The organism is Pseudomonas sp. C2.3V (assembly GCF_058536325.1).
On record NZ_JBZUBN010000001.1, the window covers coordinates 113776 to 169998 of the forward strand.

A 56223-nucleotide genomic window follows, 5' to 3' on the forward strand; every position below is an offset into this window, starting at 1 on the left:
TGCGCCTCGCTCGGTTTGCTCGAACTCGTCCACCAGTTTGAAATGCGCCTGAACGACCGGTACCAGCATGAGCTGGGCGATGCGTTCACCCACAGTAATGGTGAAAGTGGTTTGACCACGGTTCCAGCATGAGACCATCAGTTCGCCCTGATAGTCCGAGTCGATCAGACCAACCAGATTGCCCAGCACGATGCCGTGCTTATGGCCTAGGCCCGAGCGCGGCAGAACAAGCGCCGCCAGGCCCGGATCGGCAATGTAGATGGACAGGCCGGTTGGAATCAGAACCGTCTGGCCCGGCTCCAGGGTTATGTCGTCCTTGAGCATGGCACGTAAGTCGAGCCCGGCAGAGCCGGACGTTGCGTAGGCTGGCAACGGAAAATCAGTACCGAGGCGGGGATCGAGAATCTTGGCTTGAAGGCTATGCATGAGTCTGTGTTTGTCTGAGTCGGTTGGCGATAAAGTCGATCAGCTGGCGGGCGATCTTGCCCTTGCTGGTCTGGGCGAAGCGGGTTTCGTGCAGGTCGCGGTCAATGACGCTGACGGCATTGTCTTCGCTGTTGAAGCCAATGGCCGGGTTGGCTACGTCGTTGGCGACGATGAGGTCGAGATTCTTGTCCACCAGCTTGCGCGAGGCGTAGTCGAGCAGGTGCTCCGTCTCGGCGGCAAAACCTACGCTGAACGGCCGATCCGGGCGGCGCGCCAGGGTGGCCAGGATATCTGGGTTGCGCACCATCTGAAGCAGCATGCCCTCGCCGCTGGCGGGATCTTTCTTGAGCTTGTGTGGCGCGACGACTTCTGGGCGAAAGTCAGCCACGGCGGCTGCGGCGATCAACACATCACATGGCATGGCCGCCTCACAGGCGGCCAGCATGTCGCGGGCACTGACGACATCCACACGGCTGACGCGATCAGGCGTCGGCAGGTGGACGGGGCCCGTCACCAGGGTGACGCGAGCCCCTGCTTCCACGGCCGCCTCGGCCAGGGCAAAGCCCATTTTCCCAGAGCTGTGATTGGTGATGTAGCGCACCGGGTCGATGTTTTCCTGCGTGGGGCCTGCAGTGATCAGCATGTGCTGACCCGTCAGGCTCTGCCGGGCGAAACAGTCAGCGGCAAGTTGCGCCAGATCATCCGGTTCGAGCATGCGACCCATGCCCACATCTCCGCAGGCCTGGCTGCCCGAGGCGGGGCCGAAGAGCTTGAAGCCACGGCTTTTCAGCAGTTCGGTGTTGGCCAGGGTCGCCGGGTCACGCCACATGGCCTGGTTCATGGCCGGGGCCAGCGCCACAGGCGCATCGGTTGCCAGCACGACTGTGGTCAACAGGTCATTGGCGATGCCCTGGCTCAGGCGGGCCATCAGATCGGCTGTAGCCGGCGCGATCAGGACGAGGTCCGCCCAGCGGGCCAGCTCGATATGCCCCATCGCCGCTTCGGCTGCCGGATCGAGCAGATCAAGATGCACCGGGTGGCCCGATAGGGCCTGAAGGGTCAGGGGAGTGATGAATTCACGGCCGCCCTGAGTCATGACGACCCGGACTTCCGCGCCACAGGTGCGCAAGCGACGCACCAGCTCGGCACTCTTGTATGCGGCGATTCCGCCGCCGACGCCAAGCACGATGCGTTTACGATAAAGCCGTTGCATGAGCCTGCCTTATGTTGAGCCTGACTGGCCCGGAGGCCGGTTACAGGAGCTTTTTATGACGGATATCGCGTCTGCACGAACGGCGGTCGATAAGCCGTTCGCCAGGCAAAAAGTGCGGCTAAGATAGCACAGCGCCCGCCATGGAGTAGCGGGCCGATATCGACAAGGAGCGTTCGATGAGTATTCGTGACTGGCCTGCCAACGAGCGGCCCCGTGAGAAGTTGCTGGAACAGGGCGCGGTTGCCCTGACCGATGCCGAGCTGCTGGCTATCTTTCTGCGTACCGGTGTGACCGGAAAGAGCGCGGTAGACCTGGCGCGCCACCTGTTGCAGGAATTCGGCAGCCTGCGGGCGCTTCTGGAGGCTGATCTGGCCTCGTTCAGCGCGCATCTAGGGCTTGGGCCGGCCAAGTTCACCCAGCTGCAGGCCGTTCTGGAAATGGGCCGCCGCCACTTGGCAGAGCGTCTGCGGCGTGATTCCGCGCTAGAAAGTCCGCAAGCTGTCAAGGACTACCTGAAGGCCCGCCTGCGTCATGAGCCCCATGAGATCTTCGGCTGCCTGTTCCTGGATGCCAAACACCGTGTTCTGGCGTTCGAAGCGCTGTTTCACGGCACCATCGATGGTGCTAGCGTCTATCCACGGCAGGTCGTCAAGCGCGCCCTGGCTCATAACGCAGCGGCCCTGATCCTCACCCATAACCACCCTTCCGGCATCGCAGAGCCCAGCCAGTCGGATCGCATTCTCACCCAGCGGCTCAAGGAAGCGCTTTCGCTGATCGATGTGCGGGTGCTCGATCACTTCATCGTGGGCGAAGGCGAGCCATTGTCCATGGCTGAATATGGTTGGCTGTAAGAGCAGTCGGGCGACAGGCCATTGCGCAAGCCTGCCGCCCTCGCCTCATCGACTGACGCTGACCTTGGAGAAGTCCTGGCGACCGAAGGGGTTGGCCTGATAACCCTCAACACCCTGACGGGTCAGAACCGAGACGGTGGGATGAGCCAGCGGTAGCCATAGGGCCTGATCGTGAATGATCTGCTGAGCCGTATGATAACGCTTGGTGCGTTCCGCCTGATTGGACACCGCCTTGCCCTCGCGTATGGCTGTATCGAGCGTCTGATTGCAATAACGGGCGAAGTTAAGGCCGGATTTGACCGAAGCACAGGAGAACTGCGGTGTCAGATAGTTATCCGGGTCACCGTTATCGCCTGCCCAACCCATGAACAGGAGGTCGTGTTCGCCATTTTTGGCGCGGCGGATCAGCTCACCCCATTCAATCACGCGGATGTCTGCTTTGACGCCGATCTTGGCCAGATCCGCCTGCAGCATCTGCGCGCCCAGGCTGGGATTGGGGTTCAACAGACTGCCGCTGGGGCGTGTCCAGATGGTGGTACTGAAACCCTCTTTCTGCCCTGCGTCGGCCAGCAGCGCCTTGGCTTTTTCCGGATCGTAGGCATACGGCGTGATGTCCTTGGCATAGCCCCAGGTAGTGGGTGGGTAGATGCCGTCAGCCGGAGTGGCGCTGTTTTCAAATACAGCCTTCACATAGTTCTTCTTGTCGAACGCCAGGTTGATGGCCTGCCGGACCTTGGGATTATCAAGGGGAGCATGCTGGGTATTGATCCCCACGAACGCGGTCATAAATGCTGGCGTCTGGACAACCTTCAGGGTCGAATCCTTCTGAGCATCGGTGACATCCTGTGGTTTGGGAGAAAGTGCAACCTGGCACTCGCCACGCTTGAGACGCTGCATGCGCACAGCGGCATCGGGCGTGATGGCATAGATCAGGTTATCGACCTTGGGCTTGCCGCCAAAATAATTGGCATTGGCCTCGTAACGGATGGCTGCATCTTTTTGAAAGCGGTGAAACACAAACGGGCCGGTGCCGATGGGCTCGCTGTTGAGCTGTTCGGGCTTGCCTGCCTTGAGCAGCTGATCGGTGTACTCGGCGGAATAGATCGAGGCGAACCCCATACTCAACGTGGGCAGGAATGTCGCATCCGGACGGTTCAGGACGATACGCACCTGATGGTCGCCAACCTTTTCCACTGACTTGATCAGGTCAGGCCACTGCATGGATTGCGCATGAGGATAGCCACCCTTGGCGACCCCGTGCCAGGGATGCTTGGGATCGAGCATGCGCTCGAAGCTGAACACCACATCGTCTGCATTGAGGTCCCGACTGGGCTTGAAGTAGTCGGTCTGGTGAAATTTCACATCCGGGCGCAGCGTGAAATCATAGGTTAGACCGTCCTGGGAGACCTGCCACCGCTCGGCAAGGCTCGGGACCAGCTCTCCACGCGTCGGATCGAACTCCACCAGTCGGTTCATCAACACATCTGCTGAAGCATTCGTCGTGGTCAGCGAGTTATACTGCACCACATCAAAGCCGTCGGGGCTTGCTTCGGTACAGACGCTCAATGTGGCGGCCTGGGCCAGCAGCGGCGCGAACAGCAGTGGCAAAGCGGCAAAGCGCATGGGGTGCTCCTTTTGAATAGGTAGGTGGCCGTCCATGGAGCTCATGGTGCCAAGGGTCTACGCTAGACCACTGCACCGTTCATCTCAATTCAATTTCACGACGAATGGTCGAATTGTTTTGGGAAGTCCTTCTGCAACGCAGTATCCATGCGGGTCTCACCTGGTCGGCCCAATAGGTTATGTCCTTGATGTATCAAGGCTCTTCTGGTATAAAACAGCGCTCTTTTTTCGGGGCATGGCTCTGTGAGTGTTGCAGAAAAGCCGACACCGCCCCGACTAAACGGAATTTTCAAACGATTCAAGCGGCCAACCCATGCCGGGTTTGGCATGTGGTTTATGAGGGCTGAGGCATGTCTAGAGTCTGTCAAGTGACCGGTAAGGGTCCGGTTACTGGGAACAATGTTTCCCACGCTAACAACAAAACCCGTCGTCGTTTCCTGCCGAATCTGCACTACCATCGTTTCTGGGTTGAGTCCGAGAAGCGTTTCGTGCGTCTGCGCGTTTCTGCCAAGGGCATGCGTATCATCGACAAGCGCGGTATTGATACCGTACTGTCCGAGCTGCGCACTCGCGGCGAAAAATTCTAAGGAGCTTCATCATGCGTGAATTGATCCGTTTGGTGTCCAGTGCCGGTACCGGTCACTTCTACACCACCGACAAGAACAAGCGCACCAAGCCCGAAAAGATCGAAATCAAAAAGTTCGATCCGGTTGTGCGTAAGCACGTGATGTACAAGGAAGCCAAGATCAAGTAATTGATCCTGTCTTTCGTGACCGCTTCGGCGGAATCACGGCACACAAAAAACCCAGCCTAACCGCTGGGTTTTTTGCTTTCTGATATCGAAAAATGGTGTGCTGAAGCCTTAGCCCTTGGGCTTGTAGGCGCAATAGCCCGGACGCGGCCCAATCTGCGGGTGGTTGCGGCACGTATCGGGGCGCTTATCGTAGATGGTGCACAGGCGGCTTTTGCGATCCAGATAGAGGCAGTCGTTATTGGCCAGGCGGGTCAGGGTAAAGATGCCGCTTTTCTGGTTGAAGCGCTCGACAATGCCTTCCTTCATGAGGCGCTTGGCGACATTCTTGGGCGGCTCGCCCGCTTCGAACTCATCCACTACACCGATGCGGATCAGGTCCTTGATGCGGACCTCTACGGGAAGCGTGCAGCAGGTAGCCATGCAATCACGGCACAGCCCTTTATAGTATTTGGCCCAGGTATCAAGACGGTCGAGTTCGGCCGCGGCGACCAGTTGCGGTTTTTTCATGGATCAATCAGCAGGAGAAGCGGGGCGCGGATCATACCGGGCCTGACGAGCGTTTGCTCGCCGATTAATCGATCACATACGGCGATCCGTCGCTTTTATCGCGCGGTGCAAGCCCTGCCTGCGCGGTGTTAAGCGGCAGGCAGGGTAGGCAGCGTCAGTGTCGGCGTCCTTTTACTAACGCACCAATGACGAGACCGCCCAGGACAGCCAGGGCTGTGCTGGCAATTGGATGCTGGGAGGCCTGGGTGTACAGGCTGTGCTGCATCTTGGGACCGGGATTGCGGCCGCTGGCCTGACCGTAATTGCCTGGGGTGTAATCAGCCGAATACATCTCGCCCTCACGGTTATTGTCGGGGCGTCCGCTGGGAATGACATTAGCCAGGAGCTTCTCGCTGATGAGGTCATACAGCTGCGGGAAGTTTTGAGCGATCTTGGTCATGGTCTTGGCGGGGCTGCCGACAAACACATCGCGTTGCGGGTGGACGGCTGCCTTCAGGATGGCTCTGGCGACGGTTTCCGGGGTATAGATGGGTGGAGGAAGCACAGGCGCACTGGACAAGTAATTCTTGGCGTGGTCATTGAACAGCGTGTCGATGGAGGCTGGACGGACCAGCGTCACCGATACAGGTGCCTTCTCCTTGCGCAGTTCGACCCGCAATACATCCGTCATCGCCTTGATAGCGTGTTTGCTGGCGCTGTACATGGAGTGGTAGGGAAGCGGTGCGGCGGACTCGAGGCTACCGATGTTAATGATCGAACCGCCACGCTCACGCAGGTGGGCCGCCGCGATTTTTGAGCCATATACGGTACCCCAGAAATTGGTCTCGAACAGTTGGCGGCAGTCCTCGTCGCTGACCTCCTCAACCGTGCCCCAGACGGAGGTCGCCGCGTTATTGATCCACGTATCGAAGCCACCAAAGCGCTCCAGTGCCTTATCGGCCACCTTCTGCAGCTCGTCACGCTGGCCAACATCGGCAACAACCGTCACTACCGTATCGCTGCCTCCAAGGCTGCGCTCGATCTCCTGTAGTGCTTCTTCATTGCGTGCCGTCAGAACCAGACGGGCACCCTGCTGCGCAGCCATTCGGGCCGTCGCAAGACCGATACCACTGGAGGCACCGGTAATAACGATCACTTGCTCGTTGAGCGGTTTAAGCCTGACGTTCATGTGTCCTCCTTTCTGTGAGGAAAAGAAACCGAGCACAGCCGCTGACTGTGTCGGGCATTCACATCAGTAGAAGGTCAGGCATTCAGCGAGGTTCCTTGTTCCAGGAACCGACTGTCGATCAATCGTGAAGGATCGCAACCGTTTATGGCAAAAGACGGCTGTTTTCGTGCTAACGGCTTCGCACGTTGCTGTCGAGGCCAGAATTACTCGACGAACGTGACCTGTCCGCCTTCCAGCGACTTCACCCGAGCCAGGGACTCGACACGATATCCTTGTTTCTCAAGCTCCTGACGGCCGACCTGGAAGGACTTCTCGATCACGATGCCCAGTCCGGCGATGCTGGCGCCAGCCTGCTGGATAATGGAGATCAATGCCTGGGCCGCCTTACCGTTGGCCAGGAAGTCATCAATGATCAGGACGTGGTCGTCGCTGGACAGATGCGTCATGGAGATCGCGATGGTGCTCTCGACACGCTTGGTGAACGAGTAGACCGTGGAGGTCAGCAGGTTGTCGGTAAGCGTCAGGGACTGATGCTTGCGAGCGAAAATCACCGGCACACCCATCTTCAGACCAGTCATGATGGCGGGCGCGATGCCGGAGGCCTCGATCGTAACGATCTTGGTCACGCCTGCACCGGCGAACCGGCGGGCAAACTCGTCGCCAATTTCACCCATCAGGCTCGGATCGATCTGATGGTTTAGAAAGGCATCGACTTTCAGTACTTGGTCGGAAAGAACTTGGCCTTCAGCCTGGATCTTGCTTTTAAGGGTGTCCACACAGGTGTCCTTCAAAGGCGATCAGAGACGGTAAAAAAATACTGTCAACGCCTTGGTAAGAGGCGCTGCTGATCGAAATCGTTTAAGGGGAAAAGACAATTTTGCCGGATATTAAGACGTATCGACATACCACTAATAAAAAACAGCAGTAATTTTGTTTCATCTCATCGTTTTTTGGCGTTATTACGCCTGCAGATCACCTCTGAATTGACTCTGTGCATGGATTGTTTACAGCACACCGCCCATGTTGAAAGCCAGCGTGATACAACCGCTTTATCGAAAAGGCGCGTACCCCTTCGATGGCCTAAAGACTTCTTGCATGACAGCACCGGCTTCCTCACTCTTTAGCGATTACACCAATTTCTTGGAAGCGCTGTGATTGAGCAAACTCTGGCCGATGTGTTCGGCTATACCTCTTTTCGCCCTGGTCAGGGTCAGGTAGTTCGTACCGTCATGGCTGGCCGTTCGGCTGCTGCTATCTTTCCAACCGGCTCGGGTAAGTCGCTGTGCTATCAATTGCCCGCCTTGCTTCTGCCACACCTCACCCTGGTCATTTCGCCTCTGCTGGCCCTGATGCAGGACCAACTTGCGTTTCTGAAGGCCCGCGGGGTCGCTGCTGCCAGTATCGATTCGGCGCAGCGCCGTGAAGATATCCAAGCCACTATGGCCAGAGCCCGCTCCGGTGAATTGAAGATTCTGATGATCTCGGTAGAGCGGCTTAAGAATGAGCGCTTTCGCCAGTTTATCGCCCAGGTACCTATCTCTCTGTTGGTAATCGACGAAGCCCACTGCCTATCCGAGTGGGGCCATAATTTTCGTCCTGACTACCTTAAGCTCCCTGATTATCAACGTGATTTCAGGATCCCTCAGGTCTTGCTGCTAACTGCGACGGCAACGCCTCGGGTTATTGCAGACATGCAGGCCCGCTTTGGAATCGCTCATGACGATGTGGTGACGACCGGCTTCTATCGCTCCAATCTGGACCTGCAGGTCGAACCTGTCAGCGGGGAGGACAAACGACGTTATTTGCTGGATTGGATTGCGCCGCGGGCCAGTCAGCCCGGCATTGTTTATGTCACGCAGCAGAAAACAGCCGAGCAGCTGGCGGATGAGTTGGTACGTGCCGGGATTCGTGCCGGGGCTTACCACGCTGGCCTGCCTCATGACCGGCGCGACAGCATTCAGCAGCAGTTCATGGCCGGCACACTGACCTGCATTGTGGCCACCATTGCCTTTGGCATGGGAATCGACAAGCGCGATATCCGTTACGTAGTGCATTACGACCTGCCCAAATCAATCGAGAGCTATAGCCAGGAAATCGGCCGCGCCGGACGTGACGGTGAGCGCTCCGAGTGCCTTGTACTGGCTAACCGCGATGCCTTGAATGTGCTGGAAAATTTTGTTTATGGTGACACACCGGAGCTGAGTGGTATCCGCAGCGTTCTTGAGGACCTGCAGGCGGCGCCGAAAGGCGAATGGGTGTTGCAGCTCAACAGCCTGTCCGATCAAAGTGACATTCGCCTGTTGCCGCTCAAGACCTTGCTCGTACAACTGGAGCTTCAGGGCCTGATTGCGCCGCAATACAGTTATTTCGCTGATTATCGTTTCAAATACCTTCGTGAACCTGAAGTCTTGATTGAACGATTTGAAGGTGAGCGTCGGCAATTTGTTGAGGCTATTGTCGAAACCTCTGTTCGGGCGCGTACCTGGTGCACGGTCAATTTTGATCAGTTGCACCGTGAGTATCGCGCTGAACGTAGCCGGGTAATCACTGCGCTGGAGTGGCTTCACGAGCAAGGCTGGATTGAACTGGAAAGTAAGCAGATGACCGAGGTGTATCGTCGCTTACAGGCTGCAATCGACGTCGAGACACTAGGCACTACGTTGCATCGGTACTTCCAGGAAAAAGAGCAGGCCGAGGTTGCGCGAACCCACGCCATGCTTGATCTATTCGCCAGTGACCGTTGTCTGAGCCACCGTCTGGCTGAGTGGTTTGGTGATACGCAGGCGCCTGAGCAATGCGGGCATTGTTCCGTCTGCCGCGGCACGGTGGCAGTCCTTCCAGCCCCGGCCGCCTTACCGCCTTTGGATAGGCAGAACCCTGAAACGCTATGTGGCGCCTTTCGGGAGCACTATATGGTCTCCCGCGGAGGCGTACCCAGTGTTGAGTCCATGACACGGTTCCTATGTGGCCTCAACACACCCGCCTTCACTCGACTCAAAGCCAGAAGCTTGCCTGGTTTTGCTGCGCTGGAGGCTTATCCCTATGCGGAAGTAAGAGCCTGGCTGGCCCAGGCCGGCTTCAACGTCAAATGATGACGTGCCCGTGATGAGATCACTGCGTCTGCCCAGAACAGACGCAACTGTGCCACGGCTGCCCTGTCATGAGGCTTGAGGGCTCGTTGCCAGGCTAGTCGCGCCCCTCCAGCGGGGTGAGAGTCGATAGGGTGTGCCTGAATCAACGGCTTACGCGGTCCGGCAGCCTATGGGCATCACTCTGTGGTGCAGGGCAGCTTGATGCAGGTGTGATCCATCCTGTTTTGCGCCGCCATAAGGGGTCAGTACTTGCATCGCTGACGAAGGCCGTATAGAACGCAGCTTTTGCTGCTGAATAACCCTCTGATGATCACTTCTGCTGCATCCTCCAGACCTGAGGCCCACGTCCCGCTGGTGTTTCTTCCCGGACTTCTGTGCGATGCCGCCTTGTGGCGTTTGCAAGCCGAAGCGCTGGCCGACGTGGCCGATACGCACATTGCCGACCTGACCCGTGACGGAAGCATTCAAGGCATGGCGAGACGGGTACTGGCCGAGGCACCGGCCCGGTTTGCGCTGGCGGGGTTGTCCATGGGGGGATACGTGGCGTTCGAGATCATGCGACAGGCGCCGGAGCGGGTCATGCGGCTGGCGCTTGTCGACACCATGGCCAGCCTCGATGCCCCTGAGCGTACCCGCCAGCGGGTCGGCATGAAGGCCCTGGCCGAGCGTGGACGCTTCTTGGGAATCAGCCCTCAGTTGTTGCCAAATCTGATCCATCCAAGCCGGATCGGTACGCCGGTTGCCGATGAGGTGATCGCCATGGGCAAGCGGGTAGGGCGCGATGCGTTTCTACGCCAGCAGCAGGCCATTATCGATCGTCCGGATTCGATTCCGACCCTGGCGAGCATTACTGTGCCGACGCTGATTATCGTGGGTGAAAACGACAAGCTCACTCCCGTCGATGAGGCGCAGAAAATGCACGCCAGCATCCCGGGCTCATGCCTGGAGATACTGCCCGAGTGCGGTCATTTACCGCCCCTAGAATGGCCGGAGCGGACTACCGAGCTGCTGAGGAACTGGCTGCACGGCCTGTGAAACTTCCCACCCGGATAGCCCTTCGAATCTGTTATACCTATCGGGGGAATAGCTATGGGTTCCACACGCTCTACCTACAATGCGGTGCTGTTTGCCTTGAGTCTTGCGCCCGCGGTGTCGGCGCTGAGTATGCCCGCCCAGGCGGGCGAGCCGGATCGGTTGTTCTTCAAGGATGATGGACGTATTCCCAACAGCACGTTTCCAGTGCTGGTCTATCGTGCCGTACCGCTTGAGGGTAAGGACAACGCCGCGGCCTTCGAAAAGCTGTTCGCTGCGAACGGCTGGCCACCGCAATGGCGGGCAGGCATCTTCGACTATCACCATTACCACTCGACTGCTCACGAGGTGCTAGGTGTGGCATCCGGACACGCGCGGATCATTCTGGGAGGCGAGTCCGGCCAGGAGCTGACGGTGGAGGCAGGGGATGTGCTGGTGTTGCCCGCCGGAACCGGGCACTGCCGCATCGAGGAAAGCGATGACTTCGTGGTCGTTGGGGCCTATCCGCGCGGGCAGGAGGACTATGATATCCAGCGTGCCAATGCCGCCACTCATGATGCCTCGGTTACTCGTATTGCTCACGTGCCCATGCCAGAGGCCGATCCGGTCACAGGCAAGGACGGCGTACTGCTTAAGGCATGGCGTCTACAGCAGTGATCAGAGCAAGGCTTCGACTTGCAGGCAACGAAAACACACTTCATCGCCATGGTGCTGAAGGATGATATGTCCCTCTGTGAGACCAAAATCAGGATTGTGTTTGAACTTACTCTGGCTGATGGCCTCACGCAGGGCAGTATCGTACAGGTCGTAGCGTAATACACATCGTCCAGCGAGCCAGTGTTCAACGTGGTTTTCGCGAACGATGAGTTGGCCGCTCATGAATTCGCCGGGCTGAATCGGAGTGGGCTCGGTAGGTGCCAATAGCTGATAAAGCGCGCCATGGGTGGTGAGCGGATTCTGCCCGTCCGGGTGGCTGGCATTGTCCAGGAGCTGCATCTCTGGGCCGCCCTGCCAGGATTCGGGCCAGGATTCGGCAACCCGGTACAGCACCCCGGCATTTCCACCCGCCGCCAGGCTGAATTCAAACGTCAGGGAAAAGTTTCGATACGATTGCCGTGAGATCAGATCGACTCGCGCGGCAGCAGGATCGGCACGCAGGATTCCGTTGTCGTCTTTCCAGCTGCCAAGCGGGAAGTCTTCACCTTGATAAGCCCGCCACTGATGGGCATCGAGTACCTCGATCATGGTGTTGCGCCTCCTGTAAAGCGATACGCCTGACCATAAGACTGGCATCCCGTCTGCCCGGTTCAGAGCCGTAAACCCGATGGGCGTCATCGCAGCGGAGTGAACCGGCTTCCTGACAGGGCAGTCCGTTGAAGACACCTCCAACAATGTCGGGGCATCAACATGGCGCATGAATCACCTGTAGTCGTCATCACGGGCGGCACGGCCGGTATCGGTCGCGCAACCGCTCACTATTTTGCTCAAGCGGGTTACAAGGTCGCAGTCATCGCCCGGGGCGAGCAGGGGCTGACCGAGACGGTTGCCGAGCTGGAGGCCTTGGGTGCCAAGGCGTTGGGCTGCAAGGCTGATGTGGCTGATGCCGCCCAGGTCGAGCAGGCCGCGGAGCGTGTGGAAACAGAACTCGGACCGATCAACGTCTGGGTCAATGCGGCCATGACCACGGTTCTTGGGGCTTTTGGCTCGATGATGCCGGAGGAATACCGCCGCGTGACAGATGTGACCTACCTGGGCTGCACGTACGGCACCATGGCTGCCCTCAAGCGCATGAAGGTGCGGGACCGTGGCACTATCGTGCAGGTCGGCTCGGCGGTGGCGTACCGGTCGATCCCTTTGCAATCGGCCTATTGCGGTGCCAAGGCGGCCATTCGTGGATTTACTGATTCCCTGCGCAGTGAGCTGATCCATGACAAGAGTCGTGTCCGGCTTACCATGGTTCACCTGCCAGCCCTCAACACGCCGCAATTCGACTGGGCCCGCAACAAGTTGGGCAAGCGCGGCCAGCCCCTGCCTCCCATCTATCAGCCCGAAGTCGCAGCACGGGCCATCTTTGATGCCGCCATGCGTGCGCCCCGCGAGATCTGGCTGGGCAAGACCACGATCCAGGCCATCCTGGGCAATATGGTGGCGCCAGGGCTTCTGGATACGGTCATGGCTAAACAGGCCTACAGCGGGCAGATGACCAACGAGCCGGAAAACCCCGAGCGGGCGGATTACCTGTTCGAGCCGGTCGAAGGGTTGCACCGCACCCACGGGCGCTTCAATCAAAAGGCCAGCAACAAGGCCGTTTCGGTGGATTCGGATATCGTCAGCATGGTGGCCCTTGTGGCTGCGGGTGCCGGACTAATGGCGTTGGCCAAGCTGCGTCGCCTGAAGCCCTTCTAAATGCCTGTGCGGGAGGCATAAGTCTCCTGCAGACGCAGAGGCTCACGGTCGAGTCGGCCATCTATTTTCAGATACTGAGGACTTCTCGCCGAGTGAGCCTGTCTAGGTCAGTAAGCACCCATTCCGCTTACAGCCGATCTAGGGAGGTTCTCATGGCGATGACCGTCGGTGATTTCATAGTCGAACGCTTGTACCAGTGGGGCGTACGCCGCATCTATGGCTACCCGGGTGACGGGATCAATGGTGTCTTTGGCGCACTGAACCGTTCGAACGAGAAGATCAAGTTCATCCAGGCCCGCCATGAGGAAATGGCCGCCTTCATGGCGGCAGCCGATGCGAAATTCACCGGTGAACTGGGTGTCTGCATCTCTACCTCAGGCCCTGGCGCCTCGCATTTGCTGACCGGCCTTTACGATGCCCGCATGGACCACGTACCGGTGCTGGCCATCTGCGGACAGCAGGCCCGCACTGCCTTGGGCGGCCATTACCAGCAGGAGCTGGATCTGGTCTCCATGTTCAAGGACGTAGCGGGTGCGTTCGTACAACAGGCTTCGGCGCCGTCCCAGGTCCGTCATCTGGTGGACCGTGCGATTCGTACGGCGGTAGGTGAGCGGCGTGTCACGGCCATCATCCTGCCCAATGACATTCAGGAGCTTGAGTACTCCGATCCGCCCCACAAGCACGGCACCATCCACTCCGGTGTGGGCTACAGCAAGCCCAAGGTCGTACCCTACGAGGCGGATCTGCAACGCGCCGCCGACGTCCTCAATGCGGGCGAGAAGGTTGCCATCCTGGTGGGCGCCGGCGCGCTGGGCGCAACGGACGAGGTGATTGCGGTAGCCGAAAAACTGGGTGCCGGCGTAGCCAAGGCACTGTTGGGCAAAGCCGCGCTTCCCGATGCGCTGCCTTGGGTGACCGGCTCCATCGGCCTGCTTGGCACCGAGGCGAGCTACAAACTGATGAGCGAATGCGACACGCTTCTAATGATCGGTTCCGGTTTTCCTTATTCCGAATTCCTGCCTGAAGAAGGCAAGGCCCGCGGCGTGCAAATCGACCTAAAGGCCGACATGCTCAGCCTGCGCTATCCCATGGAGGTGAACCTCGAAGGTGACTCGGCCGAGACCCTGCGTGCCCTGTTGCCGCTGCTGCGCGAGAAGACAGATCGCGCCTGGCGCTCGTCCATCGAAAACTGGCGCAAGGACTCGGACGAGACGCTCAAGGCCCGTGCGCTTACCGATGCCAAACCGATCAATCCACAGCGGGTGGCCTACGAGCTGTCGCCACGCCTGCCGGATCGCGCGATCGTGACGAGTGATTCGGGCTCCTGCGCCAACTGGTTTGCCCGCGATGTCCAGATGCGCCGCGGCATGATGTGCTCGTTGTCCGGTGGCCTTGCCTCCATGGGCGCGGCAGTGCCATACGCCATCGCCGCCAAGTTTGCCCACCCGGACCGCCCGGTGGTGGCCCTGGTGGGTGACGGTGCGATGCAGATGAACAATATGGCCGAGCTGATTACGGTAGCGAAATACTGGCGCGAGTGGGGCAACGGCAAGTGGATCTGCGCCGTTTTCAACAATGAAGACCTGAACCAGGTGACCTGGGAGCAGCGAGTCATGAACGGCGATCCTAAGTTCGAAGCCTCGCAAAACATTCCGGATGTGCCCTATCACCAGTTCGCCGAGTCCATCGGTCTCAAGGGTATCTATGTCGACAGCGCCGACCGAGTAGCTTCCGCCTGGGAAGAGGCACTCGCCTCCGAGCGTCCAGTCGTTATCACCTTCAAGACCGACCCGGATGTACCACCGCTGCCGCCGCATTTCACTATCGAGCAGGCCAAGAGCTTTGCCTCATCGCTTCTGCATGGCGACCCGAATGAAGGCGGCATCATCAAGGAAACGGCCAAGCAGGTACTCAATTCAGTGCTGCCCGGACGCAAGAACAAGGACAAGTAGGACTGCCGTTTCGGCGCTGCCAATAGACCGGGGCGTGTAGCGAATGCAGCGCCCCGATCTATCCATGTACTCACCCTTGGCAAGATGGGTAGAGCAGAACGATACTCATCGCCTGATTAGCAGGGCACAGTCCTTGCGTGAGCAAAGGCGTGGTCACAGCCACGTTTTCCGTTTCACAGTAAGGACATTGCATGCCTGTTCGTTTTGCCCCTGCATTCGTGAGCGTCGCCCTTGTGCTCTCTACAGCCTCCCTGTTTGCCGCAGACGCCAAGCCCGGCGTCGTCATTTACGCCACTGGCGGCACCATTGCCGGCAGCTCGGCCTCCAGCACCGATACCACTGACTACGACGCCGGTAAGCTGGGTATCGAAGCCCTGATCAAGGCTGTGCCGGAGCTGAATCAGGTGGCTACGGTAACAGGCGAGCAACTCGCCAACATGCCCAGCCAAGACATGGACCAGAAGACACTGCTGAAGCTGTCAAAAACGATCAGCCAAAAACTGGAAGACCCGGCAGTACATGGCGTGGTCGTAACCCATGGTACCGATACGCTGGAAGAAACGGCTTTCTTCCTCGACCTGACCGTCAAAAGCGAAAAGCCTGTGGTAGTGGTGGGAGCGATGCGCCCTGCCACAGCTGTAGGGGCCGACGGGCCCATGAACTTGCTCGAAGCGGTCAGTCTGGCAGCCAATGACAAGGCCAGCGGCCGTGGCACCCTGGTCGTTCTGAACGACCGCATCGGCTCGGCCTTCTATACCACTAAGACCAACTCCACCACGACCGACACCTTCCGCGCGGCCGAGCAGGGCTACCTGGGCGGTTTTGTCGGCGTTACGCCCCGGTTCTACTATTCTCCTGCCACACCGACAGGCAAGAGGCATTTCGATGTCTCCAAGCAGGAAAGCCTGCCCAAGGTGGTGATTCTGTACAGCTATCAGGACCAGGACAGTGCACTCATTGACGCCGCGCTCAAGGATGGTGCAAAGGGCATTGTGATTGCCGGTACGGGTAACGGCTCCATCCCGACGCGTACCAAGGAGACGGTCAAACGGCTCATGGAGCAGGGCATTCCCGTGATCCGCTCCACCCGTACCGGATCTGGATTCGTCAGCAGGAAGGAAGAGGGCATTGGCAGCGGCTTTTTCAATCCTCAGAAGTCACGCATTCTCCTGTCGCTGGCTCTCGCAACCGGGGCGGACATGGCCACTATCGAGCGGTATTTCAGCGCGGAGGAATAGGGCGCGGTTGTGGCCGATGTGGCTAGTCAGGTTGGCATATGCGAGAGGGATATCGCTTCGCCTATCCTCTGTATGTGCCACTCACCGGCCTCGTCACAAAACGCTTCGTAGGATGGGTTGAGCAGAGCGATACCCATCATTTCATTCTCACAAGACACCCGTCGAGCTAGGCATTCCGCCAGGCTAAACCCTCTCTGGGCTGTCCTTCATACCGAACGCTTCGCCATCGCGTTCGGTCTACCGCTTTCCCGACCACCTCCGGTCGGGTTGTTCAAATAATGATCAATACGCCTAGGAGCAAGCATGCCTGCGAGTGCTTCACATCCCCGTCGCGCCTTTATTTGGGTGGCCTGTGCCTTTCTGATCACGATGATGGGTACCACACTGCCCACGCCGCTGTATGTGTTTTATCAACGGGAGATGGGCTTTGGTGAAACATGGGTGACGCTGATCTTTTCGATCTATGCGGCCGGTGTGATTGCGGCGCTGCTGGTGGCTGGAAGCTGGTCCGATCAGCTGGGACGGCGACCGATGCTGTTGGCCGGTATCGCGTTGTCTGCCATCAGTACGGTGATGTTTCTTTTCAGCCACAGCATTAGCGGATTAATGCTGGCACGGTTGTTCTCCGGCTTTTCCGCCGGGATTTATACCGGTACGGCCTCCGTGGCGGTGTTGGAGCTGGCGTCTGAGCCGTGGCGCAATGTCTCGACTCTGGTGGCTACGGCTTCCAACATGCTCGGGCTGGGGTTGGGCCCTCTGGTGGCAGGCCTCCTATCGACGTATCTGCCCTATCCGACGCATCTGGTGTTCAGCCTGTACCTGATCTTATTGGTTGTTGCAGCAGTGGGTGTGCTGTTGGCACACGAGACGGTCCAGCGCCCGGCTAAGCCGAGGTTGCGAATACAGAAGCCTCATCTGCCGCGGGAGGTGCGAGCCCTGTTTATCCCAGCTGCCCTCTCGGGGATGGCGGGTTTTAGCGTGGCGGGGCTGTTTACAGCGGTTGTGCCGGCCATTATGGGCCAAGTCATGGGGCATACCCATGGCGTTACCATTGGCGCGGTTATCTGCCTGCTGTTTGTCTCATCCATCATCGGGCAGGCATTGCTGAAAAAGCTGCCTGCACACTTACACATGACGATTGGCTGCATTGCCCTATCACTGGGCACGGCCACTATTGGTGTCAGCATTGCCACTGCACAGGTCGGGTTTCTGCTCTTGGGAACGGTAATCGCAGGAGCGGGCCAGGGCATCGTGTTTCGAGCCGGTATGAACGCCGTGACAGGTGCCAGCCCACGTGAACACAAGGCAACTGTAACCTCAACGCTCTTTGTGACCTATTACGTGGCGATGTCGGTGCCGGTGATTGGCGTAGGGGTATCGGCGGAGGCATTCGGGCTACGGCAGACAGGGGAATTCTTTGCTGCCGTGGTGACGCTGGTGCCGCTACTGGCGATGGTGATCATGTGGGTCGTGCAGTCCCGTCAGCGCGAGACTGGCAGGGCGTAGGGGAGACGGCCCAACCTCATGCGGTTGGGCCATGTTGTGCAGCGTCAGTGGTCGTGGCGCTGCTGGTAGGGGTAGAAGCGGTGCTCACGCAGCTCGTGTTCGATCTTCTCCAGGCTCTTGCCACGGGTTTCAGGCACGAAGCGCCAGATGAAGACCAGAGCCAGCAACGAGATTCCGGCATAAACCCAGAACGTATGGGCAGCGCCCAGCCACGTTACTAGGCTCAGCGTAGTCAGCGTGACGACCAGATCGAAGAACCAGTGGCTGAAGGCCCCAACGCTGGCGCCCTTGCCGCGCACGAACAGTGGGTAGACTTCCGAGTTGATCAGCCAGATGCACACACCGAAGCCGCCGCAGTTGAACATCAGGTAGGCCGCCAGACAACCCACGACCAGCCAGCGCTGCACGTCAGTGGTGGGGCCTGCACCCTGGAACAGGTAGCCCATGATGGCCAGCGCAATGATCGAGCCGGGGATCAGGATCAGCAGGTAGCGACGGCGGCCGATGCGGTCCACCAGGAGGCTGCCGATCACGGTCATGATCACCACCAGGATGGTGCTGCAGCCAGTGGCCAGAACCGCCGTCTGATCGGAAAAGCCCGCCTGAGTCAGAATAGTCGGTGCGTAATAGACAAGGGCGTTGTTGCCGGTGATCTGCGAGAACATAGAGATGCAGGCACCCACGAGCAACGCAGGGCGAACCCAGGGCTGGAGCAGGTCCCGCCAGGTGCCTTCCGGTGCATCGCTCACCGTCTTGATTTCGGTCAGCTCCCGGCGGGCAGCCGCCTCATCACCACGGACGCGCTCCAGAACCGCCAGTGCGTCCTGCTCGCGTCCACGGGACAGGAGCCAACGTGGACTTTCAGGCAGTACCGACATACCGGCGAGCAGGATCACGGCCGGAACCACGCCCAGCGCAAACATCCAGCGCCAGTGCTCGTCCAGCGCAAAGCCGGTGAAATAGGCGACGGTAATGCCGCTGACCACCATGAACTGGAACAGTACCACCAGCTTTCCGCGATGCTGTGGCGGGGCCACTTCGGCAATGTAGACCGGAATGATCTGCGTCGAGCTGCCGGCACTCAGGCCAAGCAGAAAGCGCGACAGGATCAGCAGTGTCACGTTGGGCGAGACGGCCGATAGAATCGACCCGAGCGCAAATACTATGCCCACCAGGATGATGGTTCGGCGTCGGCCGAGTCGATCGGAGATCGGGCCGGTGCCCAGGCAGCCAAACAGCGCACCAAAGATGATGGCGCCCGTGACGAGCTGCTTGAGGGTGTCATTCAGCGCAAACTCACGGCCAAGGCCGAGCAGGGCGACGCCAATAATGCCAGTGTCGTAACCGAAGAGTAGGCCACCCAGGGCGGCAATGATTGCGATGAGAAGGACGAGGCCTTTACGCGCCGGAGCGGCAGGGGCCGAGAGGGTGAGCGTGGGAGATTCCATGTAATGCTGCCTGCTTTTATTGTATCCAGACGCGCCTGCCAGAGTAGGCGAACCGCTAAAAGACTGCTCTGACGCCACAGGGTTCAGAAACAAATTGTCATCAAACGGGATTCGATCACCTTTTTGCGCAATCGTTTCAGCAAAAACAGCTAGCGAAGCGGTATTGGCGATATCGATGGAATGAATCAGTACGCTTGATTGGATAAATACGCGGCTATCCTTTACGTTCTGCGCCACGATTTCCAAACGGCCGTTGCGGCTCCAAACGCTTGTGCTGGCCTGACTTTTATTTAAAGGAACGCAGTATGAATATCCTTGAAACCATCAATGCACGTCGCGCTATCCGTCATTACGATGCTTCTCACCAGATGAGCGATGACGAGCAGCGCCAACTGCTGAGCCATGCCCTGCTGGCGCCGACGTCGTTCAACCTGCAGCATGTGCGTCTGGTGGCAGTGACAGATCCGGCGCTGCGTCAGCAGATTCGTGCGGTAGGTTGGGATCAGGCCCAGATTACCGATTCCTCGTTGCTCATCATCGTGTGTGCCGATGTTGCCAGCTGGGAAAAGAATGCCGCCCGTATCTGGAGCGAGGCTCCCCAGGCCGTGCAGGATTTCATGGTGCCCGCCATCGATGCGTACTATCGTGACAAGCCACAGACCCAGCGTGACGAGGCCATGCGCAGCACCGGCCTGGTGGCCCAGACGCTGATGCTGGCTGCCAAGGGCATGGGCTATGACAGCTGCCCTATGGTCGGCTTTGATTTCGAGGCCGTTGGCCAGCTGATCAATCTGCCGGACGACCATGTCGTCAGCCTGATGATTTCCGTCGGCAAGGCCGCCGAGCCGGCGCATGCGCGCACTGGCAAGCTGCCCTATGACGAAGTGGTCATTCGCGACCGCTTCTAAGCTGTCCGTTGTCAGGTGCCTGGTCTTCGAGATCAGGCGCCTGTGATGAGAGCCGCTGCGTTCAACCATCCTGTGTATGAAAGTCGGATAGCCATCCGCCTCTTCAGCAAGACACCCTTCGCCACACCAACCGATGATCGGTTGCAACCTCCCGCTGCGATTACCGGACTAAGCTAAAACAGCATTCATCGGTATTTCCTGGGAGGGACTCAAGATGATTACCGGTATTCCTGCACACACCTGCCGCCTGGCCAACTACAGCACCCTGCTTGCGGCCAATGAGCTCTGGTGCGCGGATCAGGCTCCTCTTAATGACCTGGACGAAGCCGACGGCGAACTGGAGGATCTCGATCCCGAGACTCGCAGCCTGCCGGTGGAAGATCGCAAGAAGTTAATGGACGAATGATTTACCGCCCCTCTGGCGTCCTGCCACGGTTGTCAATCGACTAACGGTCACGTTCTTCATGAGCTGTACGTGACCCCACAGTTGACCTCATAACCCCTCGCAACACACTATCCCGTCCTCTGGTGCGAAGCCTTCTCTTCGTATAGCCCATTAAAACTATAAGGACGTCCCCATGTATCTCTCTGCGCCTTGCCTGTTTGCTCCGTCCTGTATGACGTACGAGTAATCGGCCACCCCTGCGCCTGTTTCACACCTTCCCGTCTGCTTTCCCTCCTGTACCTGCAGTATGAACATGCCGACGGGCGGATTTTTGAGCCAGTTCTGACGGCTCGCCTCCTGTTATCAGTACCCAAGCCATGACCGCAATGACCCATGCAACCGACGCATCGCCCCCGAGGCGCTCCGATTCACAGGCCCGTAAGGCCGCCCTTGGCAGCTTTGTCGGGGCGGTTGTGGACTGGTACGACTTTCTGCTCTACGGCATCGTGGCGGCGCTGATTTTCAACAAGGAGTTCTTTCCCAACGTAAGCCCGGCCATGGGGACATTGGCTGCCTTCGCCACCTTTGGCGTGGGCTTTCTGTTCCGTCCGTTGGGCGGTTTCGTATTTGGGCACTACGGCGACAAGCTTGGCCGCAAACGCATGCTGGTGCTGACGGTCATGCTCATGGGCATTTCGACCGCCCTGATTGGCCTATTGCCGACTTATGCGAGCATTGGCTGGTGGGCACCTGTGCTGCTGGTTATTTTGCGTGCCATCCAGGGGTTTGCCGTAGGCGGCGAGTGGGGCGGCGCGGCCCTGATGGCCGTGGAGAGTGCACCGCCGCTCCGGCGTGCCTTCTACAGTAGCGGCGTGCAGGTAGGCTTTGGCGTAGGGTTGATCCTGGCCACGGGCAGCGTATCGCTACTTGATCGTTTTTTGAGCGATGAAGCCTTTCACAGCTGGGGCTGGCGTCTGCCATTTCTGTTTAGCATCGTGCTTGTGCTGATTGCATTATGGGTGCGCTCCAGCATGGAAGAATCCCGCGAGTTCGTGCGTGAGGTCAGACAGGCTCACAAGGCCGTCAAGCTACCCATCGTGGAAGCGCTACGTCGCCATCCACGCGCTTTTCTCCTAATCATCGCGCTGCGTATGGCTGAATTGTTTACCATGTACATCGTGACGACCTTTGCGCTCAGTTATTCGACAGCCAACCTGGGCCTTTCCCGCGAGCTGTTCCTGAATATCGGCCTGCTGGTGGGTGCCATCAGCTGCGTAACCATTCCCTGTTTTGCCTGGCTGGCGGACCGCTACGGGCTGCGCCGTATCTACCTGATCGGCGCCACGATTGGTGTGCTCTCGGCTGTGCCCTTCTTCCTGGCCCTGGAAGCGCGCTCGATTGGCTGGATCGTGTTCTTTGCCGTCATGCTTGCCAACATGGCCCATGACATGATCGTCAGCGTGCAACAGCCGCTGTTCACGGAAGCCTTTGGCACCGAGTATCGCTACAGCGGGGCCGGTGTCGGTTATCAGGTTGCCAGCGTGGTTGGCGGCGGCTTTACACCGTTCATTGCCGCCTCGCTGGTGAGTGTCAACAACGGGTCCTGGCATCTGGTCGCGGCGTATCTGGCTGGCGGCTGTCTTGTTTCCTTGCTCGTAGCGGCACGGATGCGTCATCGGTAAGCGGTTGCAACCTATTCTCGGGTGGCTGGACTAAACAAAAGAGCCCAGCCATGAGGATATGCCGATGCTAACGCACCCAAGTCCTTCAGCGTTCACGCCTGATCCGGCCGTTATAGGCCTCTATTGTGCTGATCAGGCGCCTTTGAACGATCTTGACGAAGCCGATAGTGAGCTGGAAAGCGAGCTTGATCCCGAGACCCGCCCGGAAGACCTGCCTGAGGAAGCACGCGAAAACCTGGAAGAGCCAGCCAAGATTCCTGGCCCGATTCCGGACCCCGGCCCGCTGTAGGAAAACCTAAACGACGGCGAGGCCCAGTGTGGCCTCGTCCCGATGAAAATGCAGGAATGATCCTTTGTAGGCTTCGCCGGTACTTAGTACGCAGTCTGCTCGCGTACTCCGATACGAGTATTCCAGCTCCTCCATCTCACGGCAGAAGCTGGAGCGCTGGCGGCGGTCTGGGTCGACAATGATGATGTCCACTTCATCTGCCGAGTGCCGGTCAATGAAGTCGGCCAGGATGGCAGGCTGGTCGCGCTCGTAGATCAGGTCACTGCCGATGATGAGATCGAACTGGCCCAGGTCCAGGTCGGCTCTACCCCAATCTGCCGCCTGGTATTTGATCGGCCCCAGGTTGTTGAGCCGCAGATTCTCGTTCAGAAAGGTCGGGATCAACGGGTGGTAGTCACTCACCGTCATGTTGCCGCCCCGGCTATGCACCACAAGGCTGGCCAAGGCAAGACCCGCACCCAACTCCAGGATACGTTTGCCCTTGAGATCAATGGTCTGCATGGCCGTAGCCAGTACATAGCTTGAAGGCCAGACCTGACCAAACAGCGGCCAGCTTTCGGGCGAGATGCCCAGCAGCTCCGCTTCGCCATTGGGGTCATAGTATTGCTGATGGTCTTTCAGGGACTGGATGTGAAAATCCACATCACCAACGGTGACGGTTTGATATTTGATTCGATAACCGGACATGCTGATCCATTAGGTTGGATGATGTTGGCGTCAAGACAGGGCTTGATCGAACAGGCACCACTCTGAAAGAGCAGCAGTACAGGACGAAGGGCTTGCCATTGAGGCGATAGCGGCGAACAGCCGACTTTAAAAAACGCAGGCAATAAAAAAGCCCCGCTAGGCGGGGCTTTTTGGATCAGGCGTCTTAGACGACTTGAACCTGATCAGCCTGCATGCCTTTCTGGCCCTTGACGGCCACGAAAGAAACGCGCTGACCTTCGCTCAGGCTCTTGAAGCCGGCGCTTTCGATCGAACGGTAATGAACGAACAGGTCAGGACCGCTCTCAGGCGTGATGAAGCCGAAACCTTTCTCATCGTTGAACCACTTGACGGTACCCGTTTGGCGAGTAGACATGATGTATCTCCAAGGTAAAAGTAAGACTGCGGCGCTGAACCGTTCAGGCCGAGACTGAGATGCGAAAGTAAAACGAGCCAAGGAGATGAAACGTGAAGCAGTACATCAAGCCAGGGTATCGAAGTGACAATTGCAGAGCAGTGACGTCACCATACGCGCTTTTGAGCCGTTGTATACCTTTATTTTCCGGCAAGCAGCGGCAGTAGGCACAATTCTCTTATTTATCAACGCTCTGCCTGTTTAATTATTTTTGTGTTCCTCGCCTTCTATTACCGGGCCCTCGTTCAGAGCTCAACCGTTACCTGTGTAATGCCATAGCCAAGCCGTTCGGCAAACTCTTCAAGAAAGGTGGGCTGAAAGACGGCTTTTGCCCAGCCGTTGAAAATAAAGCCCAGATTGGAAAAGCCACAGGGCTGCAGGAACAGGAACCCGTTGATGTCATCTTCGTGTCCACATTCGGGGCAGCGAAAATTATCGGTATGGCCGGGCATCCAGTCTTCCAGGCTATCGAACAGCGCTTCACCGATCTCCTGGCGGCACTCCGGGCAGCCCGCCTCCTCCTTGAATCCCTTGTCCGGCGTAAAGATGCAGCGGCGAGTGATGATTTCCAGTCCGTTGACAGGATGACCGAACGGCAGACGTTCGGGGTATCTGACCACCCGTTCGGCACCTGGGGCAATGCCATAGGCCATGCCCCGCGAGCCGCGGCCGCAGGTCGTTACCTGTTCCTGAACGATGTCCCTGCGTATCAGCCAGCGCAGCGCGCTTAATGCCTTGGCCTCATGGCCTGGCAGAGTGGAAATGGATGGAACAAGGATGAGCTGGTTATCGTACATACGTGCAATCTGTATAAGGGCTGGAAAGACGCGAACTGAACAGCCGACATTCACGTCCGTGTCTGAAAACAACAAACCGTTATTTTCGCTCAGGTCGACCCGTTGTGCAGGAGATGTTATGCAGGTGCCGAAGCAGCACGATTCATGACAGTTGCCACGCTGTATGTAAACAGCAGGCATAAAAAATCCGGAACCCCGCAGGATTCCGGATTGATCGAATTCGGCAGTGTTCAAGCATCTCTACAAAAGAGAGCCAAAGCCTGCCAATAATGCTTACTTACCGACAGTCTTGCCCAGGAACCAAGCGCGCTCTTCAGCTTGGTCGATCCACTCTTCCAGCAGGCTGGTGGTCGCCACGTCGTTACCATCGCTGGTCAGGGTGTGGGTGGTGCGCATGAACGCAGCCAGCGCCTGGTTATCGGCATGCAGCTCTTCCAGCATCTGCTCAGCGGTCAGGTCTTCAGCTTCGCTGCTGGCCAGACGCTTTTGCTGCACCATCTGCTCCAGAGAGCGAATGGTTGGCTGACCAATCTTGCGTGCACGCTCGGCCATGGGGTCAGTCATGGCGAACAACTGGGTTGCCTGCTCTTCCAGCAACAGGTGATAGTCGCGGAAGTGGGTGCCGTGCATGTGCCAGTGGTAATTCTTGGTCTTGATATACAGGGCGAAAACGTCAGACAGTAGTACGCTCAACGCCTTGCCAATTTCAACCTGTTGGGACAGGGTGGCGTCCTGACCGGTGGACGCGCGGGCATTAATGGTTTCAACGGATTTCAGTTCTTGCTTGGCATTTGCAGTAGCCATATCTAGACCTCTCTGTTGAATATCGAAAAAGACCGTTAGAGATAAACGGTCATACAAAACCGATATTCAATTGACCCCAGAAACCCTCAATTTGCTCATGGCTTTTTTCCATCAGGCTGATTACCGGTCGTTTTGGCCTTGAAGTGTGAACAAAGCGGCAAGCCTGAAAATAGGGGTGAACGTTCCCTGCAAGGGGTAGGTCAAGGGGCGCGCTTTAGGTGTGTGAGTCGATGGAAAGGCCAAAGGCCAGGGCGTTTGCTTTGGCGCCTTATGGGTATCGCTTCGCTCAACCCATCGCGCTTAACCTTTCTCATCGTTCCACAAGCAAATCTACCGCTTGAGCATCGCCCGCATCGCGGCCAGCGCATCATTGCCCCGTGCTGCCTTGACCTCTACCGGCGCATCCTCCTGACCCTCCCACTCCAGATCCTCCGGTGGCAGCTCATCCAGGAAGCGACTTGGCGTGCAGTCGATCACTTCGCCGTATTGCTTTCGCTTGGCGGCAAAGGTAAAGGCCAGCGTCTGGCGAGCGCGGGTAATGCCTACATAGGCCAGGCGGCGTTCTTCTTCCACGCTGTCCGTCTCGATGCTGGAGCGGTGCGGAAGAATTTCCTCCTCCATGCCCATGATGAACACGTAGGGAAACTCTAGACCCTTGGAAGCATGCAGCGTCATCATCTGCACACCATCGGCGCCTTCCTCTTCTTCCTGCTGGCGTTCAAGCATGTCCCGCAGGACGAGCTTGGCGATGGCCTCTTCAATGGTCATGTCGCCGTCTTCGTCCTTTTCGAGCGTGTTCTTCAGCGCGTCGATCAGGAACCAGACGTTGCCCATGCGGAATTCGGCCACCTTGTCGCTGGAGGCGTTCTGGCGAATCCAATTCTCGTAGTCGATGTCCATGACCATGCTGCGCAACGCCATGATCGGATCGTTCTGAGCGCACTGCTGGCGCACGCCATCAATGAAGCGCTTGAAGCGGGCAAGGCGCTCGGTGTAGCGCGCATCCAAGTGCTCGGACAGCCCCATCTCGTCGGCTGCGGCATACATGGAGATCTGCCGCTGCGTGGCGTAGTTGCCAAGCTTTTCAAGCGTTGTCGAGCCGATCTCGCGGCGCGGTACGTTGATCACACGCAAAAAGGCGTTGTCATCATCCGGGTTTACCAACAGGCGGAAATAGGACATCAGGTCCTTTACCTCCTGACGAGAGAAGAAGCTCGTGCCGCCCGACAGCCGATACGGAATCTGATGGTGCTGGAGCTTGAGCTCCATCAGCTTGGCTTGGTGGTTGCCTCGGTAGAGGATGGCAAAGTCCGAATATGGTCGTTGCGTCTTCAGGTGCAGGGTAAGGATTTCCAGCGCGATGCGCTCGGCCTCGGCATCCTCGTTGCGGCAGCGGATCACACGGATCGGATCGCCATGACCCATCTCGCTCCACAGCTGCTTTTCGAATACGTGCGGGTTGTTGGCGATCAGGATATTTGCGCACTTGAGAATACGGCTGGTGGAGCGATAATTCTGCTCCAGCATCACGACCTTGAGCGAAGGAAAGTCATCCTTGAGCTGCATGAGGTTTTCCGGCCGTGCCCCGCGCCACGCATAAATGGACTGGTCATCGTCGCCCACTACAGTGAACTGCGCGCGATCCTGCACCAGAAGTTTGACCAGCAGGTACTGGCTCGCGTTGGTGTCCTGGTATTCGTCCACCAGCATGTAACGGATGCGGTTGCGCCACTTCTCCAGCACGTCGGGGTTGTCCTGGAAGAGCTTGACCGGCAGCAGGATCAGGTCGTCAAAGTCTACGGCGTTATAGGCCTTGAGCGTGCGCTGATAATGCAGGTACACCACGGCGGCCGTCTGCTCCTTGGGCGTACGGGCCTTAGCCAGCGCTGCCTCAGGCAGCACGAGGTCATTCTTCCAGTTGCCGATGTAGTTCTTGATCTCATCGGCGCCGTCGTCTCCGGAATACTCCTTCTGCATGATGTCCGTGAGCAGCGCCTTGATGTCGCCCTCATCGAAGATGGAGAAGCCCGGCTTGTAACCCAGCTTGGCGTATTCCTTGCGGATAATGTTTAGGCCCAGGTTGTGGAAGGTCGATACGGTCAGACCCTTGCCTTCCCCTCCACGCAACAGGCTGCTGACCCGCTCCTTCATCTCCCGCGCGGCCTTGTTGGTAAAGGTCACGGCACAAATGTACTGGGCGCGGATACCGCACTGCTGGATCAGGTAGGCGATCTTGCGGGTGATCACGCTGGTCTTGCCGGAACCGGCACCGGCCAGCACCAGGAGCGGCCCGCTGATGTAATTTACGGCTTCCTGTTGACGAGGATTCAATCGGGACATGGAGACATCGAGGGCTGGTGGAACAGGCGGCGCATTCTACCAGCGGTGATGGCACGATAGGGCACCGGTTGGCTGACGGTAGTCATATAGCGCCGCAGCCTGGATCGGAGCACCTGACCCGTAGGCAAGGCGATACCCATCAAGGGAAGAGGCATCCGGCACGGCCGTACCAAACGCCTCCCTCCAATCACGCCTGCACTCTATCAAGGTGCGGGTGCTATGAACCTCAGCCTTTTCGGATATCCCACCAGGTCTGGATTCAATACGGGACTGTCCAGAAACACCGCCATGCTTGTCCCTACCACTTGGGCGGATTTCACCAGCAGTTCCTGCCCATCCCCCAGGCGCACGGTTGCGCCGGGCTTGAAGCCCTTGCGGTTCATGGCGGTAACGGGAATGGAAAAACCGGCTGCCTTTCGATATACGCCCTTGAGCCAGTCCTCGTTCGTAAGGTTATTGATACGCGTGCTGAACTCTTCCTGCGGCACGACCTTGGGCGGGACGGGATCGCCGCCATTGAGCCCAACCGTCAGCCGACGCGGATAACCTACGGTGCTGCCATCCAGCAGCGGACCCTCTACCCATACGGCCATGTTCTTGTCGCCAACCTGCACCTGCTTGACCGCCACAACCGCGCCCGTTGCCAAGAGCACCTTTGCTCCAGGCTTGAACGCATTCTGGTTAGTCTGCGTGGCCGGAATCGAAAAGCCTGCGGCCTTGCGATAGACCCCGTTCTGCCAGTCCTCATTAGTGAAGTCATTGATGGAGCTGGTAACGGAGGTGTTCACCTGACTGACGGCTACCGGCGTTGCGGTAGACGGCTCGGCAGCCAGCGCCGCATGGCTCCCCAAGGCTAAGGTCGTGAAGGCCAGCACGTTCAGTAAGGGGCGGGAAGGGAGAGTAGGTAGTCTCATATTGTTTTAGGGTATGAGTGACGGAGCCCCTTTGAGTGCAAAAATGTGAAATAAATCGCTGTTGGCAAAAAAATAATGGCCGTTTGCCAACGATGGTTAAAACAGCGTGTCGTCCACCTTTTTAGGCACCGGCTCTTTTCAACGGGGCCGCTAATCGGTACACCGGATAAACCTGACCTCAGCCTGGAGCGCCCACCCATGTTCTCTGGTTTTCAAAAAGCGCAGTGCCATGTCAACGGTGTCGATATTGCCTACCGGATCGGAGGTAGTGGGCCTGGATTGCTCCTGCTGCATGGGCATCCGCAAACACATATTATCTGGCGCAAGGTAGCGCCTGTGCTGGCTGAGCGATTCACCGTTGTGACGGCGGACCTGCGTGGTTATGGCGATAGCGGCAAGCCGCCTGCTGACCCCCAGCACCTGACGTATGCCAAGCGCACTCTGGCGCAAGACAATATCGAACTCATGCAAACGTTGGGCTTCGACACATTTGATCTGCTCGCCCATGACCGCGGCGCGCGAGTGGCCCACCGTCTGGCGATGGATCACCCCGCCGCGGTACGGCGAATGGTCCTGCTCGATATCGCTCCTACGCTGGCCATGTACAGCCAGACCGACGAAACCTTTGCTCGCGCTTATTGGCACTGGTTTTTCCTGATCCGCCCGGCGCCGTTGCCAGAAACTCTTATCGACGCCGACCCGGATCTCTACCTGCGCAGCGTTATGGGCACTCGCAGCGCAGGCCTTGCGCCGTTCATGGATGGCGCGTTTGAAGAGTATCTGCGCTGCCTCAAATTGCCCGGCACGGCCAGAGGCATCTGCGAAGACTACCGGGCTAGCGCCACGATTGACCTTGAGCACGACCGCGCCGATCGCGCCGCCAATCGAATGCTGACCATGCCCACCCTTGCACTCTGGGGCGCTAACGGCATCGTAGGCAAATGCTTTGACCCGCTCGCAGAGTGGAACAAGGTAGCAGTCAATGTGCAGGGCAAGGCGTTACCCGGTGGGCATTACTTGCCGGAAGAAGTGCCGGAAGCGTTATTGGATGAGGTAACGGCGTTTTTGTAGGCATGAATAAAAAGAAGGGTGTCGGCTCACTCGTCAGGCTGACTGTTTAAATGTGCATACCCGCAACGCCTCGAATGATTCGGGGCGTTGTCGTTTCCGGCCTTTATCTCGCAATTCGTGGCAGGCGGGATGCCGACGTAAGGTCAGGAATTGCCGCAAAGGCGCTACGGTCTAGTCATGACAGCTTTTTACGCTGTCCCTCGCTTGATGTTTTTCCCCTCGTATTCCAAGGACCGTTATGCACGAACAACAGCTCTTGTTCGCCTTTGCCGGTATCGGCGTTATTGCCCTGATGTGCCAGTGGCTGGCCTGGCGGCTGCGCTTGCCGGCGATTCTGTTTCTGTTGGTCTGCGGCATCCTGGCGGGTCCGGTCACGGGTTGGCTCGATCCGCAGGCGCTGCTGGGGCCACTGCTGTTTCCTATCGTCTCGATGGCAGTGGCGCTGATCCTGTTCGAAGGCAGCCTTACGCTGCATCTATCCGAGTGGCGGGAGATCGGCAGTGTGGTGCATCGGCTGGTGACGGCCGGAGCGCTGGTGACTTGGACGGTCATTACCATTGCCACCCACTATCTGCTCGACTTTCCTTGGGATCTGGCGCTGCTGTTTGGCAGCATGACGCTGGTAACCGGTCCGACGGTGATCGTGCCGATGCTGAGGGTGGTGCGCCCCCGGGCGTCGGTGGCCAATATCCTGCGTTGGGAAGGCATCGTCATCGACCCTATTGGCGCGCTGCTGGCGGTAGTGGTGTACAGCTTTGTGGTCGCCCATGATGCCGGTAGCGGGGTCAGCCAGAGCCTGACGATGTTTGCCGCGGTAATCGTGTGCGGCTGTGTGTTCGGCCTGGCTGGTGGCTGGCTGTTGGGGCAGGTACTGAGACGGCAGTGGTTGCCGGATTACCTGTACAACCTGGCGAGCCTGGCAGCGGTGTTGGGCGTCTTCATCGTATCCAATCACTTTGTGCATGAGTCGGGTCTCTTGGCGGTTACGCTGATGGGCATGTGCCTGGCGAACATGAAGGATGTCGATGTACGGGAGATCCTGCATTTCAAGGAGAACCTGAGCGTCCTGCTCATTTCCGGGCTGTTCATTCTCCTGGCGGCGCGGCTGGACCTGAATGCCTTGCTGGCGCTAGGACCTGCGGTACTCGTCCTGCTGCTGGTAATCCTGTTCGTGGCGCGACCGCTGAACGTGCTGGTCTCGACCTGGGGGTCGACGCTGTCCTGGCGCGAGCGGGTGCTGCTGGGCTGGATTGCGCCGCGTGGCATCGTGGCGGCCGCCGTCTCGGCAATCTTTGCGATTCGCCTGACCAGCGAAGGGAATGATGATGCCGCCTTACTGGTGCCGCTCACCTTTGCAGTCATCATCGGCACGGTGGTGCTGCAAAGCGCAACGGCCCGTCCGCTTGCTCGTCTGCTCAAGGTGGCCGAACCCGCGCCGACCGGCTTTCTCATCATCGGTGCCAACCCAGTAGGTCGCGCCTTGGGCAAAGCCCTGCAACAGCTGGGCGTGCGCGTCATGTTGACCGATTCGAACTGGGACAACATCAGTAGCGCGCGCATGGATGAGCTGCCCACTTACTTTGGCAATCCGGCGTCTCAGCACGCCGAGGCGCACATGGATCTGGTAGGGATCGGCCGTCTGCTTGGCGTATCTCCCGCGGGCGAACTGAACACCCTCGCCAGCATGCGGTTTCGCCATGAGTTCGGTGCCAACGAGCTGTACACCGTGTACAGCGGCAAGGACAGCCAGCGGAGCGATAAGCACCGCGCGAGTGAAGAGCACCGTGGTCAGGCGCTTGGCAGTCCGGCCCTTACCTATCCACAGCTGGCCGGGCGACTGGCGCGAGGAGACGAGATCCGAACCACGCGGCTAACGGACGGTTTTGGCTGGGCTGACTATCAGGCGCTGCATGAAGGCAAGGCGCTGGTACTGTTCGCCCGCGACCCGCAGGACAAGATCCGTGTCGTCACACCGGACAGCAGCTGGCAGCCCCAGGCCGGCTGGACGGTGGTGGCGCTGATCGAACCAACGGAGGATGACGTCGCCCGTGAGCCGGCAGCCAACGTCGCGCCTACGCTGCCGGGCTGATCAAGCCCGGCGTACCCCTTATGATGGCATTCTTCTACGCCCGGCCGCTGAATAGGGCCGTGCCTCATCTTTCTGGAGTCCCTTCATGACCACAACCACCCGCCGCCCCGTTCCTCTTCCCAAGGCCTATCGGCTGCTTAACCATGGGCCGACGGTGCTGGTCAGTGCGGCACACGAAGGCAAGCGCAACATCATGGCGGCGGCCTGGGCGATGGCGATCGATTTCGAGCCGCCCAAGGTGGCGGTTGTCCTGGATAAGTCCACCTGGACGCGGGAGCTGCTGGAGCAGTCCGGCACCTTTGTGCTGAACGTGCCGGTGGTAACGCAGGCGGACATCGCCCAGACCGTGGGAACCACGTCGGGCCGCGAGCTGGATCGGGGTGGAAAGGACAAGTTTGCGCTGTATGAGCTGGGGACCTTCACCGGTGAGCAGGTCGAAGCACCGCTGCTGGAAGGCTGCGTGGCGTGGCTGGAGTGCCGCCTGCTGCCGGAGCCGGACAATGAACAACAGTATGATTTGTTCCTGGGTGAAGTGATTGCTGCACAGGCCGACGAGCGCGTCTTCAAGGAGGGGCACTGGTCATTCGAGGGGCACGATGAGCTGCGCACGCTGCACCATATTGCGAGCGGACACTTTCTGGTGATTGGCGATTCGGTGGTGGGAACGCCGCTGCCCCCTAAACAGGAATAGTCCCCCGCATTCACTGGCCCGACAGCCTGTCGGGTCAGCCTTGATGCCTGCACTTCGGCATCCGTTTTTGACTCCATCTACTGCATTACGGCAGAGTACGCGCCTTTTTGGGTAGGCTTGCACTCCGCTGGAGGATGGTAATGAATGCAGTAGTCGCGGCCGTAGGACTCATGTTGGTCCTCAGCCTGTGCCGCGTAAACGTGGTGATCGCCATGGTCGCCAGTGCGCTCGTCGGCGGGATGCTGGGCGGGTTGGGAATGGATGGCACGCTCAAGGCCTTCAATACGGGGCTGGGTTCAGGTGCCACCGTGGCGTTGTCCTACGCCATGCTGGGGGCCTTTGCGGTCGCTATCAGCAAATCCGGGCTGGCACATGCGTTGGCGAGCAAGGTGCTCGTCATGGTCGGTCGCAGCGAGAACAAGGGCGGCGGCATGGTGAAATGGATCTTGATGGCCCTGATCCTGGCGGTTTCCATTTCGTCGCAAAACATCCTGCCGATTCATATTGCGTTTATTCCGTTGCTGATTCCGCCGCTCCTGTATGTGCTGACACGTCTGCAGATCGACCGTCGGCTGATTGCTTGTGTGATGACGTTTGGTCTGGTGACGCCCTACATGTTTCTGCCGGTGGGGTTTGGCACCATCTTCCTGAACGATATCCTGCTGGCCAATGTGGCAAAGGCGGGCGTGGATATCAGTGGTATCAGCATCACGCACGCGATGGCCATTCCGGCGCTGGGGATGGTGTGCGGGCTGGCAATCGCCTCTTTTAGCTATCGCCGCAAGCGTGTCTATGATCTGGCGCGACTGGAGCAGGCCGAGCATGTCGAGGCGAGCTACAACCCCAAGAGTCTGCTGATGGCGGGTGTGGCGGTTGCGGTCGCCTTTAGCGTACAGCTGTGGCTGGACTCCATGATTATCGGCGCACTGGCCGGTTTTCTGGTGTTCTCGGCCTCCGGCGTTGTGCGGTGGAAGGAGTCGGATGACCTCTTTACCGAAGGCATGAAGATGATGGCGGCTATCGGCTTTATCATGATTACCGCCCAGGGCTTTGCCGAGGTAATGACCGCAACAGGACAGGTGAAGAGCCTGGTGGATGCGTCTGCGGACTGGATTGGCCATAGCAAGGCGGTAGGGGCATTTCTGATGCTGCTGGTAGGCCTTCTGGTCACCATGGGGATTGGTTCGTCGTTCTCGACGGTCCCGATTATTGCCGCGATCTTTGTGCCGCTCAGCGTGCAGCTGGGCTTTAGCCCGCTGGCTATCGTGACCCTGATCGGAACCGCAGGTGCGCTGGGTGACGCGGGTTCGCCGGCGTCTGACTCCACTCTTGGCCCAACCGCTGGCCTCAACGTGGACGGTCAGCACAACCACATCTGGGATACCGTGGTGCCCACCTTTCTGCATTACAACCTGCCGCTGCTGGTGTTCGGCTGGGTTGCCGCGATGGTGTTGTAAGCCTCGCTGCATACAAAAAGCCGCCCATTCGAGGCGGCTTTTTTGTGGGTTAAGAATGTAGGGCGTAGCGTTTGTTGATGGGTTGAACAACGCGATACCCATCATTCCCACATCCTGCCCCTTACTCAACGCGGTGTCCCAAACACCTGCGTCCAGTAGATGACCTCGCTGCTCTTGGGATTGACGGCATAAGCCGTACCCATCTGGGTGTAGTCCGGGTTCATGATGTTGCTGCAATGGCCAGGGCTGGCCAGCCAGCCGGAGACAACCTGCTTGGGTGAGCCGGGGCCACCGGCAATGTTCTCGCCGATCCGTCGCCATTGATAACCCTGTTGCTGGGCGCGCTTGTCCACCTGACTGCCATCCTTGCCGGCATGGCTGAAGTAATCGAGCGAGGCCATCTCGCGGCTGTGAGCGAGGGCGGCGTTGGCCAGCTTGGCGTCCCAGGTGAGCGGCTTGGCACTCTTGAAGGATTGACTCCCGCAGCGGCGCGGCTTGGCGCGCGCCTCGTTGACCAGCCTGAGGACTTCCTTACCGGCAGACTGCCAGTCGCCGATATTGCCCGACAACACCGGCTGGGCCAGGACGATTTGCCAGCGATTACCCGAACGCGAGACGCCAACCTCGGCGTAATGTGAGTCCAAGAGCGCCTTGCAATAACTCTGGGTCAACACCTGCATGGCAGCTTCCGCCCCGGCCGGTGCCGAAATAGCCATGGCTTGCACCTGGGCTGCCTGATAACCCGCCCCGCGCAAGACCTCACGCAGCTGCATGCCCTGTGAAAGACGCACCTGGGCCAGTTTTTCGTTGGCGGCCAGTGGGCCAGCAGGAGCCGTACGCTGCCCGTTACAGCGTTGTGGCGCAGCACGGTACTGGTTGATCAGGCTGATGAGCTGACTGCTGTCGCTGGCCTGCGCAAAAGGCATCATGGACAGGTTTGCCAGCAGCGCGGCCCCCATCACGGTGGATAAACGAAGCGTGGAGCAGGACGAAGTAGGCATGATAGTCATTGGCTGAACGGCAACCGATAGAAACAGTGGCTGCTCCAGGCTGGAACAGTCATCACCGCGCAGGCATGACGATACGTCAATTTGCCTGTATGGGATCTGAAAAAAGCGATTTTCGTTTAGCCAATCACTGGAGTGTCATGGATTGACTCATGCCTTCCTGTAAACGGTAGGGTGCCAGAAGTCCTTCAGGATCAAGTGAAGCGGTCCGGCCCAGCCCTGTTTACGCAAGTGGTGAGCGATCAGCACGTTCATGATCCCATGGCCCATCAACAGAACCGAGCCATGTTCCTGGGCGAGGGCGATCAGCTTGTCGGCGGCCTGCTTGGCCCGTCGGTTGGACGCAAAGATGGACTCAGTGTGAGTGGATAAGCCCAGAAACCAGGCTGATCGCAGCATCAAACGCCACATTTTTACGGGGAGTTTGGGCCAGGGGAGATCGAACCCAGGCAGGTGTGCTTCAGCAAAGGTTTTGTCGCACGTATAAGGACGCTCACCGGCCAGATGATTGAGCGATTGCATGCAGCGTGACAAGGAGCTGCAGACCAGCACACCGGCACTGCTTGCCAGCTCGACGAGATCGGCTGGAAGCTTACGGCAGAGTACATCGGCCTTCTGGTAGCCCTCGACCCACTCCATCATCTCTCGGGGTGACAGCCATTTCGTGCCGGAGTGATCGGGTTTGCCATGGCGTACAAGGGTGATTTGCATGAAGTCTCCGCTCCCGCGGGTGAGTCCGTTCAAAGGCAGGCGATACCTGTGAAGCGATATGACGGCTGCGCTCGCGTTTTATTCCGTAGGGGATAAAAAATAGCTGCCCTGAGTGTCGTCGAGTCATGAAATTGAGCATCAGCACCGGAATGCTCAAAAGTTTTCTGACCGGTCAGGATGGATTGCGTTTGAGTATGTCTTGGGTTACGCATTCGAACTGATTTCGCTCCTGAATGGACATGCAAGTTCGATCGATTCCAGGAAAGTTTTTGAAATATTCCGCTGCTTCAAACGAGTCCGGCCTAACGCCTAACTACATGTTTATTTGCATGTAAAAGTACATATTAATGGACGCCAAAACGAAACGGTTACCGCTCCGCTATAAAGCAGACTAGATGCCGCCTTGATGAGTATTGCCTCATTTTGGTGCCAGTCACCTGAAACCTAAAAACACTTATAAATCAGCCGCTTCGCTTGTTCTGAGTAGTAGCTGAACAGCTCCTGTACCGCTCGTCTGCACCTGATCGAGACGGTTAAAAAGCAGGAACTCCCTTCAATAACAACCCTCAGAAATTACGAACGCTGACGGAAAACGGTTAGCGAAAACACAGTGCATGACGTCCCAATCCATTAGGAGAAAGACAATGGCAAACAGTAACTCAGGCAACTTTGCAAACGATCGTGAAAAAGCATCTGAAGCTGGAAAGAAAGGTGGTCAGAACAGCGGCGGTAACTTCGCCAATGACCGCGAAAAAGCTTCCGAAGCGGGCCGCAAAGGTGGTCAGAACAGCCACGGCGGTGGTCGTAGCTAATTCCTGAGCCGAACAGGTTTTTACAGTCCGTCCCAATCCGAAAGAAACGAGGAGCAAGACCATGACTCAGAATTCCAATCCGGGCAACTTTGCCAACGATCGCGAGAAAGCGTCTGAAGCCGGTAAAAAAGGCGGCCAAAACAGTGGCGGTAACTTTGCCAATGATCGTGAAAAGGCTTCCGAAGCAGGCAAGAAAGGTGGTCAGAACAGCCATGGCGGTGGCCGTAGCTGATTGATCACTAAGAGGATGGAGCATGTGATTCCATCCACTCTGAACTGAGATGTTTATCAGTCCAGTCCCAATCCGAAAGAGGAGCAAGACCATGACTCAGAATAGCAATCCAGGCAACTTTGCAAACGATCGTGAAAAAGCGTCCGAAGCCGGCAAGAAAGGCGGACAGAACAGCGGCGGTAACTTCGCCAATGATCGCGAGAAAGCATCCGAAGCAGGTAAGAAAGGCGGTCAGAATAGCCACGGCGGCGGCCGTAGTTAAGTGACCCCAAACAGGCGAAGTCTTGTGCTTCGCTCACCTAGCTGAACTGACACGTTGTATTTCAGTCCAGTCCCAATCCGTATATGAGGAGAAAGACAATGGCAAATAACAACCCAGGCAATTTCGCAAACGATCGTGAGAAAGCATCTGAGGCAGGTCGTAAAGGCGGTCACAACAGCGGCGGCAACTTCGCCAATGACCGTGAAAAGGCTTCCGAAGCGGGCCGCAAAGGTGGCCAGAATAGCCACGGCGGTGGCCGTAGCTAAGTAGTATCAGGGGCAGTGGCGTCAAGCCATTGCCCCATTTCTTCATCCGTCCTGTTCTTGGCCGGATTCAGTTTCTACTTTATGCAGCAGTTATGAGCATCCGTACGGCAGCTCTGTATGGCGTACCGTCTGCCTCCTGTTTTCGCTCACACCACTCCGTTTTTCAAGGCGCTGTTACCAAGCAGCTTTGAACAGAATTTAAGCCGTTTCGAGTTATCCACATACCTTTTATTTAATGCACATGGTCTTCGCCATTAGCGTGCTTGTGTATAACTCTGGGCTGGTGAGTGGATGGAGTAATCTTTTCCACAGGCTGATTTTCCTGGGCTTCACGCTCATCCTGTGGATAGCTCAGCGTTCCGTGTGCATGATGGTCTAGTTGTCCACCGCTGTGAGAATGCCCTTCGCTGGAAGCTAATAATACATGATACTGCTGGGCATCCAAGGTTGGCAGTTTTTGCAAGAACGCGACAAGTCCCCAGATATAGTCGTCGCTCATGCTTTTGCCCCAAGCCGGCATACCGGTGGCCTTGACGCCATGCTTGATAATCCAGAACGCCTCTGCCGGATCGGTGATTCCCTGCTGGCTGAGGTTGGGAGGAGGCGGATAAAGGCTTTTGCTCAGCTCCGTCTCATTGATTCCGGGTGCAAGATGGCAGGCGGCACACATCGCATCGTAATTACCCGCGCCGCTGCGAATCAGTGCCTTGCTTTCCAGGTTGGGGACCGTAATCCGTTCGGATCGCACTTCAATGGAGCGATCACGCAACATGACGATCAAGCGGTGTACCGGCTCTACGTGAGGCGTATCCGCTCCTATGTTGATCACACCTGAATAGACTGCCACTGCAATGAGCGCCAGAACGGCAAGCGTCAGCAGCAGGGCAGCCTTCAGGAAGGTCATGGGTTAGAACCACATACGGACACCGGCTACCAGCCGGGCATCGTGAGTGTCTTCGCCTTCTTCTCGGGCATAGGATGCCGTCTGACCATGGGTGTTGTTCCATGACACGCCAACATAGGGCGCAAACTGCGGGATGATTTCGTAGCGCAAGCGCAGACCGAACTCGGTTTCGGAAATACCGGACCCCGTGCCACGAGCCTCATCGTTCTTGCCGTAGAAGTTGAGCTCAGTATGCGGCTGCAAGATGAGATTGTTGGTCAGCATCATGTCGTACTCGGCCTCTATGCGCAGACCGGTCTGGCTGCCTTCGCCAAGGAAGGCCGTTATTTCCAGATCCAGATCCTTGATGGCTTCGCCCTGGATACCAAACGCTGCCCATGTTTGAGGCGAACCGGGTTTGAAATCCTGCCGGACACCGGCCACCGTTTCCCACCAAGGCGTGATGGCATGTCCCCAGAGTGCCTGAATTTCGGCCTCTTCGGTATGACCGTTGGTACGCTGGCCTTCTGAGCGGAAGTTAAATCGGTTTACATCGCCACCAATCCAACCTTCGGCCTGCCAGTTAAGCGTGCTGCCCTCCTTGGCGTCCTGCCACTCCAATTGGTCGAAGAGCAGGTAGCTGTGGATGGCGCTGTCATGCACGGCATGGCCGGCGAGAGGAGGAAAGGCCGCCTCGCGCATGGCCGCGGTGACAGGCGGGATGGGTGTACGGCTCTGGGATGTAGCCGTGCTGTCTGGAGTAGGGCTGCCGTGCGCCATGCCGTCATGATTCATCGAGTGGGGGTCCATGGAGCCGTGCGACATCCGGCTATGGTCCATCTGCCCATGATCCATGCCACCATGCGCGTGTTGCGCCTGGGTCGGATTTCCCGTGGCGCCAGCCTGAGAAGCCGGATCTGCCGCATGGGCTACAGGGATGCTGCCCAATACCAGCGCAAACGTACAAGCCGGCAGGCGGGTCGATAATGTGCTCACAGGCCTCTCCTTAAACATCGACAATAACTTCGCGGAACATGCCGGTTTCCATGTGGAAAAGCATGTGGCAATGATAGGCCCAGCGGCCAAGCGCATCGGCGGTCACGCGGTAGCTGCGCTTCGAGCCGGGCGGCATGTCGATGGTGTGCTTGCGGACCATGAAGCGGCCGTGTTCGTCTTCCAGGTCACTCCACATGCCGTGCAGGTGGATGGGGTGCATCATCATGGTGTCGTTGACCAACACGATACGAACCCGCTCGCCGTAAGTAAGCCTGATGGGCTCGGCATCCGAGAATTTCATCCCGTCGAATGACCAGGCAAAGCGCTCCATATGCCCCGTCAGGTGCAGCTCCAGGGTGCGGGTTGGCTCACGGCCATCCGGGTCGGGAAAGGTACTTTTGAGATCGGCATAGGTGAGGACACGGCGGCCGTTGTTCCGCAGGCCCATACCGGGGTCGTCCAGTTTGGGGGCAGGCATCATGGTCTGCATATCTACCAGCGGATTGCCGTCTTCGCTGGCCGGGTGCGTCTGCATGGCTCCGGTGTCATGCCCGCCGTGTGGTGTGCCATGGTTCATGGCGCTGTGATCCCTGCCGTGACTGCCGTGATCCATCCCTGCGTGGCCCTGGGACGACGGTGCGCTGTGGTCGCCGTGACCCATGTCCGCCATGCTTACCAGCGGGCGCGGGTCCATGTCCGGTACCGGTGCGTTAAGGCCTTCGCGAAGGGCCAGCGTGCCGCGGGCATAACCGGTGCGGTCCAGGGACTGGGCGAAAATCGTGTAGGCCTGCTGGTCGGACGGCTCGACGATGACGTCATAGGTCTCCGCCACCGCGATACGGAATTCGTCTACGCTGATCGGCTCGATGGGTTGGCCATCTGCCGCCACGACTGTCATCTTCAGACCGGGAATGCGCACATCGAAATAGGACATGGCCGACCCATTGATGAAGCGCAGCCGAATCTTTTCCCCAGGCTTGAAAAGGCCGGTCCAGTTGCCGTCAGGCACTGCCCCGTTCATGAGATAGGTGTAGGTAGCGCCTGTCACATCAGCCAGATCGGTAGGCGTCATCCGCATCTCGGCCCACATTGCGCGGTCCTTTACCGTGGCGGACCAGCCTTTCTCGCTCACATCGTTGACGAAGTCGACCACGGTGCGCTGGTTGTTGTTGTAGTAATCGGCCTGCTTCTTGAGCGTCGAGAGGATGTGCTCGGGCTTTTCATCGCTCCAGTCTGTCAGCATCACTACATAATCACGGTCATAGGCAAAGGCCTCCGGTTCACGCGGCTCGATGATCAGCGGGCCATAGACCCCCCGCTGCTCCTGAAAGCCCGAGTGGCTGTGATACCAGTACGTGCCGTGCTGCTGGACCTTGAAGCGGTACTCGTACAGACCGTCAGGTGCGATGCCGCTAAAGCTCAGCCCGGGTACGCCATCCATCGTGGCCGGCAGGATGATGCCGTGCCAGTGGATCGAGGTGGCCTCATCGAGTTGATTGCGAACGCGCAGCGTAACGGTATCCCCTTCGCGCCAGCGCAGAAGCGGGCCGGGCAGGCTGCCGTTGATGGTCAGGGCGGTGCGCTTGGCGCCGGTGATGGTGACGGGCGTTTCGCCAATGACCAGATCGAATTCGGTGCCGGACAGCACGGTGGGTTGTCCGGGGCTGGTCAATGCCCAGACGGGGGTTCGCCAGAGGCCTAGGCCGCTCAGCAGACTGCCTGCTGCCAAGCCTTTCACGAACGTACGCCTCGATGTAGTGGATGCCATGCAGTTGTTATCCCGTCGGTGGGCCGTGAGGGCCTTGTTCTTTTCACATAATCCGTTTCGGCTGAGGCGTATAAACCGCTTCGCCGCTACCTGTGGACGTTGCATAGACTGCCGATACGGCTGAGCGCTCCGTAACATCCGGAAATATTTAGCCGCCCTCTGGCCGATGCCGTATCGATAGCCTGAGGGGATGACAGTAGCGGAGCCAGGAGATGGTGGAAACAGGCAGAGCGCATGGCTGAGCTGACGGTATATGTCGGGTTGTTTCTGGTTGCCCTAGCCGCTGCTACCTTGTTGCCAGCCCAGTCTGAGGCAGCGCTGGCCGCGTTGTTATTACAGGGCAGTTATTCCGTGCCCTTGTTACTCTTGGCGGCGATTCTTGGTAATACGCTGGGCTCGGTGGTGAACTGGTTTCTAGGGCGCTCAATCGAGCACTTTCGGGACCGCCGCTGGTTCCCTGTTTCGCCCTGTCAGCTCGAACGCGCGCAACGGGGGTATCGCCGTTATGGACGTTGGTCGCTGCTACTGAGCTGGGTACCGGTCATTGGCGATCCGCTGACGCTGGTAGCAGGCGTTATGCGCGAACCGCTGCCCGTCTTTATCCTGCTCGTCGGCTTCGCCAAGACGGCGCGTTATCTGGCCGTCTCGGCACTGGTCCTTGGCTGGTACTGAGCGGACCGCGTGTCACCGCGGCTGCCATGACTGGCAATTCTCGGAAAGGCGCGCTTAACTCTGGGTAGCCCATTGTTTTTCCGCAGGCGATTCGACGTTCTTATGGCAGAGCAGACCCCGCATATGCCGCTCGAAGGCCCAGGTGAGCGCAACCGCTGCGCAGGCCAGACCCAGAGCCATCCCCCACCAGACGCCACGAGCATCAAAGCCTAATACCAGCCCTAAGAGCCAGGCTGAGACAATTCCCACACAGCAGTAGCAAACCAGGCCGAGCAACATGGCCTGGCGAGCCTGCCGGATACCCCGCAGCGCGCCCGAGGCGATGCCCTGAATGCCATCGAAAAATTCAAACCAAGCGGCGATCGCCAGCAGGCTTACGGCCAATGCCATAACGGTGCGGCCGGCAGGGTCGTCCCGATCAATGAACAGACCCACCAGGGTCTCCGGCATGAGCCAGAATGCAATGGCGACGGCCAGCATGCAGGTGGCGCCAACGGTAATGCCGATACGGCCAGCCAGACGTGATTCCGCAAACCGGCCCGCACCAAAGTGCAGCCCGACCCGCAGGCTGGAGGCATAAGCCAACCCCACCGGAATCATGAAGGCAACGTACACCAGCTGATTGGCGATCTGGTGCGCGGCGAGCTGAGTGCTTCCCAGCGCGCCCATGCACAGGGCAGCGGCGGCAAACAGGGCGGTCTCGACGGCATAGGTGCCGCCGATGGGCAGGCCCAGGCGCAGGGTTTCGCTGATAGCGCCCCGGTTGAGGCTGAGCAGTTTCCGCGCGATCGGGTAGGCTGCATAGGCACTGCGTGCCCGGATGGTCAGTGCCATGGCCAGTGCCATGACGGTCATGACCAGTGCCGTGATCAGGCCGATACCCTTCAAACCAAGAAACGGCAGACCCATCCAGCCTTCGATAAAGGCCAGGTTGAGCACCAGGTTGGCCAGTGCGCCGCCAATAGCAATCGACATCACTGGCCCGGGGCGGCCGATACCGCTGGTAAAGCCGCGCAGGGACATGAACACCAGATAGCCGGGCAGGGCAAAGCTTACGGCGTGGATAAAGCCCATGGCTTCGCCTGTTGTCGCCGGAGCCTGCCCCAAGGCCAGCAGCGCAGGCTCCAGACTCCAGAGGATAAGCCCGGCGATCAATGCAAGGCCCAAGGCGATCCAGACGCCCGCGCAGGCGACCTCTGTTACGCCCTCGGTATCGTCTTGACCGTGCCGGATTGCCACCAGATTACCGACCGCGGCGATGATCCCCACGCAAACCACCGTCACGAAGGAATAAGTGGCGGCCCCTAGTCCTCCACTGGCCAGCGCCTTGGGGCCGATGCGGCCCATCATGACCGTGTCGGTAAAGACCATGGCCACGTAGGCCAGCTGGGCGGTAATCAGTGGAACGGCCAGACGAGCCAGCGCGGACAATTCGGTACGTAGCAGGGTCATGAATGAGTCAGACTCACAAAGGCAGAGAAGACGTCTGCCAGGCAGGCAGAAAGACAGGGTGATTGTGGGTACACTTGGGCTGGCCCACAAACCGAAAATAAACCTGCCTGCCATGAGTTTTAATCATGTCTGAGTCGACTCGTCTTCCTCCGCTTTATGCCTTGCGCGCCTTTGAGTCGGCGGCCCGGCATTCGTCTTTCACGCGTGCCGCGCAGGAGCTTTCACTGACCCAGAGCGCCGTGAGCCGACATATCCGCACCCTGGAGGCCCATTTTGGGTGTCGACTGTTCGAGCGCTCGGGACGGCAGCTGACCCTTACGGAGCCAGCCAAACTGTTGCTGCCGGGCATCAGCGAAGGTTTCGAGGCCTTGGGCCGGGCGTGCTCCGTGTTGTCGGTGGACGAAGGTGCGCTCCGGCTCAAGGCACCCTCCACGTTGTCCCTGCGCTGGTTGCTGGCGCGACTGTCCCGCTTTCGGCAGGCGAATGAGGGGATCGAAGTGCAGCTGACCAGTGCCTGGATGGACAGTGATCATGTCGACTTCATCCACGAACCCTTCGATTGTGCGGTGCTGCTGAGCCACGGTCGTTTCCCGGAAGAGTGGGAAAGCGCCTTGTTGTTTCAGGAATGGCTGATTCCAGTTTGCTCGCCTGAAGCCGCAGCGGAGGGTCCCTGGGATGTACAGCGGTTGCGGGAGACCGAGCTGCTGCATCCCACGCCCGATCGTCGCGATTGGCGTCGCTGGCTTCAAGCTATGGCGCTGTCGGACGACATACCGATCAGAGGCGGACAGGTATTCGATACGTTAGAGCTTGGAATGGCGGCCGCTGCCCGCGGGTATGGGGTATCCATTGGAGACCTGGTAATGGTCTCGGAGGATCTTCAGCTTGGGCGGACGGCGCTCCCCTGGCCTACAGCGGTGGCGAGTGGTGAGGCGTATTACCTGGTATGGCCCAAGGCTCGACGCAACCCGAAGCGTTTCTCTCTACTGAGGGATTTTCTTCTGGCTGAGGTCAACGCCATGACCTTACCTAATGTGACCTACCACTCATAAGGAACATCCCGACGCCCATCGTGCTGATGGGTCAAGTTGTCTCACAACCCGCCGATAATCAAACGACCGACTTAGAAGATTCGCCCCGAAGAGGGCCTTGCGTGTACAGCATCTCAGGTCGTCAAAGCCAACCTAACGCGAATGCCAGTCGGGGAATGCTGGTGTTCTTGAGGAGAATACCCCCATGTCGGGACGTCGTTTCGGTATCGCCGGGCAGCTTGCGCTTGCTCTGACGGTCATATTGGTTGTGGTTATCACAGGAAGTGGATTGTTTGCGTTGCGCTCCCTGAGTGTTTCCACTGAGGAAAGTCACCATCATCACCTGACGGGTGAAGGTAAGCTGCTGGCCAATCAGCTCAATACCTTTCACGATACGCTGAAAATCAGCACGCAGCGTCTGGCTGGACTGTTTGAGCGGCGTTTCGGCGCAGGTCTTACACGTGACACTAACGAGCGGGTTACTGTTGGCAGTGCCTCGACGCCTGTGCTTCATCTACAAGGCGCCCGCTTGAACGGCGACTTTACCCTGGTTGATGAATTCACCACGCTGACGGGCGGTGCCGCTACTGTTTTTGTTCGCGATGGCAATGAATTCATTCGTGTAACTACGTCAGTTAAAAAAGAAGATGGCTCGCGTGCTATTGGTACGCAGCTAGACCATAAGCATCCGGCTTATGAAAAGCTGCTCAATGGCCAGCAATATGTAGGACGCGCCGTATTGTTTGGCCGTAACTATATGAACCAATACACACCGGTGCGTGATGCTTCGGGTGAGCTTATTGCTGTGCTTTATGTCGGTTTTGATTACACCGAGGCTCAGAAAAAGCAATTCGATAGCCTGGCGGCGTTCCGGATTGGCCGCGAAGGTTCTCTGGCCATTCTGGATGAGCAGAACAAATGGCTGATCGCTCCTGCCGGTACTGCAGCGCCTGATGCGGCGCTGGCTGCCATCGACATGGCCAAGAAAGATGATTTCATCGACTGGGAAGATGACAAGCAAGCATTCCAAAGTGTTGTCGTCCCCGTACCGGGTGATAACTGGAAAGTGGTCGCAACGGTACCTGTCGCTGAAGAACAGGAACTGCTCTGGAACGTAGGCCTTAAACTGGCGTTTGGTAGTGTACTGGCACTGGTTCTCGCTATCCTGGCTTCTGTACTGATGCTGCGCCACAAGCTGAAACCACTGGGGCACCTCGTCAAACAGGCCCAGGCTCTGGGCGAAGGCCAACTGAGTGTCCGTCTGAAGGTTGAAAGCCACGATGAAATCGGCAAGCTTTCCCACAGCTTCAACCAGATGGCTGAAGCCCTGTCGAACACGGTAGATCGTGTACGTCATTCTTCTCATGACGTAACCAGCCGTTCAGATCAGCTGAGCACCCTGTCCGGTGCTACCCAGCGCCGTTCGGCCGAGCAGTCTTCCCAGATCGACAGCATGGCGAGCGCCGTAGAAGAGTTCAGCGCCACTGCACAGAACATTGCCGACAGCATGCGTAAAACCGAGCAGCTGACTAACGAAAACGCCGCTGAGACTCGTAACGGTACGGCCTCCATGCGTGCTGCCTCGAAAGCGCTGGAGCAGATCGCCCAATCGCTGGGCACGACGGCTACCGTGGTCAATAACCTGGGCGAGCGTTCCCAGCAGATTGGCGGGATCATCAGCGTGATCAGTGGCATCGCCGAGCAGACCAACCTGCTGGCGCTTAACGCCGCCATCGAGGCTGCGCGAGCAGGTGAGCAGGGCCGTGGCTTTGCCGTGGTGGCTGACGAGGTTCGCAGTCTGGCCGGCCGTACCAGTCAGGCAACGCGTGAAATCTCTGAGATGATCGGTTCGGTGCAGGAAGAAACCAACCGCGCCATGAGCTCTATCGATGAAGGCAACCGCCTGATGCAGCAAGGTTTGTCGCTTAACGGTGACGTTGCCCAGGCCCTGCAGCGTATTGAAGCGCAGATCGATCAGGCCGTGGAGCAGTTCACCAGCATTGCCCAGGCCACCCAGGAGCAGAGCAGCACAGCGACCGCCCTGAGCCGCAACATCCAGACCATTGCCGTCGATAACGCCTCCCAGCGTGAAGCGGCGGAAGAGCTGGCCAGCACGGCCTATGAGCTCAAGCGTCTGGCGGAAGAGCTGAGCCATGAAGTGAACCGCTTCAGCTGATCGTGCGGTAGCAGGCACAAAAAAGCCGGTGCAGAGGCACCGGCTTTTTTATGGGTAACGATCAGCGAACGATATGCAGGAAGTGCATATGCCGCTCGTACTGATCCAGGATGTCGCCGATCACGTCGTCCCGGCTCCAGCCCATCACGTCATAATCCTGACCGCCTTCCTTCAGGTGCACATCGGCACGGAAGTATTTGCGATCCTCGCGCTCGTTCTGGTCGCTCTGTGTGTCCCCCATGACAAAGCTCGGCATGGCATACGCGCGCGGGCGAACCTCATACACGAACTCAGGGTTCTCCTCAGGACCGACCTCAATACGTACCCGGCCATCGTCGCCATCCTTTACGCTAACCAGATAGCTCTGCTTACGGAGCTCTTCAGCAACAGATTCACACGCAGGCTTGACCACCTCCCCGATGAAGCGCACCACGTGGGTACGACGCGGGAACATGGCCAGATTACGCAGGCGACGCTGCCAGCCACCGGCTGAACGAGGCGCAGGGCGGGAGATATTCAGCGCCTGGTAGCGGATGCCCCGTTTGGTGGCATCGAGCTTGAGCGCCTTGAGTAGGCCCCACATCGAACAGAGCAGTGCGATGGTAAAGGGTAGCGCCGTGGCAATCGTGGCTGTTTGCAGGGCCTTGAGACCATCGGCCAGGAGCAGCGCAATCGCCACGACGCCCATGGAGGCCGCCCAGAAGACTCGTTGCCAGACCGGCGTCTTGTCCATGCCGCCGGAGGCGAGCATGTCGACCACCATCGCGCCGGAGTCCGCCGATGTTACGAAGAACACCACAACCATGATGATGGCTACCATGGAAATAGCCGACGCAAAGGGGAAATGCTCGAGGAAGGCAAACAGCGCCAGGGAGCTGTCTTTGTTCACGGCATCGCCTAGTGACGTAATGCCCTGCCAGGAGATCATGTGAATGGCAGTATCACCAAATACGGTCATCCAGAACAGCGTAAAGCCGGCCGGTACCAGCAGCACCCCGGAGACAAACTCGCGGATCGTGCGGCCGCGGGAGATGCGGGCAATGAACAGACCCACGAAAGGCGACCATGCCAGCCACCAGCCCCAGTAGAACAGCGTCCAGCCGCCGATCCAGTCGTTGGGCTTATAGGCATAGAGGTTAAAGGTACGGCTGACAATCTCGGTCAGGTAGCCACCGGTATTCTGCACAAAGGTTTGCAGAATGAACACGGTGGGCCCCAGGACCAGCACCATCAGGAGCAGCAGCACGGCCAGTCCCAGGTTCAGCTCCGACAGGCGACGAACCCCCTTGTCCAGGCCGGTAACTACCGATAGGGTCGCCAGGGCCGTAGTCGCAATAATCAGGCCGATCTGCACCGGTACCGACACTTCCAGGCCAAACAGGTAGTTGAGACCGGTATTGATCTGCGCGACGCCAAAGCCCAGGGATGTTGCCACCCCCAGGACGGTACCCAGGATGGCGAAAATATCCACCGCATGGCCGATTGGCCCGTAGATACGTTCACCAATGAGAGGATAAAGGGCCGAGCGCAGCGTTAGCGGCAGCCCGTGACGGAAGCTGAAGTACGCGAGGATCAGCGCCACGATGGCGTAGATAGCCCAGGCATGCAGGCCCCAGTGGAAGAAGGTGATGATCAACGCCTCACGGGCGGCGTCCACTGTGCCAGACTGGCCAGTGGGCGGCGACAGGAAGTGCATGACCGGCTCGGCCACGCCAAAGAACATCAGGCCGATCCCCATGCCCGCCGAAAACAGCATGGCAAACCAGGTCGTGCTGCTGTAGTCCGGCTCGCTGTGGTCCGGGCCGAGCTTGATGTCGCCATAACGGCTGACGCCCAGAAAGACTACGGTCAAGAGGATCAGCGCCACCGCCAGAATGTAGAACCAGCTGACGTTCGTAATGATCCAGGACTGAATGAGACCAAAGACGCTTTGCGCGCTCTCGTGAAAGGCACTGGCATAGATGACCAGGATAAGAATGAGCAAGGTCGAGCCCCAGAAAACCGGGGGATTGAGGGTACGGGTAGGTGGTGATTGGCTTTCGGTGGCCATCAGGCACTTTCTCCTTTTCTGTCGGCGCCAAGGTGGCTGCAAAGGAGTGCCTAGCCGACCCGCTCCGAGGGTCGGCATTGAAACACGAGGTGGTTGTCGCTCAGGTCACCTCAGGCACTCGCGGGTCTGTACTGCAATGCTTCAGCCAGATGAGACCGCAAAATCTGCGGCTCTGCTGCAAGATCGGCTAACGTACGTGCCACCTTGATCACTCGGTGCAGGGCGCGCAGGGACAGCCCCAGCCGTTCACCTGCGCTCTCGATCCACCGCTGGTCGTCTGCCGTCAATGCACAGTGTTGGTGCAAGGCACGCAAATCCAGAAAGGCATTCGCCACCCCTTGGCGAGCCAGTTGCCGCTCACGGGCGGCGGCGACCTGTTCGGCAGCCTGTTGCGTTGTAAGGCGGCCGGAATCGTTCTTGGTGTCAGGGCCGCCCAGACGCACACTTTCCCGGGCGACGGTGATATGCATGTCGATCCGGTCCAGCAGTGGGCCGGAAAGTTTACCACGATAACGTTGTACCTGATCGGGCGAGCAACGGCAGCGGCCGGCCGGATCACCCAGATAGCCGCATGGGCAGGGGTTCATGGCGGCGACCAGTTGGAAGCGGGCCGGAAAGCGGACACGGTCCCGGGCGCGGGAAATCACGATCTCGCCACTTTCCAGCGGCTCGCGCAGGACTTCCAGCACCTTACGGTCAAATTCGGGCAGCTCGTCCAGAAACAGCACGCCTTGATGCGCCAGAGTGATTTCGCCCGGGCGAGGGCGACTGCCGCCACCCACCAGGGCGGGGCCCGAGGCCGAGTGATGCGGCTGCCGGAATGGCCGCTGCGGCCAGTGAGCCATGGGCGTGTGGCTGGCGACCGAATGAATCGCAGCCACTTCCAGGGCTTCGAATTCATTCAGGGGCGGCAGCAGACCGGGCAGGCGGCTGGCCAGCAGGGTTTTTCCGGTCCCGGGCGGGCCTGCCAGCAAGAGGTTGTGCGAGCCTGCCGCTGCAACCACCAGGGCGCGTTTGGCAGCCACTTGGCCCTGCACGTCAACAAGGTCGGGGTAGGGTTGCTCCTGCCGTCTCAGCCCCTGGGCCTCGTACGGCGTAAGGGGCGTCTGCCCGGTAAAGTGCGCTGCGATCTCCAGCAGATGGCCCACCGCGATGACTTTAAGCCCGCCAGCCAGACTGGCTTCCTCGGCGTTTTCATGGGGCACGATCAGTGTGCGTCCGGCTTCCCGTGCGGCAAGCGCTGCGGGTAATACGCCCTGGACGGGGCGCAGTGCACCGGAGAGCGCCAGCTCACCCAGGCATTCGATATCGGCCAGGGCATCCGCAGGTAGCTGCGCACTGGCCGCCAGAATGCCAAGGGCAATGGCCAGATCGAAGCGGCCACCATCCTTGGGCAGGTCGGCAGGGGCAAGGTTTAGGGTGATGCGGCGTGCCGGAAAGTCGAAGCCTGAATTGAGGATGGCGCTACGCACGCGATCCTTACTCTCCTTGACGGCGGTTTCCGGCAGGCCGACCAGGGTCAATGCGGGCAGACCGTTGGCCAGATGCGCTTCTACAGTGACACAGGGGGCTTCCACGCCCACCTGGGCGCGGCTACAAACGATGGCGAGGGACATGATCACTCCTTGATCAGTGTCCCGCCGGCCGGGTTATTCGGCGGTCGGCGGGGTGGGTTCCGTTTTGTTGTTCTGGAAAGCCATTTTGGCTGATGTCGGTGCGTCCTGTGCAGGCTGGGCGGCAGCAGCAGGCTCTTTGCCCTGGCCTTCCAATTCGGCCAGGCGAGCTTCCAAGGCCTCAAGGCGAGCGCGGGTGCGTTCAAGGACCAGCATCTGGGTGTCGAATTCTTCACGGCTAACCAGATCGAGCTTGCTAAATCCGCTCTGCATCAGTGCCTTGAACTGGTTTTCGATATCGGCACGGGGCGAGCCTTCTCCGAACAGGCGGCTGGCTTGTTGGGTCAGGGAGTCGAGTAGCGCTTTGGGTGGGAACATACGCTTCATCCATTAAAAAGTGTGTGGACCAGTGTATCACGCTCCTTTCCAGCGCCAGGATGCCGGGCATCTGCACATTTTTTGGGCACCTCTTCCGGGCACTGTGCGCCAGGATGGTGCGATCTGCTGTGAAATGGACGCTATCTCATTCAACCGAAGCGCATAGAGGCGTTGCGCCATGCGGCTTTGCACGAAATGGCAAGGTTTCTGCTTTAGCCGTTATGACAGAGGCATCACGCACCAGGGATGCGGAAGCGAAGCGGTGATTGCTTCGTAGGCGGGCGAGGGTGGCGGCGAACCGTTTTAGAGCGGGGCGACGTTACAAAGCCACAGACTGCGCTTAGACTTGAGACGGGGTTCGTTCCTGGGGCAAGTCCACTTTTCGGGAGAAGTTCATGAAACTAGTCACCGCCATCATCAAGCCGTTCAAGCTCGACGACGTCCGCGAGTCATTGTCCGAGATCGGCGTTCAAGGCATTACCGTCACCGAGGTCAAGGGTTTCGGTCGCCAGAAGGGGCACACGGAGCTATACCGTGGCGCCGAATACGTTGTCGACTTCCTGCCCAAGGTGAAGATCGACGTCGCCATTGCCGATGACCAGCTCGACCGTGTCATCGAGGCCATTACCAAGGCAGCCAACACTGGCAAGATCGGTGACGGCAAGATTTTCGTTGTAAATCTGGAACAAGCCATCCGCATCCGGACCGGCGAAACCGATACCGACGCTATTTAAAAAACACCGTACTCCATACCCCCAAAGCCCCAGGAGAACATCATGACTCTGCGCAAGTACGCAGGGCTAGGAGCCCTTTTGTCCCTCGCTATGCCGAGCCTTGCCATGGCTCAGGAAGCAGCAGCGGAGCCGACGTTGAATAGCGGCGATACGGCATGGATGCTGGTGTCTACAGCACTCGTGCTTTTCATGACCATTCCGGGCCTGGCGCTGTTTTATGGCGGCATGGTTCGTGCCAAGAACATCCTGTCAGTGATGATGCAGTGTTTCGCCATTACCGGCCTGATCAGTATTCTCTGGATGATCTACGGTTATAGCCTTGCCTTCGATACCACAGGCATGGAAAAAGGCGTAACCAATTTCAATTCATTTATCGGCGGTTTCGGCAAGGCCTTCCTGAGTTCCATTACCCATGATGGGCTGACAGGTGCGGCTGCGCTGTTCCCCGAAAGCATTTTCGTCACCTTTCAAATGACCTTTGCGATCATCACCCCGGCGCTGATCGTAGGTGCGTTCGCCGAGCGCATGAAGTTCTCTGCCATGCTGGTCTTTACCGGTGTGTGGTTCACCCTGGTCTATGCACCGATCGCCCACATGGTGTGGAGCGGTGACGGTGGCCTGATGTGGGATTGGGGCGTGCTGGATTTTGCTGGCGGCACCGTGGTTCACATCAACGCCGGTATTGCCGGGCTCGTGGCTGCCCTGGTGCTGGGCAAGCGCAAGGGCTACCCGACCACCCCGATGGCACCGCACAACCTGGGATATACCCTGGTCGGCGCTGCCATGCTGTGGGTGGGCTGGTTCGGTTTCAACGCAGGCTCCGCCGTTGCGGCAAACGGCACTGCCGGCATGGCGATGCTGGTCACCCAGATCGCAACCGCCTCGGCAGCTCTGGCCTGGATGTTTGCTGAATGGATCACCCACGGTAAGCCCAGCGCCCTGGGGATTGCCTCGGGTGTGGTTGCCGGTCTGGTGGCCATTACTCCGGCTGCCGGTACAGTCGGCCCGATGGGTGCGCTGATCATCGGTGCGGTCGCGGGTGTGATCTGTTTCTTCTGCGCCACCAGCCTCAAGCGCAAGATTGGGTATGACGATTCCCTGGACGCCTTTGGTGTGCATGGTGTCGGCGGTATCGTGGGCGCGCTGCTGACCGGTATCTTCGCAGCACCGGCTCTAGGCGGCTTCGGCACCGTGACCGATATTGGCGGCCAGCTGTGGATTCAGCTCAAGGGCGTGCTGTTCACACTGGTGTATACCGGCATCCTGACCTTCGTCATCCTGAAGGTGATCGACATGGTCATGGGCCTGCGTGTCAGCGATGAGGAAGAGACCGTGGGTCTGGACCTGACGCTGCACAATGAGCGTGGTTACAATATGTAATAGCGAGCCGGCTACCGTTTGTCGGTCAAAAAAGGGCGCCTTCGGGCGCTCTTTTCGTATGCGCGAAAGAAAGTCATTTTTCGTGCGTTATTGCCCGGAACACCCGCTCGTAGCCCCGGTCTGAACGTCAGCTTTAAAGAGCCTCTTTGTTTTTTCGAAAGCCGCGCTAGAATGCGCGCCCAGCAAGCCTAGGAGTCCGCCATGTGGCATCAGCGACAGATCACGCTGCGCGCCCGAAGCCGTGGATTCCATCTCATCACGGACGAGGTGGAATCGGCTTTGCCCGAACTGAAAAGCTGTCAGATCGGGCTGCTCAACCTGTGGCTGCAGCACACGTCGGCTTCATTGACGATCAATGAAAATGCCGACAGCGCGGTGCGTCGCGATTTCGAACGGTTCTTCAACCAGCTCGTGCCGCAGAACGTGCCAGGGTACGAACACGATTACGAAGGGCCGGACGATCTACCGGCACACTTCAAGAGCAGCCTTCTGGGCTGCAGCCTGACCATACCCGTGCAGGCCGGAAGGCTGGCGCTAGGGACGTGGCAGGGGATTTACCTGGGTGAGCACCGTGACCATGGCGGCGCTCGTCGGATAATGGCTACCTTGCAGGGTATGCCAGCATGAATTTTTCTTGAGCAGCCACGTCAAACTCGCGGCTGGTCAGTAACTAACCTGGTTTTCGAGGGTTTTTTATGAGTGATGAAGAGCTGGAACAGGACGATATCGAGTCCACTGATGATGACGATACCGAGGACTTTGCTGCGGCTGCAGACGAGCCCGATGTAGAAGTCGACGACAGTGCCGAGGCGGAAGAACCTGCTGCAGGCAAAGGGAAGAAGAAAAAAGAAGCCGAGCCCGAGGAGTTGCCCTCCATCGAGGCCAAGCAGAAGGAGCGTGATGCGCTCGCCAAGGCCATGGAAGAGTTTCTGGCCCGTGGCGGTAAAGTGCAGGAGATCGACGCGAATGTTGTTGCTGACCCGCCTAAAAAGCCTGACAGCAAGTACGGCAGCCGCCCGATATGATTTTAAAACCCGCCTGTATGGCGGGTTTTTTATGGGTGGCGGATTCTGGCGTGGACATTATCCTGTGCAGTCCATTTGCAGGAAGACTTCATACCGATGACCTCAACCCCAACCCTTCAGGCGCGCTGGCAGAGCCTGCGTGACCTTGCCTCCAGTGCCATTGTCCAGGAGCGCGCCCTGGAGCCCTGGCTGACCGAATCCATTCTGGAGCAGAAAGAGCTGGGGAGTGCCCTGGCATTTCGCTTGAGCCGAACGCTTACCGTCGATGTGGTGCAGCGGCAGATGCTGCACGCGCGTTTCGTGAGCGTGCAGCAGGAGCATCCCTCGCTGATCGAGAGCGCCTGGGCTGACCTTGAGGCCACTGTTACACGCGATCCTGCCTTCGATACCCCGTTGGAGGTTTTCCTGTTTTCCAAGGGCTTCCTGGCGATCCAGGCCTACCGCCTCGGACATCGGCTCTGGCTCGACGGGAACCGCATGCTGCCGCTTTATATCCAGGCTCGCTGTAACGAGATGCTGGCTGTAGACATCCATCCGGCCAGCCGTATCGGGCAGGGCATCATGCTTGATCATGGTACCGGGATCGTGATTGGCGAGACGGCGGTGGTCGAGGATGACGTGTCCATTCTGCAGGCGGTCACCCTCGGCGGGACGGGCAAGGAGTGTGGTGACCGGCATCCCAAGGTGCGGCGTGGCGTGATGATCGGCGCCGGCGCGAAGATTCTGGGCAACATCGAAATTGGCGAAGGAGCCAAGGTCGGGGCGGGCAGCATCGTGCTCAAGCCGGTCGCACCGCATACCACCGTGGTCGGCAACCCGGCCCGACCGGTTGGCACGCCACGCCACGAACAACCTGCACTGGTGATGGATCAGTCGTTCGATCAGGACTGATCCACCGTGTCGGTTAGTTCCAGCGCTCCAGTACCGCGGGGAGCTCGTTGAGGCTGCGGATCTCGGCATCCGGTGCATTTTTACCAGACCAAGGCTTGCCTGTAGGGTTGAACCAGATGGCCCGTAGCCCGGCCTGCTGAGCGCCCTGAATGTCATCGACAGGGTTATCGCCTACGTGCACCGCCGTATCGGCGGTCACGCCTGCCCGGCGTAGCGCTTCGTTGAAGGGATGCGGGTCGGGCTTGCCGATACCCAGCTCTTCTGCGCACAGGGCAAAACGGAAATAGTCAGCCAGGCCGATCTCGTGAACATCGGCATTGCCATTGGTCAGTACGCCCAGGTCATAGCGCAGCGATAGCTGTTCCAGCGTCTCGTGCACATCCTCGTACAGGGTGACCTGCTGACGAGCAGCCAGGTAGATGGCGAAACCGGCTTCGGCCAGCTGCCCGGCCTCAGGTTCTTCGTAACCGGCATCCTGCAAGGCCCCATGAATGACGCGGCGACGCAGTTCGCTGACGCGGTACCGGAGGCCGGGGTCGCGCTCCAGGAGCCGATCCCTGATCTGCCACAGGTGCTCAACCGGAACCGGTCCCAGCCGTGATGCCTCGGCTTCCATCCAGGTACGAAGCGCATCTTCGGCGCTGTGGATGACCGGTGCTATATCCCAGAGGGTGTCATCGAGATCGAAGGTAATCAGGCGGATAGTCATGTGGATTCTGTTTTTCGCTTGGCACGTGGATGGGCATCATCATAGACCTGTGCCAGGTGCTGGAAATCCAGATGGGTATAGATCTGGGTCGTGGCGATGTCCGCGTGGCCCAGCAACTCCTGTACGGCGCGCAGGTCACGGGAAGTTTCCAGCATATGACTGGCAAAACTATGGCGCAGCATGTGCGGGTGCAGGTGCTGGCCCAGTTCGCGTACGCCCGCTTCACGGACGCGCAGCTGAATCGCTCTTGGCGTGAGGCGTCGGCCGCTCTGACCGATGAACACAGCATCATCCTGGGCGGCCAGGGCGCGTTGCGGCAGCCAGCGTTCCATAGCCTCCCGCGCCTTGCTGCCCACCGGGACGATACGCCGCTTGTTGCCTTTGCCGCGAACGCTGATCAGGCCATCTTTAAGGTCCAGGTCGACAATATCCAGCCCGACCAGCTCGGACAGGCGCAGACCAGAGGAGTAGAAGAGTTCAAGCATCGCCTGGTCGCGCAGGGCAATGAAGTCATCCTCTACAGCGCCATCCAGGAGCTGTGTGGTGCGGTCCACGTCGAGGTTCTTGGGTAGCTGTTTCTGGCCTTTGGGTGCACTGACACCATTGGCGGGATCATGCTGGCAGATCCCCTCGCGAATGAGGTACTGATAAAAGCCCCGGATAGCTGAGAGCAGACGGGAAAGACTGCGGCTGGACTGCCCCTTGCGGTGCAGCTGAACAATCAGGGCGCGCAGCCGACGCGCATCGAGGCTGCTCCAGTCGGTAAGTTGCTCCTCACGGCAAAACGCCAAGAGTTTGAGCAGATCACGGCGGTAACCATCGAGAGTATGGACCGACACCTGACGCTCGCTGCGTAGGTGTTGGCAGTAAGCGTCGAGGCGTTCTTCCATGTCAGCGTACCGAACGAAGCGGAGTGGGGAAGCGCAGCAAGGCACGAGACAGCACTTCCGCCACATGGGTTAGAAATACCGTGCCTAGCGAGCTCTTGTAATGCTGTGGATCAGGACTACCAATGGCAAGTACGCCATGCATGCCTTGGTGAATCAAGGGTGCAACCGCGGCCGATCCAACCTCGTCCTGCGCGGCTTCGCCAAACAGGAATTTCAGTTCATGTGAGCGCAACGCCCCGCTGACCGCCTTGCCGCCCGACAGCAGTCCACCAATACACTGGTGCGCCTCGGCGCTGGTCACGCTGCGGCCTACCGGCAAGGGCGATTCGTGGAACAGAATCAGCCCTACATAAGGCACCTTGAACTCATGGCGCAAGCTGTCTTCGACTGTGCTGATCACATCTTCCAATGTATTGGCATCCATGAGATCAAGCACGAGACGGCGGGTTTTATCGAACAACCGGTCATTATCACGAGCCACATCCATCAGATGCGCCAGCCGATGACGCATTTCGACGTTGC

53 protein-coding genes and 4 pseudogenes (2 of these 57 cut by a window edge) are annotated in these 56223 nt (G+C 58.7%); 31 read left to right on the forward strand and 26 right to left on the reverse strand.

Going from position 1 to position 56223, the window contains the following annotated elements:
• Together dut and coaBC are read right to left on the reverse strand one after the other, a co-directional pair.
• Positions 1-426 carry the 5' portion of a dUTP diphosphatase gene (gene dut / locus AC4LF3_RS00555; RefSeq protein ID WP_010796454.1) on the reverse strand. The gene continues 30 nt to the left of window position 1, outside the view, so the window shows 426 of its 456 coding nt (coding positions 1-426); it begins with the start codon at positions 424-426; the stop codon falls past the left edge of the window.
• Entirely contained in the window at positions 419-1639 is a 1221-nt protein-coding gene (gene coaBC, locus AC4LF3_RS00560; protein ID WP_010796455.1) for a bifunctional phosphopantothenoylcysteine decarboxylase/phosphopantothenate--cysteine ligase CoaBC, read from the reverse strand. The genes dut and coaBC overlap by 8 nt, the downstream gene beginning before the upstream one ends.
• A gap of 176 nt (positions 1640-1815) precedes the next feature.
• Here coaBC and radC point away from each other — a divergent pair, with 176 nt between their 5' ends.
• Entirely contained in the window at positions 1816-2490 is a 675-nt protein-coding gene (radC, locus tag AC4LF3_RS00565; RefSeq protein WP_289925489.1) for a RadC family protein, read from the forward strand.
• 45 nt (positions 2491-2535) lie between these two features.
• Here the strand turns inward: radC and AC4LF3_RS00570 are convergent, their stop codons facing one another.
• Positions 2536-4113, reverse strand: coding sequence for an ABC transporter substrate-binding protein (locus AC4LF3_RS00570; protein WP_491834601.1), 1578 nt, complete (start codon positions 4111-4113; stop codon positions 2536-2538).
• 350 nt (positions 4114-4463) lie between these two features.
• On the opposite strand from AC4LF3_RS00570, the gene rpmB reads away from it, so the two are divergent.
• Entirely contained in the window at positions 4464-4700 is a 237-nt protein-coding gene (gene rpmB, locus AC4LF3_RS00575) for a 50S ribosomal protein L28 (protein WP_010796458.1), read from the forward strand.
• 11 nt (positions 4701-4711) lie between these two features.
• Positions 4712-4867, forward strand: a complete 156-nt coding sequence (rpmG, locus tag AC4LF3_RS00580; protein WP_010796459.1) for a 50S ribosomal protein L33 — start codon at positions 4712-4714, stop codon at positions 4865-4867.
• A gap of 108 nt (positions 4868-4975) precedes the next feature.
• Here the strand turns inward: rpmG and AC4LF3_RS00585 are convergent, their stop codons facing one another.
• The 3 genes from AC4LF3_RS00585 to xpt form a co-directional block, all read right to left on the reverse strand.
• Complete coding sequence (locus AC4LF3_RS00585) at positions 4976-5374, reverse strand: YkgJ family cysteine cluster protein (RefSeq protein WP_010796460.1); 399 nt, start codon at positions 5372-5374, stop codon at positions 4976-4978.
• A gap of 154 nt (positions 5375-5528) precedes the next feature.
• Positions 5529-6542 carry an SDR family oxidoreductase gene (locus AC4LF3_RS00590; RefSeq protein ID WP_491834602.1) on the reverse strand — a complete coding sequence of 338 codons (1014 nt, stop codon included), beginning with the start codon at positions 6540-6542 and terminating at the stop codon, positions 5529-5531.
• A gap of 203 nt (positions 6543-6745) precedes the next feature.
• On the reverse strand, positions 6746-7318 hold the full coding sequence (gene xpt / locus AC4LF3_RS00595) for a xanthine phosphoribosyltransferase (RefSeq protein ID WP_074821173.1): 573 nt from the start codon (positions 7316-7318) through the stop codon (positions 6746-6748).
• Positions 7319-7696: 378 nt separating this feature from the next.
• On the opposite strand from xpt, the gene AC4LF3_RS00600 reads away from it, so the two are divergent.
• The 3 genes from AC4LF3_RS00600 (at position 7697) to AC4LF3_RS00610 (ending at position 11323) form a co-directional block, all read left to right on the forward strand.
• Positions 7697-9634, forward strand: a complete 1938-nt coding sequence (locus AC4LF3_RS00600) for a RecQ family ATP-dependent DNA helicase (RefSeq protein ID WP_491836227.1) — start codon at positions 7697-7699, stop codon at positions 9632-9634.
• 306 nt (positions 9635-9940) lie between these two features.
• On the forward strand, positions 9941-10669 hold the full coding sequence (locus AC4LF3_RS00605; RefSeq protein WP_434140276.1) for an alpha/beta fold hydrolase: 729 nt from the start codon (positions 9941-9943) through the stop codon (positions 10667-10669).
• Positions 10670-10798: 129 nt separating this feature from the next.
• Complete coding sequence (locus AC4LF3_RS00610; RefSeq protein ID WP_491836228.1) at positions 10799-11323, forward strand: cupin domain-containing protein; 525 nt, start codon at positions 10799-10801, stop codon at positions 11321-11323.
• On the opposite strand, the gene AC4LF3_RS00615 is transcribed toward AC4LF3_RS00610, so the two are convergent.
• The gene (locus AC4LF3_RS00615) at positions 11324-12082 is read right to left on the reverse strand and encodes a 3-keto-disaccharide hydrolase (protein ID WP_491834603.1); all 759 of its coding nucleotides are present in this window, start codon (positions 12080-12082) and stop codon (positions 11324-11326) included. It abuts the gene before it with no gap.
• Here AC4LF3_RS00615 and AC4LF3_RS00620 point away from each other — a divergent pair.
• The 4 genes from AC4LF3_RS00620 to AC4LF3_RS00635 all read left to right on the forward strand — a co-directional run bounded on the left by AC4LF3_RS00620 (position 12074) and on the right by AC4LF3_RS00635 (position 17768).
• Complete coding sequence (locus AC4LF3_RS00620) at positions 12074-13072, forward strand: SDR family oxidoreductase (protein WP_491834604.1); 999 nt, start codon at positions 12074-12076, stop codon at positions 13070-13072. The genes AC4LF3_RS00615 and AC4LF3_RS00620 overlap by 9 nt on opposite strands.
• A gap of 152 nt (positions 13073-13224) precedes the next feature.
• On the forward strand, positions 13225-15024 hold the full coding sequence (locus AC4LF3_RS00625; protein WP_491834605.1) for a thiamine pyrophosphate-requiring protein: 1800 nt from the start codon (positions 13225-13227) through the stop codon (positions 15022-15024).
• A 191-nt stretch (positions 15025-15215) separates the two neighbouring features.
• Complete coding sequence (locus tag AC4LF3_RS00630; protein WP_491834606.1) at positions 15216-16262, forward strand: type II asparaginase; 1047 nt, start codon at positions 15216-15218, stop codon at positions 16260-16262.
• Between the two features lie 303 nt (positions 16263-16565).
• Positions 16566-17768, forward strand: coding sequence for an MFS transporter (locus tag AC4LF3_RS00635; protein WP_491834607.1), 1203 nt, complete (start codon positions 16566-16568; stop codon positions 17766-17768).
• 44 nt (positions 17769-17812) lie between these two features.
• Here AC4LF3_RS00635 and AC4LF3_RS00640 read toward each other — a convergent pair whose 3' ends face one another.
• Positions 17813-19216 carry a sugar porter family MFS transporter gene (locus tag AC4LF3_RS00640; RefSeq protein WP_122044686.1) on the reverse strand — a complete coding sequence of 468 codons (1404 nt, stop codon included), beginning with the start codon at positions 19214-19216 and terminating at the stop codon, positions 17813-17815.
• Between the two features lie 305 nt (positions 19217-19521).
• Between AC4LF3_RS00640 and AC4LF3_RS00645 the strand changes: the two genes are divergently transcribed.
• The 4 genes from AC4LF3_RS00645 (at position 19522) to AC4LF3_RS00660 (ending at position 22480) form a co-directional block, all read left to right on the forward strand.
• Positions 19522-20124 carry a nitroreductase family protein gene (locus tag AC4LF3_RS00645; RefSeq protein WP_239383217.1) on the forward strand — a complete coding sequence of 201 codons (603 nt, stop codon included), beginning with the start codon at positions 19522-19524 and terminating at the stop codon, positions 20122-20124.
• 214 nt (positions 20125-20338) lie between these two features.
• A complete protein-coding gene (locus tag AC4LF3_RS00650) occupies positions 20339-20530 on the forward strand; it encodes a hypothetical protein (protein WP_010796474.1) in 192 nt (63 codons plus the stop codon).
• Between the two features lie 356 nt (positions 20531-20886).
• A complete protein-coding gene (shiA, locus tag AC4LF3_RS00655) occupies positions 20887-22191 on the forward strand; it encodes a shikimate transporter (RefSeq protein WP_491834608.1) in 1305 nt (434 codons plus the stop codon).
• A 64-nt stretch (positions 22192-22255) separates the two neighbouring features.
• Positions 22256-22480 carry a hypothetical protein gene (locus tag AC4LF3_RS00660; RefSeq protein WP_010796476.1) on the forward strand — a complete coding sequence of 75 codons (225 nt, stop codon included), beginning with the start codon at positions 22256-22258 and terminating at the stop codon, positions 22478-22480.
• Positions 22481-22486: 6 nt separating this feature from the next.
• Here the strand turns inward: AC4LF3_RS00660 and AC4LF3_RS00665 are convergent, their stop codons facing one another.
• The 6 genes from AC4LF3_RS00665 to AC4LF3_RS00690 form a co-directional block, all read right to left on the reverse strand.
• Positions 22487-23167 (reverse strand): class I SAM-dependent methyltransferase, encoded by a 681-nt coding sequence (locus tag AC4LF3_RS00665; protein ID WP_150348312.1) that lies wholly within the window; start codon positions 23165-23167, stop codon positions 22487-22489.
• Between the two features lie 184 nt (positions 23168-23351).
• Positions 23352-23561, reverse strand: coding sequence for a cold-shock protein (locus AC4LF3_RS00670; RefSeq protein ID WP_010796478.1), 210 nt, complete (start codon positions 23559-23561; stop codon positions 23352-23354).
• A gap of 284 nt (positions 23562-23845) precedes the next feature.
• The gene (locus AC4LF3_RS00675) at positions 23846-24397 is read right to left on the reverse strand and encodes a sugar ABC transporter ATPase (protein ID WP_312271251.1); all 552 of its coding nucleotides are present in this window, start codon (positions 24395-24397) and stop codon (positions 23846-23848) included.
• 273 nt (positions 24398-24670) lie between these two features.
• Positions 24671-25201, reverse strand: a complete 531-nt coding sequence (locus AC4LF3_RS00680; protein ID WP_312196299.1) for a Dps family protein — start codon at positions 25199-25201, stop codon at positions 24671-24673.
• A 330-nt stretch (positions 25202-25531) separates the two neighbouring features.
• On the reverse strand, positions 25532-27541 hold the full coding sequence (gene rep, locus AC4LF3_RS00685; RefSeq protein WP_491834609.1) for a DNA helicase Rep: 2010 nt from the start codon (positions 27539-27541) through the stop codon (positions 25532-25534).
• A gap of 203 nt (positions 27542-27744) precedes the next feature.
• A complete protein-coding gene (locus tag AC4LF3_RS00690; RefSeq protein ID WP_491834610.1) occupies positions 27745-28455 on the reverse strand; it encodes a hypothetical protein in 711 nt (236 codons plus the stop codon).
• Between the two features lie 198 nt (positions 28456-28653).
• Between AC4LF3_RS00690 and AC4LF3_RS00695 the strand changes: the two genes are divergently transcribed.
• From AC4LF3_RS00695 to AC4LF3_RS00710, 4 genes are all read left to right on the forward strand, one after another.
• Positions 28654-29526 carry an alpha/beta fold hydrolase gene (locus AC4LF3_RS00695; RefSeq protein ID WP_491834611.1) on the forward strand — a complete coding sequence of 291 codons (873 nt, stop codon included), beginning with the start codon at positions 28654-28656 and terminating at the stop codon, positions 29524-29526.
• 238 nt (positions 29527-29764) lie between these two features.
• Positions 29765-31615, forward strand: coding sequence for a cation:proton antiporter (locus AC4LF3_RS00700; RefSeq protein WP_491834612.1), 1851 nt, complete (start codon positions 29765-29767; stop codon positions 31613-31615).
• An 85-nt stretch (positions 31616-31700) separates the two neighbouring features.
• Positions 31701-32306, forward strand: a complete 606-nt coding sequence (locus AC4LF3_RS00705; protein ID WP_491834613.1) for a flavin reductase family protein — start codon at positions 31701-31703, stop codon at positions 32304-32306.
• Positions 32307-32446: 140 nt separating this feature from the next.
• The gene (locus AC4LF3_RS00710; protein ID WP_404626768.1) at positions 32447-33763 is read left to right on the forward strand and encodes a Na+/H+ antiporter family protein; all 1317 of its coding nucleotides are present in this window, start codon (positions 32447-32449) and stop codon (positions 33761-33763) included.
• Positions 33764-33888: 125 nt separating this feature from the next.
• On the opposite strand, the gene AC4LF3_RS00715 is transcribed toward AC4LF3_RS00710, so the two are convergent.
• On the reverse strand, positions 33889-34764 hold the full coding sequence (locus AC4LF3_RS00715) for a CAP domain-containing protein (RefSeq protein WP_037030654.1): 876 nt from the start codon (positions 34762-34764) through the stop codon (positions 33889-33891).
• Between the two features lie 156 nt (positions 34765-34920).
• On the reverse strand, positions 34921-35481 hold the full coding sequence (locus AC4LF3_RS00720) for a histidine phosphatase family protein (RefSeq protein WP_010796498.1): 561 nt from the start codon (positions 35479-35481) through the stop codon (positions 34921-34923).
• Between the two features lie 644 nt (positions 35482-36125).
• On the opposite strand from AC4LF3_RS00720, the gene AC4LF3_RS00725 reads away from it, so the two are divergent.
• From AC4LF3_RS00725 to AC4LF3_RS00740, 4 genes and pseudogenes are all read left to right on the forward strand, one after another.
• On the forward strand, positions 36126-36293 hold the full coding sequence (locus tag AC4LF3_RS00725) for a con-10 family general stress protein (protein ID WP_073450083.1): 168 nt from the start codon (positions 36126-36128) through the stop codon (positions 36291-36293).
• A gap of 61 nt (positions 36294-36354) precedes the next feature.
• On the forward strand, positions 36355-36525 hold the full coding sequence (locus AC4LF3_RS00730; RefSeq protein ID WP_010796500.1) for a con-10 family general stress protein: 171 nt from the start codon (positions 36355-36357) through the stop codon (positions 36523-36525).
• A gap of 91 nt (positions 36526-36616) precedes the next feature.
• Positions 36617-36787: a con-10 family general stress protein gene (locus AC4LF3_RS00735; RefSeq protein ID WP_010796500.1), complete on the forward strand. Its 171-nt coding sequence runs from the start codon at positions 36617-36619 to the stop codon at positions 36785-36787.
• A 116-nt stretch (positions 36788-36903) separates the two neighbouring features.
• A pseudogene (locus tag AC4LF3_RS00740) lies at positions 36904-37053 on the forward strand (con-10 family general stress protein); the annotation flags it as partial.
• A 232-nt stretch (positions 37054-37285) separates the two neighbouring features.
• On the opposite strand, the gene AC4LF3_RS00745 reads toward AC4LF3_RS00740, so the two are convergent.
• From AC4LF3_RS00745 to AC4LF3_RS00755, 3 genes are read right to left on the reverse strand one after another with little or no spacing between them, the layout of a single operon-like run.
• Entirely contained in the window at positions 37286-37957 is a 672-nt protein-coding gene (locus AC4LF3_RS00745) for a c-type cytochrome (protein ID WP_491834614.1), read from the reverse strand.
• Positions 37958-37960: 3 nt separating this feature from the next.
• Positions 37961-38950, reverse strand: a complete 990-nt coding sequence (locus AC4LF3_RS00750) for a copper resistance protein B (RefSeq protein WP_491834615.1) — start codon at positions 38948-38950, stop codon at positions 37961-37963.
• Positions 38943-40700 carry a copper resistance system multicopper oxidase gene (locus AC4LF3_RS00755; RefSeq protein ID WP_491834616.1) on the reverse strand — a complete coding sequence of 586 codons (1758 nt, stop codon included), beginning with the start codon at positions 40698-40700 and terminating at the stop codon, positions 38943-38945. Before AC4LF3_RS00755 ends, AC4LF3_RS00750 begins: the two co-directional genes overlap by 8 nt.
• A 234-nt stretch (positions 40701-40934) precedes the next feature.
• Here AC4LF3_RS00755 and AC4LF3_RS00760 point away from each other — a divergent pair, with 234 nt between their 5' ends.
• The gene (locus AC4LF3_RS00760) at positions 40935-41372 is read left to right on the forward strand and encodes a YqaA family protein (protein WP_010796505.1); all 438 of its coding nucleotides are present in this window, start codon (positions 40935-40937) and stop codon (positions 41370-41372) included.
• 54 nt (positions 41373-41426) lie between these two features.
• On the opposite strand, the gene AC4LF3_RS00765 is transcribed toward AC4LF3_RS00760, so the two are convergent.
• Positions 41427-42824 (reverse strand): NorM family multidrug efflux MATE transporter, encoded by a 1398-nt coding sequence (locus AC4LF3_RS00765; RefSeq protein ID WP_491834617.1) that lies wholly within the window; start codon positions 42822-42824, stop codon positions 41427-41429.
• A 125-nt stretch (positions 42825-42949) separates the two neighbouring features.
• Between AC4LF3_RS00765 and AC4LF3_RS00770 the strand changes: the two genes are divergently transcribed.
• The 3 genes and pseudogenes from AC4LF3_RS00770 to AC4LF3_RS00780 form a co-directional block, all read left to right on the forward strand.
• Positions 42950-43876: a LysR substrate-binding domain-containing protein gene (locus AC4LF3_RS00770; RefSeq protein WP_150348296.1), complete on the forward strand. Its 927-nt coding sequence runs from the start codon at positions 42950-42952 to the stop codon at positions 43874-43876.
• A 184-nt stretch (positions 43877-44060) separates the two neighbouring features.
• Positions 44061-45176: pseudogene (locus AC4LF3_RS00775) on the forward strand (Cache 3/Cache 2 fusion domain-containing protein); the annotation flags it as partial.
• A 291-nt stretch (positions 45177-45467) separates the two neighbouring features.
• Positions 45468-46031, forward strand: a pseudogene (locus AC4LF3_RS00780) (methyl-accepting chemotaxis protein); the annotation flags it as partial.
• Between the two features lie 61 nt (positions 46032-46092).
• On the opposite strand, the gene AC4LF3_RS00785 reads toward AC4LF3_RS00780, so the two are convergent.
• From AC4LF3_RS00785 to AC4LF3_RS00795, 3 genes and pseudogenes are all read right to left on the reverse strand, one after another.
• A complete protein-coding gene (locus tag AC4LF3_RS00785; RefSeq protein ID WP_150348294.1) occupies positions 46093-48081 on the reverse strand; it encodes a BCCT family transporter in 1989 nt (662 codons plus the stop codon).
• Positions 48082-48191: 110 nt separating this feature from the next.
• The gene (locus AC4LF3_RS00790) at positions 48192-49697 is read right to left on the reverse strand and encodes a YifB family Mg chelatase-like AAA ATPase (RefSeq protein WP_010796510.1); all 1506 of its coding nucleotides are present in this window, start codon (positions 49695-49697) and stop codon (positions 48192-48194) included.
• A gap of 126 nt (positions 49698-49823) precedes the next feature.
• Positions 49824-50072, reverse strand: a pseudogene (locus tag AC4LF3_RS00795) (accessory factor UbiK family protein); the annotation flags it as partial.
• Positions 50073-50467: 395 nt separating this feature from the next.
• Between AC4LF3_RS00795 and glnK the strand changes: the two are divergent.
• From glnK to cysE, 5 genes are all read left to right on the forward strand, one after another.
• On the forward strand, positions 50468-50806 hold the full coding sequence (gene glnK / locus AC4LF3_RS00800) for a P-II family nitrogen regulator (protein ID WP_003096476.1): 339 nt from the start codon (positions 50468-50470) through the stop codon (positions 50804-50806).
• A 42-nt stretch (positions 50807-50848) separates the two neighbouring features.
• Positions 50849-52186: an ammonium transporter gene (locus AC4LF3_RS00805; protein ID WP_010796512.1), complete on the forward strand. Its 1338-nt coding sequence runs from the start codon at positions 50849-50851 to the stop codon at positions 52184-52186.
• Between the two features lie 201 nt (positions 52187-52387).
• Complete coding sequence (locus tag AC4LF3_RS00810) at positions 52388-52813, forward strand: secondary thiamine-phosphate synthase enzyme YjbQ (RefSeq protein ID WP_010796513.1); 426 nt, start codon at positions 52388-52390, stop codon at positions 52811-52813.
• 68 nt (positions 52814-52881) lie between these two features.
• Positions 52882-53211, forward strand: a complete 330-nt coding sequence (gene sutA, locus AC4LF3_RS00815; protein WP_010796514.1) for a dormancy-specific transcriptional regulator SutA — start codon at positions 52882-52884, stop codon at positions 53209-53211.
• 96 nt (positions 53212-53307) lie between these two features.
• Positions 53308-54102 (forward strand): serine O-acetyltransferase, encoded by a 795-nt coding sequence (gene cysE / locus AC4LF3_RS00820; protein WP_491834618.1) that lies wholly within the window; start codon positions 53308-53310, stop codon positions 54100-54102.
• A gap of 13 nt (positions 54103-54115) precedes the next feature.
• On the opposite strand, the gene AC4LF3_RS00825 is transcribed toward cysE, so the two are convergent.
• The 3 genes in view from AC4LF3_RS00825 to AC4LF3_RS00835 are tightly spaced (at most 1 nt apart) and all read right to left on the reverse strand, a layout consistent with a single transcriptional unit that may run on beyond the window.
• Positions 54116-54811 (reverse strand): HAD family hydrolase, encoded by a 696-nt coding sequence (locus AC4LF3_RS00825; protein ID WP_491834619.1) that lies wholly within the window; start codon positions 54809-54811, stop codon positions 54116-54118.
• Positions 54808-55701 carry a tyrosine recombinase XerC gene (gene xerC, locus AC4LF3_RS00830; protein WP_010796518.1) on the reverse strand — a complete coding sequence of 298 codons (894 nt, stop codon included), beginning with the start codon at positions 55699-55701 and terminating at the stop codon, positions 54808-54810. The genes AC4LF3_RS00825 and xerC overlap by 4 nt, the downstream gene beginning before the upstream one ends.
• A gap of 1 nt (position 55702) precedes the next feature.
• Positions 55703-56223, reverse strand: partial view of a DUF484 family protein gene (locus AC4LF3_RS00835; RefSeq protein WP_074821270.1) — the 3' portion only. The gene runs 169 nt beyond the window's last position; 521 of the gene's 690 nt are visible here — the last part of the coding sequence; the start codon falls outside the window, past its right edge; it ends in the stop codon at positions 55703-55705.

Coding starts and splice junctions, on each gene's coding strand:
- rpmG (WP_010796459.1), top strand. CDS start 4,712: ATGCGTGAATTGATCCGTTTGGTGTCCAGTGCCGGTACCGGTCACTTC.
- xerC (WP_010796518.1), bottom strand. CDS start 55,701: ATGGAAGAACGCCTCGACGCTTACTGCCAACACCTACGCAGCGAGCGT.
- AC4LF3_RS00745 (WP_491834614.1), bottom strand. CDS start 37,957: ATGACCTTCCTGAAGGCTGCCCTGCTGCTGACGCTTGCCGTTCTGGCG.
- AC4LF3_RS00700 (WP_491834612.1), top strand. CDS start 29,765: ATGCACGAACAACAGCTCTTGTTCGCCTTTGCCGGTATCGGCGTTATT.
- AC4LF3_RS00810 (WP_010796513.1), top strand. CDS start 52,388: ATGTGGCATCAGCGACAGATCACGCTGCGCGCCCGAAGCCGTGGATTC.
- AC4LF3_RS00590 (WP_491834602.1), bottom strand. CDS start 6,542: ATGAACGTCAGGCTTAAACCGCTCAACGAGCAAGTGATCGTTATTACC.
- AC4LF3_RS00805 (WP_010796512.1), top strand. CDS start 50,849: ATGACTCTGCGCAAGTACGCAGGGCTAGGAGCCCTTTTGTCCCTCGCT.
- AC4LF3_RS00690 (WP_491834610.1), bottom strand. CDS start 28,455: ATGAGACTACCTACTCTCCCTTCCCGCCCCTTACTGAACGTGCTGGCC.
- AC4LF3_RS00570 (WP_491834601.1), bottom strand. CDS start 4,113: ATGCGCTTTGCCGCTTTGCCACTGCTGTTCGCGCCGCTGCTGGCCCAG.
- AC4LF3_RS00650 (WP_010796474.1), top strand. CDS start 20,339: ATGATTACCGGTATTCCTGCACACACCTGCCGCCTGGCCAACTACAGC.
- AC4LF3_RS00790 (WP_010796510.1), bottom strand. CDS start 49,697: ATGTCCCTCGCCATCGTTTGTAGCCGCGCCCAGGTGGGCGTGGAAGCC.
- AC4LF3_RS00680 (WP_312196299.1), bottom strand. CDS start 25,201: ATGGCTACTGCAAATGCCAAGCAAGAACTGAAATCCGTTGAAACCATT.
- AC4LF3_RS00660 (WP_010796476.1), top strand. CDS start 22,256: ATGCTAACGCACCCAAGTCCTTCAGCGTTCACGCCTGATCCGGCCGTT.
- AC4LF3_RS00625 (WP_491834605.1), top strand. CDS start 13,225: ATGGCGATGACCGTCGGTGATTTCATAGTCGAACGCTTGTACCAGTGG.
- AC4LF3_RS00665 (WP_150348312.1), bottom strand. CDS start 23,167: ATGTCCGGTTATCGAATCAAATATCAAACCGTCACCGTTGGTGATGTG.
- AC4LF3_RS00675 (WP_312271251.1), bottom strand. CDS start 24,397: ATGTACGATAACCAGCTCATCCTTGTTCCATCCATTTCCACTCTGCCA.
- cysE (WP_491834618.1), top strand. CDS start 53,308: ATGACCTCAACCCCAACCCTTCAGGCGCGCTGGCAGAGCCTGCGTGAC.
- AC4LF3_RS00720 (WP_010796498.1), bottom strand. CDS start 35,481: ATGCAAATCACCCTTGTACGCCATGGCAAACCCGATCACTCCGGCACG.
- coaBC (WP_010796455.1), bottom strand. CDS start 1,639: ATGCAACGGCTTTATCGTAAACGCATCGTGCTTGGCGTCGGCGGCGGA.
- AC4LF3_RS00750 (WP_491834615.1), bottom strand. CDS start 38,950: ATGTTTAAGGAGAGGCCTGTGAGCACATTATCGACCCGCCTGCCGGCT.
- AC4LF3_RS00770 (WP_150348296.1), top strand. CDS start 42,950: ATGTCTGAGTCGACTCGTCTTCCTCCGCTTTATGCCTTGCGCGCCTTT.
- sutA (WP_010796514.1), top strand. CDS start 52,882: ATGAGTGATGAAGAGCTGGAACAGGACGATATCGAGTCCACTGATGAT.
- AC4LF3_RS00630 (WP_491834606.1), top strand. CDS start 15,216: ATGCCTGTTCGTTTTGCCCCTGCATTCGTGAGCGTCGCCCTTGTGCTC.
- AC4LF3_RS00585 (WP_010796460.1), bottom strand. CDS start 5,374: ATGAAAAAACCGCAACTGGTCGCCGCGGCCGAACTCGACCGTCTTGAT.
- AC4LF3_RS00640 (WP_122044686.1), bottom strand. CDS start 19,216: ATGGAATCTCCCACGCTCACCCTCTCGGCCCCTGCCGCTCCGGCGCGT.
- rep (WP_491834609.1), bottom strand. CDS start 27,541: ATGTCCCGATTGAATCCTCGTCAACAGGAAGCCGTAAATTACATCAGC.
- rpmB (WP_010796458.1), top strand. CDS start 4,464: ATGTCTAGAGTCTGTCAAGTGACCGGTAAGGGTCCGGTTACTGGGAAC.
- AC4LF3_RS00755 (WP_491834616.1), bottom strand. CDS start 40,700: ATGGCATCCACTACATCGAGGCGTACGTTCGTGAAAGGCTTGGCAGCA.
- AC4LF3_RS00635 (WP_491834607.1), top strand. CDS start 16,566: ATGCCTGCGAGTGCTTCACATCCCCGTCGCGCCTTTATTTGGGTGGCC.
- AC4LF3_RS00725 (WP_073450083.1), top strand. CDS start 36,126: ATGGCAAACAGTAACTCAGGCAACTTTGCAAACGATCGTGAAAAAGCA.
- AC4LF3_RS00705 (WP_491834613.1), top strand. CDS start 31,701: ATGACCACAACCACCCGCCGCCCCGTTCCTCTTCCCAAGGCCTATCGG.
- AC4LF3_RS00735 (WP_010796500.1), top strand. CDS start 36,617: ATGACTCAGAATAGCAATCCAGGCAACTTTGCAAACGATCGTGAAAAA.
- AC4LF3_RS00765 (WP_491834617.1), bottom strand. CDS start 42,824: ATGACCCTGCTACGTACCGAATTGTCCGCGCTGGCTCGTCTGGCCGTT.
- shiA (WP_491834608.1), top strand. CDS start 20,887: ATGACCGCAATGACCCATGCAACCGACGCATCGCCCCCGAGGCGCTCC.
- glnK (WP_003096476.1), top strand. CDS start 50,468: ATGAAACTAGTCACCGCCATCATCAAGCCGTTCAAGCTCGACGACGTC.
- AC4LF3_RS00785 (WP_150348294.1), bottom strand. CDS start 48,081: ATGGCCACCGAAAGCCAATCACCACCTACCCGTACCCTCAATCCCCCG.
- AC4LF3_RS00605 (WP_434140276.1), top strand. CDS start 9,941: ATGATCACTTCTGCTGCATCCTCCAGACCTGAGGCCCACGTCCCGCTG.
- AC4LF3_RS00645 (WP_239383217.1), top strand. CDS start 19,522: ATGAATATCCTTGAAACCATCAATGCACGTCGCGCTATCCGTCATTAC.
- AC4LF3_RS00760 (WP_010796505.1), top strand. CDS start 40,935: ATGGCTGAGCTGACGGTATATGTCGGGTTGTTTCTGGTTGCCCTAGCC.
- AC4LF3_RS00620 (WP_491834604.1), top strand. CDS start 12,074: ATGGCGCATGAATCACCTGTAGTCGTCATCACGGGCGGCACGGCCGGT.
- AC4LF3_RS00825 (WP_491834619.1), bottom strand. CDS start 54,811: ATGACTATCCGCCTGATTACCTTCGATCTCGATGACACCCTCTGGGAT.
- AC4LF3_RS00670 (WP_010796478.1), bottom strand. CDS start 23,561: ATGTCTACTCGCCAAACGGGTACCGTCAAGTGGTTCAACGATGAGAAA.
- AC4LF3_RS00695 (WP_491834611.1), top strand. CDS start 28,654: ATGTTCTCTGGTTTTCAAAAAGCGCAGTGCCATGTCAACGGTGTCGAT.
- AC4LF3_RS00615 (WP_491834603.1), bottom strand. CDS start 12,082: ATGCGCCATGTTGATGCCCCGACATTGTTGGAGGTGTCTTCAACGGAC.
- radC (WP_289925489.1), top strand. CDS start 1,816: ATGAGTATTCGTGACTGGCCTGCCAACGAGCGGCCCCGTGAGAAGTTG.
- AC4LF3_RS00715 (WP_037030654.1), bottom strand. CDS start 34,764: ATGCCTACTTCGTCCTGCTCCACGCTTCGTTTATCCACCGTGATGGGG.
- AC4LF3_RS00730 (WP_010796500.1), top strand. CDS start 36,355: ATGACTCAGAATTCCAATCCGGGCAACTTTGCCAACGATCGCGAGAAA.
- AC4LF3_RS00710 (WP_404626768.1), top strand. CDS start 32,447: ATGAATGCAGTAGTCGCGGCCGTAGGACTCATGTTGGTCCTCAGCCTG.
- AC4LF3_RS00610 (WP_491836228.1), top strand. CDS start 10,799: ATGCCCGCCCAGGCGGGCGAGCCGGATCGGTTGTTCTTCAAGGATGAT.